This window comes from Microcoleus sp. A006_D1 (assembly GCF_036702805.1).
Classification (GTDB): domain Bacteria; phylum Cyanobacteriota; class Cyanobacteriia; order Cyanobacteriales; family Microcoleaceae; genus Microcoleus.
Genome location: NZ_JAUBVZ010000018.1, coordinates 55,774 through 109,239, shown reverse-complemented (window position 1 = coordinate 109,239; position 53,466 = coordinate 55,774). Strand labels below are relative to the sequence as shown.

General features: G+C 44.2%; 70 protein-coding genes and 1 pseudogene (2 of these 71 cut by a window edge). 45 read left to right on the top strand and 26 right to left on the bottom strand.

The features are described from left to right. The 12 genes from QUB68_RS25030 to QUB68_RS24975 form a co-directional block, all read left to right on the top strand. Nucleotides 1–294, top strand: partial view of an SLOG family protein gene (locus QUB68_RS25030; protein WP_332997528.1) — the 3' portion only. The gene continues 276 nt to the left of window position 1, outside the view; the window shows 294 of its 570 coding nt (coding positions 277–570); the start codon falls outside the window, past its left edge; it ends in the stop codon at nucleotides 292–294. 49 nt (nucleotides 295–343) lie between these two features. Then, a complete protein-coding gene (locus QUB68_RS25025) occupies nucleotides 344–898 on the top strand; it encodes a hypothetical protein (protein ID WP_332997526.1) in 555 nt (184 codons plus the stop codon). A 61-nt stretch (nucleotides 899–959) separates the two neighbouring features. Beyond that, nucleotides 960–1,163, top strand: a complete 204-nt coding sequence (locus QUB68_RS25020; protein ID WP_332997524.1) for a hypothetical protein — start codon at nucleotides 960–962, stop codon at nucleotides 1,161–1,163. A 155-nt stretch (nucleotides 1,164–1,318) separates the two neighbouring features. Continuing rightward, nucleotides 1,319–1,747 (top strand): hypothetical protein, encoded by a 429-nt coding sequence (locus tag QUB68_RS25015; RefSeq protein WP_332997522.1) that lies wholly within the window; start codon nucleotides 1,319–1,321, stop codon nucleotides 1,745–1,747. Between the two features lie 75 nt (nucleotides 1,748–1,822). After that, nucleotides 1,823–2,278: a hypothetical protein gene (locus QUB68_RS25010; protein WP_332997520.1), complete on the top strand. Its 456-nt coding sequence runs from the start codon at nucleotides 1,823–1,825 to the stop codon at nucleotides 2,276–2,278. 7 nt (nucleotides 2,279–2,285) lie between these two features. Further along, nucleotides 2,286–2,741 carry a hypothetical protein gene (locus QUB68_RS25005; RefSeq protein ID WP_332997518.1) on the top strand — a complete coding sequence of 152 codons (456 nt, stop codon included), beginning with the start codon at nucleotides 2,286–2,288 and terminating at the stop codon, nucleotides 2,739–2,741. Between the two features lie 106 nt (nucleotides 2,742–2,847). Then, a complete protein-coding gene (locus QUB68_RS25000) occupies nucleotides 2,848–3,693 on the top strand; it encodes a DUF5895 domain-containing protein (protein ID WP_332997516.1) in 846 nt (281 codons plus the stop codon). A gap of 86 nt (nucleotides 3,694–3,779) precedes the next feature. Further along, the gene (locus tag QUB68_RS24995; protein ID WP_332997514.1) at nucleotides 3,780–4,001 is read left to right on the top strand and encodes a hypothetical protein; all 222 of its coding nucleotides are present in this window, start codon (nucleotides 3,780–3,782) and stop codon (nucleotides 3,999–4,001) included. A 124-nt stretch (nucleotides 4,002–4,125) separates the two neighbouring features. Next, nucleotides 4,126–4,407, top strand: a complete 282-nt coding sequence (locus QUB68_RS24990; RefSeq protein ID WP_332997512.1) for a hypothetical protein — start codon at nucleotides 4,126–4,128, stop codon at nucleotides 4,405–4,407. 96 nt (nucleotides 4,408–4,503) lie between these two features. Beyond that, nucleotides 4,504–5,409, top strand: coding sequence for a DUF5131 family protein (locus QUB68_RS24985; protein WP_332997510.1), 906 nt, complete (start codon nucleotides 4,504–4,506; stop codon nucleotides 5,407–5,409). An 81-nt stretch (nucleotides 5,410–5,490) separates the two neighbouring features. After that, a complete protein-coding gene (locus tag QUB68_RS24980; protein WP_332997509.1) occupies nucleotides 5,491–6,561 on the top strand; it encodes a hypothetical protein in 1,071 nt (356 codons plus the stop codon). Nucleotides 6,562–6,724: 163 nt separating this feature from the next. Further along, entirely contained in the window at nucleotides 6,725–7,513 is a 789-nt protein-coding gene (locus tag QUB68_RS24975; RefSeq protein ID WP_332997507.1) for a hypothetical protein, read from the top strand. On the opposite strand, the gene QUB68_RS24970 is transcribed toward QUB68_RS24975, so the two are convergent. Next, entirely contained in the window at nucleotides 7,510–8,454 is a 945-nt protein-coding gene (locus tag QUB68_RS24970; RefSeq protein WP_332997505.1) for a patatin-like phospholipase family protein, read from the bottom strand. The genes QUB68_RS24975 and QUB68_RS24970 overlap by 4 nt on opposite strands. Nucleotides 8,455–8,505: 51 nt before the next feature. Between QUB68_RS24970 and QUB68_RS24965 the strand changes: the two genes are divergently transcribed. After that, nucleotides 8,506–9,117 carry a hypothetical protein gene (locus QUB68_RS24965; protein ID WP_332997503.1) on the top strand — a complete coding sequence of 204 codons (612 nt, stop codon included), beginning with the start codon at nucleotides 8,506–8,508 and terminating at the stop codon, nucleotides 9,115–9,117. 307 nt (nucleotides 9,118–9,424) lie between these two features. Further along, nucleotides 9,425–9,931, top strand: coding sequence for a thermonuclease family protein (locus QUB68_RS24960; protein ID WP_332997501.1), 507 nt, complete (start codon nucleotides 9,425–9,427; stop codon nucleotides 9,929–9,931). Here the strand turns inward: QUB68_RS24960 and QUB68_RS24955 are convergent. Both QUB68_RS24955 and QUB68_RS24950 read right to left on the bottom strand, forming a co-directional pair. Further along, nucleotides 9,928–10,182: a hypothetical protein gene (locus QUB68_RS24955; protein ID WP_332997499.1), complete on the bottom strand. Its 255-nt coding sequence runs from the start codon at nucleotides 10,180–10,182 to the stop codon at nucleotides 9,928–9,930. The two genes, QUB68_RS24960 and QUB68_RS24955, sit on opposite strands and share 4 nt — an antisense overlap. A gap of 518 nt (nucleotides 10,183–10,700) precedes the next feature. Next, nucleotides 10,701–11,348: a Uma2 family endonuclease gene (locus tag QUB68_RS24950; protein WP_332997497.1), complete on the bottom strand. Its 648-nt coding sequence runs from the start codon at nucleotides 11,346–11,348 to the stop codon at nucleotides 10,701–10,703. A gap of 523 nt (nucleotides 11,349–11,871) precedes the next feature. Here QUB68_RS24950 and QUB68_RS24945 point away from each other — a divergent pair. The 5 genes from QUB68_RS24945 to QUB68_RS24925 all read left to right on the top strand — a co-directional run bounded on the left by QUB68_RS24945 (nucleotide 11,872) and on the right by QUB68_RS24925 (nucleotide 13,940). Beyond that, complete coding sequence (locus tag QUB68_RS24945) at nucleotides 11,872–12,108, top strand: hypothetical protein (protein ID WP_332997495.1); 237 nt, start codon at nucleotides 11,872–11,874, stop codon at nucleotides 12,106–12,108. Nucleotides 12,109–12,267: 159 nt separating this feature from the next. Further along, entirely contained in the window at nucleotides 12,268–12,834 is a 567-nt protein-coding gene (locus QUB68_RS24940; protein WP_332997494.1) for a hypothetical protein, read from the top strand. After that, on the top strand, nucleotides 12,831–13,454 hold the full coding sequence (locus tag QUB68_RS24935; RefSeq protein ID WP_332997492.1) for a hypothetical protein: 624 nt from the start codon (nucleotides 12,831–12,833) through the stop codon (nucleotides 13,452–13,454). The genes QUB68_RS24940 and QUB68_RS24935 overlap by 4 nt, the downstream gene beginning before the upstream one ends. Continuing rightward, nucleotides 13,451–13,693, top strand: coding sequence for a hypothetical protein (locus QUB68_RS24930; protein WP_332997490.1), 243 nt, complete (start codon nucleotides 13,451–13,453; stop codon nucleotides 13,691–13,693). Before QUB68_RS24935 ends, QUB68_RS24930 begins: the two co-directional genes overlap by 4 nt. A 34-nt stretch (nucleotides 13,694–13,727) precedes the next feature. Next, entirely contained in the window at nucleotides 13,728–13,940 is a 213-nt protein-coding gene (locus tag QUB68_RS24925; protein ID WP_332997489.1) for a hypothetical protein, read from the top strand. Nucleotides 13,941–14,256: 316 nt separating this feature from the next. Here the strand turns inward: QUB68_RS24925 and pqqE are convergent, their stop codons facing one another. Genes pqqE through QUB68_RS24895 form a run of 6 tightly spaced genes read right to left on the bottom strand, consistent with a single transcriptional unit; the run spans nucleotide 14,257 to nucleotide 18,670 of the window. Then, nucleotides 14,257–15,354: a pyrroloquinoline quinone biosynthesis protein PqqE gene (pqqE, locus tag QUB68_RS24920; RefSeq protein ID WP_332997487.1), complete on the bottom strand. Its 1,098-nt coding sequence runs from the start codon at nucleotides 15,352–15,354 to the stop codon at nucleotides 14,257–14,259. Further along, entirely contained in the window at nucleotides 15,341–15,613 is a 273-nt protein-coding gene (pqqD, locus tag QUB68_RS24915; protein WP_332997486.1) for a pyrroloquinoline quinone biosynthesis peptide chaperone PqqD, read from the bottom strand. Before pqqD ends, pqqE begins: the two co-directional genes overlap by 14 nt. Continuing rightward, complete coding sequence (pqqC, locus tag QUB68_RS24910; protein WP_332997485.1) at nucleotides 15,610–16,344, bottom strand: pyrroloquinoline-quinone synthase PqqC; 735 nt, start codon at nucleotides 16,342–16,344, stop codon at nucleotides 15,610–15,612. Before pqqC ends, pqqD begins: the two co-directional genes overlap by 4 nt. 8 nt (nucleotides 16,345–16,352) lie before the next feature. Beyond that, entirely contained in the window at nucleotides 16,353–17,258 is a 906-nt protein-coding gene (gene pqqB, locus QUB68_RS24905; protein WP_332997484.1) for a pyrroloquinoline quinone biosynthesis protein PqqB, read from the bottom strand. Between the two features lie 9 nt (nucleotides 17,259–17,267). Beyond that, nucleotides 17,268–18,509 carry a PQQ-dependent sugar dehydrogenase gene (locus tag QUB68_RS24900; RefSeq protein WP_332997483.1) on the bottom strand — a complete coding sequence of 414 codons (1,242 nt, stop codon included), beginning with the start codon at nucleotides 18,507–18,509 and terminating at the stop codon, nucleotides 17,268–17,270. After that, complete coding sequence (locus tag QUB68_RS24895) at nucleotides 18,506–18,670, bottom strand: hypothetical protein (RefSeq protein WP_332997481.1); 165 nt, start codon at nucleotides 18,668–18,670, stop codon at nucleotides 18,506–18,508. Before QUB68_RS24895 ends, QUB68_RS24900 begins: the two co-directional genes overlap by 4 nt. A gap of 1,022 nt (nucleotides 18,671–19,692) precedes the next feature. On the opposite strand from QUB68_RS24895, the gene QUB68_RS24890 reads away from it, so the two are divergent. After that, the gene (locus tag QUB68_RS24890) at nucleotides 19,693–20,550 is read left to right on the top strand and encodes a 3'-5' exonuclease (RefSeq protein WP_332997479.1); all 858 of its coding nucleotides are present in this window, start codon (nucleotides 19,693–19,695) and stop codon (nucleotides 20,548–20,550) included. On the opposite strand, the gene QUB68_RS24885 is transcribed toward QUB68_RS24890, so the two are convergent. Genes QUB68_RS24885 through QUB68_RS24870 form a run of 4 tightly spaced genes read right to left on the bottom strand, consistent with a single transcriptional unit; the run spans nucleotide 20,483 to nucleotide 22,632 of the window. Then, complete coding sequence (locus QUB68_RS24885; RefSeq protein WP_332997477.1) at nucleotides 20,483–20,863, bottom strand: HNH endonuclease; 381 nt, start codon at nucleotides 20,861–20,863, stop codon at nucleotides 20,483–20,485. The two genes, QUB68_RS24890 and QUB68_RS24885, sit on opposite strands and share 68 nt — an antisense overlap. A gap of 56 nt (nucleotides 20,864–20,919) precedes the next feature. Then, a complete protein-coding gene (locus tag QUB68_RS24880; protein ID WP_332997475.1) occupies nucleotides 20,920–21,372 on the bottom strand; it encodes a DUF5049 domain-containing protein in 453 nt (150 codons plus the stop codon). A 6-nt stretch (nucleotides 21,373–21,378) separates the two neighbouring features. Beyond that, on the bottom strand, nucleotides 21,379–21,576 hold the full coding sequence (locus QUB68_RS24875) for a hypothetical protein (RefSeq protein WP_332997473.1): 198 nt from the start codon (nucleotides 21,574–21,576) through the stop codon (nucleotides 21,379–21,381). A 15-nt stretch (nucleotides 21,577–21,591) separates the two neighbouring features. After that, on the bottom strand, nucleotides 21,592–22,632 hold the full coding sequence (locus tag QUB68_RS24870; protein WP_332997471.1) for a hypothetical protein: 1,041 nt from the start codon (nucleotides 22,630–22,632) through the stop codon (nucleotides 21,592–21,594). A 43-nt stretch (nucleotides 22,633–22,675) separates the two neighbouring features. On the opposite strand from QUB68_RS24870, the gene QUB68_RS24865 reads away from it, so the two are divergent. The 10 genes from QUB68_RS24865 to QUB68_RS24820 all read left to right on the top strand — a co-directional run bounded on the left by QUB68_RS24865 (nucleotide 22,676) and on the right by QUB68_RS24820 (nucleotide 26,766). After that, nucleotides 22,676–23,035: a hypothetical protein gene (locus tag QUB68_RS24865; RefSeq protein WP_332997469.1), complete on the top strand. Its 360-nt coding sequence runs from the start codon at nucleotides 22,676–22,678 to the stop codon at nucleotides 23,033–23,035. A 116-nt stretch (nucleotides 23,036–23,151) separates the two neighbouring features. Next, the gene (locus QUB68_RS24860) at nucleotides 23,152–23,448 is read left to right on the top strand and encodes a hypothetical protein (RefSeq protein WP_332997468.1); all 297 of its coding nucleotides are present in this window, start codon (nucleotides 23,152–23,154) and stop codon (nucleotides 23,446–23,448) included. A 58-nt stretch (nucleotides 23,449–23,506) separates the two neighbouring features. Beyond that, on the top strand, nucleotides 23,507–23,737 hold the full coding sequence (locus tag QUB68_RS24855; RefSeq protein WP_332997466.1) for a hypothetical protein: 231 nt from the start codon (nucleotides 23,507–23,509) through the stop codon (nucleotides 23,735–23,737). 2 nt (nucleotides 23,738–23,739) lie between these two features. After that, nucleotides 23,740–24,189 (top strand): hypothetical protein, encoded by a 450-nt coding sequence (locus QUB68_RS24850; protein WP_332997464.1) that lies wholly within the window; start codon nucleotides 23,740–23,742, stop codon nucleotides 24,187–24,189. A gap of 10 nt (nucleotides 24,190–24,199) precedes the next feature. After that, nucleotides 24,200–24,499: a hypothetical protein gene (locus QUB68_RS24845; protein ID WP_332997463.1), complete on the top strand. Its 300-nt coding sequence runs from the start codon at nucleotides 24,200–24,202 to the stop codon at nucleotides 24,497–24,499. 81 nt (nucleotides 24,500–24,580) lie between these two features. Further along, nucleotides 24,581–24,922, top strand: coding sequence for a hypothetical protein (locus QUB68_RS24840; protein ID WP_332997460.1), 342 nt, complete (start codon nucleotides 24,581–24,583; stop codon nucleotides 24,920–24,922). A 35-nt stretch (nucleotides 24,923–24,957) separates the two neighbouring features. Next, nucleotides 24,958–25,365, top strand: a complete 408-nt coding sequence (locus QUB68_RS24835; RefSeq protein ID WP_332997459.1) for a hypothetical protein — start codon at nucleotides 24,958–24,960, stop codon at nucleotides 25,363–25,365. Next, complete coding sequence (locus tag QUB68_RS24830; protein WP_332997457.1) at nucleotides 25,365–25,745, top strand: hypothetical protein; 381 nt, start codon at nucleotides 25,365–25,367, stop codon at nucleotides 25,743–25,745. The genes QUB68_RS24835 and QUB68_RS24830 overlap by 1 nt, the downstream gene beginning before the upstream one ends. Before the next feature lie 17 nt (nucleotides 25,746–25,762). After that, nucleotides 25,763–26,275: a hypothetical protein gene (locus QUB68_RS24825; RefSeq protein ID WP_332997456.1), complete on the top strand. Its 513-nt coding sequence runs from the start codon at nucleotides 25,763–25,765 to the stop codon at nucleotides 26,273–26,275. Next, nucleotides 26,275–26,766: an HD domain-containing protein gene (locus tag QUB68_RS24820; protein WP_332997454.1), complete on the top strand. Its 492-nt coding sequence runs from the start codon at nucleotides 26,275–26,277 to the stop codon at nucleotides 26,764–26,766. Before QUB68_RS24825 ends, QUB68_RS24820 begins: the two co-directional genes overlap by 1 nt. Before the next feature lie 24 nt (nucleotides 26,767–26,790). On the opposite strand, the gene QUB68_RS24815 is transcribed toward QUB68_RS24820, so the two are convergent. Then, on the bottom strand, nucleotides 26,791–27,072 hold the full coding sequence (locus QUB68_RS24815) for a hypothetical protein (RefSeq protein WP_332997452.1): 282 nt from the start codon (nucleotides 27,070–27,072) through the stop codon (nucleotides 26,791–26,793). A 461-nt stretch (nucleotides 27,073–27,533) separates the two neighbouring features. Between QUB68_RS24815 and QUB68_RS24810 the strand changes: the two genes are divergently transcribed. Then, complete coding sequence (locus QUB68_RS24810) at nucleotides 27,534–27,857, top strand: hypothetical protein (RefSeq protein WP_332997450.1); 324 nt, start codon at nucleotides 27,534–27,536, stop codon at nucleotides 27,855–27,857. Nucleotides 27,858–27,974: 117 nt separating this feature from the next. Here the strand turns inward: QUB68_RS24810 and QUB68_RS24805 are convergent, their stop codons facing one another. The 3 genes from QUB68_RS24805 to QUB68_RS24795 form a co-directional block, all read right to left on the bottom strand. Continuing rightward, complete coding sequence (locus QUB68_RS24805; RefSeq protein ID WP_332997448.1) at nucleotides 27,975–28,754, bottom strand: hypothetical protein; 780 nt, start codon at nucleotides 28,752–28,754, stop codon at nucleotides 27,975–27,977. Nucleotides 28,755–29,032: 278 nt separating this feature from the next. After that, nucleotides 29,033–29,383 carry a hypothetical protein gene (locus tag QUB68_RS24800; RefSeq protein WP_332997445.1) on the bottom strand — a complete coding sequence of 117 codons (351 nt, stop codon included), beginning with the start codon at nucleotides 29,381–29,383 and terminating at the stop codon, nucleotides 29,033–29,035. A gap of 274 nt (nucleotides 29,384–29,657) precedes the next feature. Next, the gene (locus QUB68_RS24795; protein WP_332997443.1) at nucleotides 29,658–29,894 is read right to left on the bottom strand and encodes a hypothetical protein; all 237 of its coding nucleotides are present in this window, start codon (nucleotides 29,892–29,894) and stop codon (nucleotides 29,658–29,660) included. A gap of 43 nt (nucleotides 29,895–29,937) precedes the next feature. On the opposite strand from QUB68_RS24795, the gene QUB68_RS24790 reads away from it, so the two are divergent. Next, complete coding sequence (locus tag QUB68_RS24790) at nucleotides 29,938–31,152, top strand: outer membrane protein assembly factor BamB family protein (RefSeq protein WP_332997441.1); 1,215 nt, start codon at nucleotides 29,938–29,940, stop codon at nucleotides 31,150–31,152. Between the two features lie 195 nt (nucleotides 31,153–31,347). Beyond that, complete coding sequence (locus QUB68_RS24785) at nucleotides 31,348–31,977, top strand: discoidin domain-containing protein (protein ID WP_332997439.1); 630 nt, start codon at nucleotides 31,348–31,350, stop codon at nucleotides 31,975–31,977. Between the two features lie 174 nt (nucleotides 31,978–32,151). On the opposite strand, the gene QUB68_RS24780 is transcribed toward QUB68_RS24785, so the two are convergent. Further along, nucleotides 32,152–32,289, bottom strand: a complete 138-nt coding sequence (locus QUB68_RS24780) for a hypothetical protein (RefSeq protein ID WP_332997437.1) — start codon at nucleotides 32,287–32,289, stop codon at nucleotides 32,152–32,154. A 50-nt stretch (nucleotides 32,290–32,339) separates the two neighbouring features. Between QUB68_RS24780 and QUB68_RS24775 the strand changes: the two genes are divergently transcribed. Continuing rightward, a complete protein-coding gene (locus QUB68_RS24775; protein ID WP_332997436.1) occupies nucleotides 32,340–33,383 on the top strand; it encodes a tetratricopeptide repeat protein in 1,044 nt (347 codons plus the stop codon). 80 nt (nucleotides 33,384–33,463) lie between these two features. Here the strand turns inward: QUB68_RS24775 and QUB68_RS24770 are convergent, their stop codons facing one another. Continuing rightward, nucleotides 33,464–34,276, bottom strand: coding sequence for a peroxiredoxin-like family protein (locus QUB68_RS24770; protein ID WP_332997434.1), 813 nt, complete (start codon nucleotides 34,274–34,276; stop codon nucleotides 33,464–33,466). 575 nt (nucleotides 34,277–34,851) lie between these two features. On the opposite strand from QUB68_RS24770, the gene QUB68_RS24765 reads away from it, so the two are divergent. From QUB68_RS24765 to QUB68_RS24730, 8 genes and pseudogenes are all read left to right on the top strand, one after another. Then, complete coding sequence (locus tag QUB68_RS24765; protein WP_332997432.1) at nucleotides 34,852–35,061, top strand: hypothetical protein; 210 nt, start codon at nucleotides 34,852–34,854, stop codon at nucleotides 35,059–35,061. A gap of 64 nt (nucleotides 35,062–35,125) precedes the next feature. Further along, the gene (locus tag QUB68_RS24760; protein ID WP_332997429.1) at nucleotides 35,126–36,286 is read left to right on the top strand and encodes a hypothetical protein; all 1,161 of its coding nucleotides are present in this window, start codon (nucleotides 35,126–35,128) and stop codon (nucleotides 36,284–36,286) included. Beyond that, nucleotides 36,286–37,692: a CHAT domain-containing protein gene (locus QUB68_RS24755; protein ID WP_332997427.1), complete on the top strand. Its 1,407-nt coding sequence runs from the start codon at nucleotides 36,286–36,288 to the stop codon at nucleotides 37,690–37,692. The genes QUB68_RS24760 and QUB68_RS24755 overlap by 1 nt, the downstream gene beginning before the upstream one ends. 31 nt (nucleotides 37,693–37,723) lie before the next feature. Beyond that, the gene (locus QUB68_RS24750; protein WP_332997425.1) at nucleotides 37,724–39,943 is read left to right on the top strand and encodes a hypothetical protein; all 2,220 of its coding nucleotides are present in this window, start codon (nucleotides 37,724–37,726) and stop codon (nucleotides 39,941–39,943) included. Between the two features lie 25 nt (nucleotides 39,944–39,968). Continuing rightward, entirely contained in the window at nucleotides 39,969–41,351 is a 1,383-nt protein-coding gene (locus QUB68_RS24745) for a hypothetical protein (RefSeq protein WP_332997424.1), read from the top strand. After that, entirely contained in the window at nucleotides 41,335–43,518 is a 2,184-nt protein-coding gene (locus tag QUB68_RS24740; RefSeq protein ID WP_332997422.1) for a hypothetical protein, read from the top strand. The genes QUB68_RS24745 and QUB68_RS24740 overlap by 17 nt, the downstream gene beginning before the upstream one ends. After that, nucleotides 43,506–43,697 (top strand): hypothetical protein, encoded by a 192-nt coding sequence (locus tag QUB68_RS24735; RefSeq protein WP_332997420.1) that lies wholly within the window; start codon nucleotides 43,506–43,508, stop codon nucleotides 43,695–43,697. Before QUB68_RS24740 ends, QUB68_RS24735 begins: the two co-directional genes overlap by 13 nt. Nucleotides 43,698–43,811: 114 nt before the next feature. After that, nucleotides 43,812–44,283 (top strand): annotated as a pseudogene (locus QUB68_RS24730) (ISKra4 family transposase); the annotation flags it as partial. A 604-nt stretch (nucleotides 44,284–44,887) separates the two neighbouring features. Here QUB68_RS24730 and QUB68_RS24725 read toward each other — a convergent pair. The 6 genes from QUB68_RS24725 to QUB68_RS24700 all read right to left on the bottom strand — a co-directional run bounded on the left by QUB68_RS24725 (nucleotide 44,888) and on the right by QUB68_RS24700 (nucleotide 49,352). Beyond that, entirely contained in the window at nucleotides 44,888–45,022 is a 135-nt protein-coding gene (locus tag QUB68_RS24725; RefSeq protein WP_332997418.1) for a hypothetical protein, read from the bottom strand. Nucleotides 45,023–46,070: 1,048 nt separating this feature from the next. Next, nucleotides 46,071–46,997 carry a GIY-YIG nuclease family protein gene (locus QUB68_RS24720; RefSeq protein ID WP_332997416.1) on the bottom strand — a complete coding sequence of 309 codons (927 nt, stop codon included), beginning with the start codon at nucleotides 46,995–46,997 and terminating at the stop codon, nucleotides 46,071–46,073. Between the two features lie 129 nt (nucleotides 46,998–47,126). Further along, nucleotides 47,127–47,840: a tyrosine-type recombinase/integrase gene (locus QUB68_RS24715; protein WP_332997414.1), complete on the bottom strand. Its 714-nt coding sequence runs from the start codon at nucleotides 47,838–47,840 to the stop codon at nucleotides 47,127–47,129. Between the two features lie 207 nt (nucleotides 47,841–48,047). After that, entirely contained in the window at nucleotides 48,048–48,188 is a 141-nt protein-coding gene (locus QUB68_RS24710; RefSeq protein ID WP_332997412.1) for a hypothetical protein, read from the bottom strand. Nucleotides 48,189–48,205: 17 nt separating this feature from the next. Beyond that, on the bottom strand, nucleotides 48,206–48,898 hold the full coding sequence (locus tag QUB68_RS24705; RefSeq protein WP_332997410.1) for a hypothetical protein: 693 nt from the start codon (nucleotides 48,896–48,898) through the stop codon (nucleotides 48,206–48,208). 19 nt (nucleotides 48,899–48,917) lie between these two features. Next, complete coding sequence (locus QUB68_RS24700) at nucleotides 48,918–49,352, bottom strand: lysozyme inhibitor LprI family protein (RefSeq protein WP_332997408.1); 435 nt, start codon at nucleotides 49,350–49,352, stop codon at nucleotides 48,918–48,920. Nucleotides 49,353–49,880: 528 nt separating this feature from the next. On the opposite strand from QUB68_RS24700, the gene QUB68_RS24695 reads away from it, so the two are divergent. From QUB68_RS24695 to QUB68_RS24685, 3 genes are all read left to right on the top strand, one after another. Further along, nucleotides 49,881–51,476 carry a protein kinase domain-containing protein gene (locus QUB68_RS24695; protein ID WP_332997406.1) on the top strand — a complete coding sequence of 532 codons (1,596 nt, stop codon included), beginning with the start codon at nucleotides 49,881–49,883 and terminating at the stop codon, nucleotides 51,474–51,476. 274 nt (nucleotides 51,477–51,750) lie between these two features. Further along, on the top strand, nucleotides 51,751–52,641 hold the full coding sequence (locus QUB68_RS24690; RefSeq protein WP_332997404.1) for a hypothetical protein: 891 nt from the start codon (nucleotides 51,751–51,753) through the stop codon (nucleotides 52,639–52,641). A gap of 16 nt (nucleotides 52,642–52,657) precedes the next feature. After that, the gene (locus QUB68_RS24685) at nucleotides 52,658–53,308 is read left to right on the top strand and encodes a hypothetical protein (protein WP_332997402.1); all 651 of its coding nucleotides are present in this window, start codon (nucleotides 52,658–52,660) and stop codon (nucleotides 53,306–53,308) included. Nucleotides 53,309–53,403: 95 nt separating this feature from the next. Here the strand turns inward: QUB68_RS24685 and QUB68_RS24680 are convergent, their stop codons facing one another. Beyond that, nucleotides 53,404–53,466 carry the 3' portion of a hypothetical protein gene (locus QUB68_RS24680; RefSeq protein WP_332997400.1) on the bottom strand. 87 nt of this gene lie beyond the right edge of the window, so the window shows 63 of its 150 coding nt (coding positions 88–150); the start codon falls outside the window, past its right edge — the gene reads right to left on this strand; its stop codon occupies nucleotides 53,404–53,406.

Here is a 53,466-nt window from a genome sequence, read left to right as displayed (position 1 = left end):
CAATCCATAAAATGGTCGCAAACCGACCAAGACAAATACCAGAATTTGATAGAAAACGCCAGCGAAAGAATACTGATTTCAAAGCAATATACACCCACCTGCATGATGGAACGCAATGCTTACATGGTGAAAAATGCAGATTTGTGTTTGGCGATTTGGGACGGTCGGCGAGAAGGTGGCACATTTCACACAATCCAAATGGCTCGTAAAGCCAACAAATTAATTTTTCAGTTTAATCCCAAAACTGACGAATTCTCCATTTTGGAACCGCCTAATCAACTAAGCCTTTTCTAGCTCTCCAATAAACCTTATCAGCCCCTGGATACCCAGGGGCTTTCTTGTCATGCCAAAGCGAGTTAAAGCCTTCTTTTCTGGAAATTATTGGATTGACACCCATTACCGCCGACAAATTGAGGGATTGATTGATTTGGCGATCGAACAAAATGTCCGTCAATTCCTCTGTGGGATGACACTTGGTTTTGACCAGGTAGTTGCCGATATCTTGATTGCCCGACGGCTGCCCTGGACTGCTGTACTGCCACATCCCAACATCGATCGCACTTGGAAAACTCGCCAGCGGTCACGGTTTCGCAAGCAATTAGAGCTGGCAACAGAAACCGTGATTCTATACCCTCAAGGATTTCACAACTCTAGAGCGCTTGTTGTGCGCCACATGGTGCGTAAATCTGATATTTGTCTGAGCGTCTACACCGGAACTAATTGGGATGGCATTCTGAAAACTGCTCACAATGCTCCCGGTGATGTTATTGACTTGGCGATCGCAAACAATCTTCTGGTTTACCAATTTAATCCACTTGAAAAGATTGTCTGGATTACAAAACCACCACAACAGCTTTGTTTGCCTCTGAGTTTTGAACAACCGTTCGCCTCGATTTAAAGCAATGCTTCGCTTGTCCATGTTGATTTTTTTCAATAAATCTCTAAAACTCTCACCAAACATGACTAAACGCAAAGTTACAGGTCACATCAAGGGGCGAATTACTAAGTTGGCAGAAGAAGCAATCGCCGTCGGGTTAATCGTGGCTTACGAGGCTACCAGCCTTGGCTACAAACTCAAGTTTCCTGATGTTCTTGAAGATGTTGAGCTTAGTTGCGTCGCTGCGGGCATCTATCTTCTGCAAATACTAGGCAAAATCAAATAGCAAAATCCAATAGCAAAAATCTCTGCTTTGCTTCTGAAGAGCAAAGCAGAGATTCTGCTACGGAAGAAAGTAATGCTTCGCTTAAAAGTGGTGATGAGATGTGGAGTCTCATCACCGTTTCCTTCCAGTTCTGCTGTTCATTTACTCAATTTATCATGACTTGCACAACTAATCCCAAAAAGTTTCAAGAATACAAGACAAAGCTTGCTGAAACTGTGCTTGATGTTCCAGTAATTGTTGAGCGGTTGCAGGCGATCGGATTTCACGATGTTAACTTCAATGATCCAGCCGACATCCGTGTCGCTTTAGCTGAATGGTTCAGTGAATTGATTGACCAGATTAATGAATCTCCAGAAGATTTCATCCGCATTCACTGCACAAAATACTTTGACAAAATGCTTCCAGAACCGTGTGACTCCGACTGCTATCAAGCATTATCTGATGATAATTCTGATAATGAGGTGATGTTGCCAATCATTCCACGTAATCCTGTAGTTACTCAGGTTCAATCAGCGATTGAGATTCACTCAGTTACTGCCTCAGTAACTTACTCTGTGGCAAAGGTTAGCCACATAATTCAATAACAAAAAGCCAGCGGGAAAGGTTCATTTTCCCCGCTGACTCCTAGAAAAGATTCAGTTCAATTAGTTTATTGTATCATGAATTACCTGAAACAATTGGCAGAATTGAAAGCACAGATTGCTCAACTTGAGGCGGGCATTGAATCGTTTATGCCTGATGCGATTGTCGAAGCGATCGACATTGTGGGCAATAACTTGGCTACCAACGGCAAAAATATGGTTTACCATAATGGCAAAACCAAAATTGTCTTAGTATTTCGGAAAAAGTACGATCACGACTACCCGAAATTACTCAGGTTAGATGAGGATATTTTGGATGAAACTCTGAATCTTAAACAGAAGAATGCAAAGCGAATTAAAGAAATTGCCGATGCGATCGAACAACTTCAATTAGCTCTGGCAGAACTTGAAGAAGAATCAGCGCAGATTATCCAATCTCCGTACTTATCAAAGTTGCGGGGATTGCATAGTAAAGTGATTGAAGAAATCACTTATTTGTCGCCATCATTGTCAGTTTACTTACCCAAAGAATAGGTATAAAATGAAAACAGTAAAATATCGGTTCAACAGAAAACTCGGTGAAATATTCCTTGATGAAAATGGTGAACTAACTTCAGTTGGAAACAATTTACAAATAATTGTTTTGTGGGCTTCAGAACCAATCTGGGGCAAACCTTTCGAGAATATGCCTGCACAGAATTGGATACAGCTAACTTTTCTCGCAGAGTACGGTAATTGGTGTCACGCCGTCTTAAGCGATGGCACAACCAATGCTTTAGAGCGATGGATTGAGTATCGAAAAAAACTTGAAGACGAGGCGATCGAACTTCAAGAAGTCATCACAACCATAAGTTTTGAGGTTATTGACTCTCAACACCAATGGTTTGATTACACATTCTCTGGTATTCGCGGGAAACCAGGATTGGGCGATCGAATGCGTCAGCTAATCAAACAAAGCAAGTTCCCCTTGATTGAACCATTGAACTTAATCAAGTAATACTCATGGGATAGCCTTCTATCCCAGTCAATTTCTTTTCTGTAATGCTTCGCTTTTAAGTGTTGAGCTTTGTCTCAATTATTCACTTACTCACTTTCTCAATATCATGACTAAGAAATCTGTTTCCTCTGATGCTGTTGAATCTACTACTTCCACTGAATCAATTGCATCTGAATTTCAATTTGATCCTAGCTTAATGGGTGAAGAATTCAATGCAGTTCGCATCCCACGGCTTCCCTATGGAATCGTCATCAACGACAATCCCTGTGGCATCTTTATCCCTGAGAAAAATGCTATCAAGGCTGGCTGGACTAATCTCGAAGGATTGACGGAGATTGATTTGGCATCAGGAGCCAAGGAAAAGGGGTTGTTCTTTTCTACTATCCGTATGGCAATTCTCGGTAATGTTGCACCGTACATCCGGTACAAAAATGCCGAACAAAATGGCGATTTAGCAGGAACTGTAGTGGGTTCCTATGAGTTCGATCGCACCTTACTTGATAAAAAGACAATGGAAGTTGTCAGTGAACATCTGGTAATGTTTGTGGATGAATCCAACAATTTGCTGCACACACGCCCGATTCGGATTCGGTTCAAGAATGTTGCTTTGTGGTGTTTGCGTGAATCGTTGGAAGAGTTCTACACTGCGATCGAACTGGTGTTTGCCAAGTTGACCCAGGGGAAAGCTAGTGGCAAAAATGATAAATGGCGCAGTCTTTGCGTCTTCTGTGCGACATTCAAGGCTGTCAAAGAAGGCGAAGGTTCCAACCGTTCTTATTGCATGAAAGTAGAAAGTTGGGTTATGCCTTCGATCGACAACTTTGGCTCAATGTTTCTGGGTATGAAAGCCCAAAAAGACGCCATTTGGGAGTCTTACGACATGAACATCGGTTCATTAGAAGCCAAAGCTTTATCTGGCTCTAGCCAAGCTTTGTTGCGTAGTGCTGATTAATTAGTAAATTGTGAAAGCTAAGATTTATCTTAGCTTTCACTCAATTAAACACAACGCAAAACAGAATTATGTACAGCAAACATCAAATGGCAGCAGCAGAAATCGCTGAAGGTTCGATCGAAACTCCATTATCAAGCGAAGAAATCTTAGCTGTAGCTGCAACAGAATTTTTAGGTATTAACCCACCTGCGAAAGCAAAAGAAAATTGGAAAAATGAACACTCAATTAGCAAAGAAAGTCTTGCGAAACACTACATTCAAGAATGTCTCAAATACAAACCTCAGTGGAGAAATATCTTAAAAGGATAAATCGAATAAGGTTAATTTGATTCAAAACACTCAAAGCACAAAAGTTCCTGAAGTCTGAGAAAAATCTCAGACTTCTAAAGTAATGCTTCGCTTACAGAGTTGTTTGTTATTTTCAGAAAACCAAATGAATCCTTCACTCATCGCTAAATTTGAAGTAATCTCTACCATGATTCATCAAATCAAAGAATCTCCAGAATGGGCAGAATATTCCACTATTTGCAATGCTGGACTTACAGAAGAAGATGACAAATATGGTACTAGCGAACGAGATTTAGCATCAATAGAAAATGCTGTGGTCTATTTGCTATCAGGAATTTCTGTTGATGAAGCAGTTACGCGAACGATCGAACAAACGATCATGTTCTTTCTAGCAAACGGAAGATTCCCAGATTCTGAAATTCTGTAAGTTTCTTCAGTTCAATGACCATTTTGTTATGATTAACAAAATGGTCATTAAATAGCAAAATCTCATTTCAACAAACCAACAATTAAGGGAAAACAAATGAGTACAATTTCTTGGACAGACATCACCTGTAATCCAATTCATTTAGTACGACCTGATGGTTCTCATGGTGGACATTGGTGTCAAAAAGTGTCACCTGGATGTACCAATTGTTATTCGGAGACTCAAAACCAAAGTAATTATTTCAAATTTGCAAGTAAATTACGATTTACAGGTGAAGTACCTGAAAACTTAATTTTCGATGAAGAGGTGATGAAAAAGTTAATAGGAATGCGTAGCAAAGCGGGGCGTAAGCCATCGAAAAAGAAAGTATTTCTGTGTTCAATGACAGATTTATTCGGGGAATGGGTAAAAGAGGAATGGATTGATTTAGCATTTGCTTACATGGCGATCGCAAATCAACACACATTTCAGATATTAACAAAACGGGCTGAACGGATGGCTAAGTATTTCAAATCAGGAGCAAGGCAACGCATCAGAATAGCAGTTGTTGATTTAGGTCGCCAACTTAATCTGAAACCGGAAACTTATGAACCCTACGAAACTTTTGATTTTGAATGGCCATTAGCCAATGTTTGGCTTGGCACTTCTGTCGAGAATCAAAAAGCTGCGGACGATCGAATCCCGTGGTTAATTAAAACTCCGGCTGCTGTGAGGTTTTTAAGTTGTGAGCCGTTGTTACAAAAAGTGATTTTAAAAGCAGAGTATTCACAGAATTTGAACTGGGTGATTATCGGAGGAGAATCAGGTAGTGGCGCTCGTCCATGTCATCTTGATTGGATTCAATCGATCGTCCAACAATGTGCAACAGCGAACCTCGCTGTATTTGTCAAACAACTTGGTTCAAATCCAGTCGATAACAATTACGTCATCAAACCCAAGGATCGTAAAGGGGGTGAAATCAGCGAATTCCCTGAAGATTTGCAAATTCGCCAGTTTCCTTAAATATAGAATCAAAAGCAAAAGCAAGAGCAATGCTTCGCTGTTAGTAGCGTTATTCTGCTTTTGCTTTTACTTGATAAGAATATGCAACAACCGAACAAAATTTCTCGAAAGCGCACACTAGAACTATTCGAGAAACTCAACAAAAGTTTGCTAGTCAAGATTCGAGCCGATCGCAGTTACAAAATGCCCAGAAAATATATTAGCTGGGAGACAATTAGCGCATTAGTGTCAGTGTCTTTATCAAAATATAACGATGGAGGGGACAAAAGTACATACATCCACAATGCCAAACTAGCACTATGGTTTGTTCAAGATGCACCAGTTTATTGCTTAACCCCAGAAATAGTTGAAGCATTCGATCAAACTGATGTACTGCACAAACCACAGGTAATGATGAACTGGAAACCATCGTTACCCAGTTTTCTCTTGGCGCTTCCCGAACACTTTGTCACACCGGAAGGTGGCAAAATTGATTATTTATTAGTTTCAAACACAAGTCCAGAGCATCCAGAATGGCATCAAGGACAATGGAAACATGGAGAAATCGAGGAAATACCCGAAGAATCAAAGTTGCTTTTTCACATTAGCACTGTGGATAGCAACGAAACTGTGTGGACTTCTGTTACAGCGATCGACGACAAAGGCAATTTAATTTACGAAAAAGATGCTAACTTTGGTTCAGCAAAACTTTCTTGTATTGACCGCGAATTTCTTGAGACAATCCGTAATCTAGTTTTGAATGTCATGTTAGCGATCGAACACACACCAGAACTTTTTGCCACAGTTACCGAATCTGAAACAACCAAGTCAAGAGGTTTTGCTACCAATCCAAAAACTCAATTAGTCAGGTTTCCTCGTTGGGTTGGTAAAAATTATCGAACAAAGTCTGAATCTTCTGATGCGATTAGAGGTTCAGTTCGTTCGCTTCGATTTAATCGCACTGGCGACGGGGACATTGGCGTGTTCTTGAGGCTGGAGAACGTTGGAAACAATCAAAACGGATTTGGATTGAACCAGTTTTCGTCAATAGTTAACAAATCAATTACGCACAATTCATCATTGTCGATTGTGCGTAATTGCTTTAAAGCAAACACAAAAATTACACAAAAACAAAATGCTAAACAATCATATCAATCTCCCCAAACGGTGTAATCGCAACAAAACTTTTACTATAATCGCCAATTGCAAAAAAGAATTGATTCAAAAAATAAAAGCTGATCGCTCTTACAAAATGCCCAAAAATTACATCACTTGGGAAACCCTAAGCATCATCAGCGCACTTGCTCTAGGGACATCTAGCATCAATTACGCGACCGTGGATATTTCAACCTTTGTCCACAGCCACCGATTTGCTCTATGGTTCTGTCACAATGCTCCGCTGTATTGTTTGACACCAGAATTACTGGAAGCGTTCGAGTGCACAGATTCTCTCCACAAACCAGGAATCTTTGCTGGCTGGCAACCGTCGCTCCCGTATCTGTTGGTAGCACTGCCACGGCACACCGTTTTTACACCAGATGGTGCCGAATTCGACTATTTATTGATTGCGTGTGGGAGTGCGGACAAACCCGAATGGACTCGCGGACGTTGGCGGGATATCGAAATTCCCAGTTTTAATCAACATAATTTGAATTTTCAATGGGCAACCATTGATAGCAAAGAAACGGTGTGGATGAGTGGAACTGCGATTGATTCGGACAGTAACTTGATTTATCAGGAAAATAGCAGTTTAGGGAAATCGACCTTAACTGTTGAAGATCAAGTTTTCATTCAGGGCATCAGAAACCTGGTGGTCAATTTATTGCTGGCATTGGAATATTCGCCAGCATTGCTATCGGATGTCGTAGTAGGCGAGACAACCTCGAAACAAGGATTTGGCAAGTCGAGCGCCAGTGGGAGTGGGAGCGTCAGAAATACACAATATCCCCGTTGGCTTGGCAAAAACTATCAGGCACCCACATCAATTACGGAAAGTAATGGCAATCACGCATCGCCACAATCCCATTGGAGACGCGGACACTGGCGAGTTTTAGAATCGGGTGAAGGTCGGCGCTGGAAAGAATCAAAGAGGCTGTGGATTGAACCAATTTTAGTAAATGGTTAATGGTTAATGAGACGAACGCACAATTCATCAATTTTCCTGGTATTGTGTGCGATCGATTCCTGTGCCAAAACTTTGAGATTCTGAATATTGGTAACACTGCAATCATCGAGAGCATCATTAGCATGATTCAGCGCTACCTGAAATCGGTAATGCTGCGATTTCTGCAAACTATATTCGATTTGGATTGCTACAGATTCACTCGTGCCATCCAACATGATATTGATTAACGGGTCAAGCCAATTGACTAATCCCCAATTGCGAGATTGTTCGTAGGAATATTTGCGAGTTAAATGTCCAGTTCCCAATGAAACCAGCAAAATGTCTTCTCGATTGCTAAGTGTGGTTGCTTCTGAAGAAGCGATCGCAGATGGATTGTTAGCAAAAACTCCGCCATCAACAAAGACTCGGTTGCCAACGCGATATGGTTCAAAAAGTGTTGGTGCAGCAGTAGTCGCCATCGCTGCTTCTGCCATCGTGAAACCGCTACAAACTTTCTCAAAACTTTTACCGCGTTTGTTGGAGTTGCTGAAGAATACCGGGACTCGTTGAGCAATATCGTAGGCGGGAATCAAAATATTTGTCAGTGCTTTATTAAGTGGTTCCCGACCCAACATATCTCGAATTACTTGTTTACGACCGATCGAAGAATATTTAGGACGTAACAAATCATCAACTTTTAGCTGACTTTCGATCGGTGGTTCATAAAAGATTTCTCTGCCCCGACAGCGGTAAACTTCGATTATTTGTTCGATCGAATACCGTGGGTTTTTATCAAAATCAGGTGCGACTAATCCCAGCGCCAACAGCCCTCCGGTAGATGTGCCCGCAATCAAATCGAACATCTCCCATATCCGTTTGCCTGTCCGTCCCTCAATCTCCGCTAACATCATTGCTGGGATTATTCCTCGGATTCCCCCACCGTCGATCGATAATATCTTCATATTTGCATAAATGTTTGTATAATTATTGTATAACATTGCGAGGTATATGTTGTGCTAAATTTAGCAGAAAAGATTATCGAGTACATGGAAGCCCAGAAATATCAAGTATTTCGGGGTAAAGATGAACTAAATATCATCTACATTGAGGGGATGAACACCGATGGAACGTTAAATGGTGATGAACCAAATCACTTTAACGATTTGCGGATGGTAATTGAATTTGAGGATGGAATGCCGATAATTGCCGGCAGATGGCAAGCTACTACCGAACCAGGATTTCATTTTACCGATAATCCAATGAATCCCAATGGTGCAGCGCGGATTGCTTTTGGGCAATATCGATCGTGGCGAGTCGGGATTCACGGCATGAGTGAACCGCACGAGGCATTAGTTCAAGTTTCCCCAGTTTCTGTATGCCGAGATTACAACAGAGATATGGTACGGACTGGCGATCGCATTGATGAAGGACTCTTTGGCATAAATCAACATCATGGTTTCGATCATCCCAAAAACGATATCCACACAGCCAGCGCTGGTTGTTTGGTTGGTCGAACTCGCGCAGGTCATAGCCAATTTATGAAGATGATTAAGGGCGATCGACGCTATCAATCTAATCCTAATTTCACATTCTCAACGACAATCATCGCAGGAAATAAACTTTAAAATTGGTAAGTAATCATAGACCAGAAAAAACAGTTTCCTTGCAGACACTGAGAATTATGGGTGAAAACAGCTTAAACTATTAGCGATTTCTTTAAAAGAATAAAGTAAATATGCTAAAATGTCAATGTTGATAATTCAACTAACAAACATCCGTACATTATCGGAATGTATCAACAGCGGATGTTTTGTTATGTCGATTTCTCGTCAGCTCTGCTATACTTAACGGATGATGGAGTTGCTTCTCAACTTAGTTGATACAATGTGCAATGCGATTCCTGCCATGAAATATTCCTTCTTACTAAAGTTTATGACTCAACCAATTGCAGTACCCAGAAAGTTTTTATTAGATGCTGACACTTTTCAGTTTAGCAGAAATAAAAAGATAACTAGAACCCGCGCTGCTTGGATTGATACGCCGGAAATACGTTACAAAGCTGATATGAGCCAAAAACCAGAAGACTTGAACCAGTGGGAATGGGGGGCAGAAGCTAAGGGATTTTTGCTGTCGATGATTGCTCGAAAAACAATATGCCTTGTGCCGATCCCCTACGGGGGCTCCGCCAACGCCCTAGATAGTTTTGGCAGAACCATTGCCGACTGGCATCTGTGCGACTCGATCGACCAAATCACCGTCGGAAATAATATCCAAGTTATGCTTGCTGCTGCGGGTTTAGCAGTTCACGTTCCTCCCATCAATTCAGGAATTATTTACCAAACAATTCGTGTTGCTCAATCACAAGCTAAAGCCCTAAAAAAAGGGTTTTGGGCAGACGATAATTTCGTGTTGCCCTACATCTGGAAAGCTAATCGTTAATTCAAAATTTCTATTAAATAACGGCGAATTTCCATATGAAAATTCGTTGTTTTTATCAGAATTTCTGCTGTCAAAGAAGAAAAGAAAATTATAGCCAGCATAACCCCCAAAAAGGCTTTAGCGCCTCCCGGAATCCATCTAAAAAGCTGAGTTATTTCTCGAATTCTTTTGGTTTCTTTTCTGTGGTTTGTGTGAGCGCATTTTATGTTTACAATCTCTTTTTCTAAAGAGTCTAATTTCAGTTCTAACATCTTGACTCTCTCCACAAAAGCATCGGGAAGGTCGGGGAGTCTTTGTCTCATACTATTTAATTTTAACTCGATACATCGATTTTAGCTAATAATTTATCAGTAAAAATACGGAACTTTAGTTTAAATTAGTAAAGATTTGACGATCGCTACGCGCCGGCTTACGCCTACGTCTCGATTTAATCGTTTTAAAACGAGGCGTTTAAATCGAGGCGAACGTTTTAAACGATTTAATGACGTAGCTATCGTTAATTTTGAGTTTTATGTAACGGTCATCGCGTGTGTTTAGGTTTCTGCCAATTTTCGGTATAAGCAGCAAACCGTAACGCCCAAAGCATTCGATGCAAATCTGTTGGCTTTAAATTGAGGCGAACGGGCCTTCCTTTTTTGCCAGTGCCATCGTTTATTTTCTCCATGAAAGTTGGACATATTTTGAAACACTTGGAGCGGTTTTTCAAGGTTCCTCTTCAGATAAAGAGTGCCGATGCGGAAAGCCGCATCGTGTTTGCAACCTGAACTTTTCAAGCCAACTCATTTGCAGGCAAGCCGGCTCGAAAAATCTGCTCGGCACTCAACCTCAGTTCGGGAAACGCCAACGACTCAACAGTGTCATCGCCCCGAAACTGCTTGATCTGATACTCGGACTCTACCAGTTGACAAATCAAGAGGGTGGGTTGTTTGGGATTGCCGATAAACTTGCGACCGCCCAAACCGAGATAGTCCACAATCCAGTATTCGGGGATGCCCATCTCCTCATAATCAGCAAATTTGAAATGATAATCATCTCGCCAATTGGTGCTAACGACCTCTACAGCCAATCGCACCGAAGAACCCATCGTGATGATGGATTCCCTATCCCAGCGCGGTTCGCACTGGCGTAGAGCCGCTTCGTCTAAGACAATAACATCGGGCTGATAACCAGCTTCATCACGAGTGGGTTTAAGCAGGCAGTCACCGGGGATAAAGCAAGGCAATTTCAGTCGCCTGATTTCTGCGCTGATTTCGTCCCGTGTAAAAGCTGTAACACGGGAATGGCGACCAGTTCCTAAAGGCATTTCGACAATTACTCCGTTGTGTAGTTCGTAGCGTTTGACCGAGTTCTCTGGATACCAGGCTGCGAACTCGTCAAACGTGACTGGTTTGGTTCTGGTTTCGGTTTGGGTTTGCATGATTTCTCCTGTGTTTGGTTGCCTTGTCCCGGCTTGAGCAACTTAACGAAGCCCCTGGAAGTCCCCACGGGTCGATGCCGTTCGTAGTTGTCGCGTTCCATCTCTCATCCTCCACCCAAAACGCCTCGCTAATATCGCGTTCAAGCTCAGCCAACCCGTTGGCTGAGCAGTTGGTTTTGCTCAAGTTCGGTACGGGTGATGCCAAAAGCTTCATCAAACCGCCGCTCCAAGGTTTCAGCCATCAAAGCGTCTACAAGAGCCAGAGCTTGCTTGTTTCGTCTGTAAGCTTGCCAGAGCCAATACTTTCTGACGCGCTCCGGTTCTCTCTTTTAGGGTGCAGCGCGGGTTCTTAACATGATATCATCAGGTAAATATTGCTGACATCATCTCCCTAGTTTACCATATATTATATGGTGAGCTAGGGAAACTTATGTTGGTACTAAAAAGACGTTCTATCGATAAATTTGTAAAACCTGTGAAAGCGCGCGAGTTTTGTAGGCTTTGGTTTAATGCCGATCCGGAGATGGAAGTTACGAGGGGCTATAGAGCGGAATGCGTTCGCTTGTTGAGTCGCATCCTAGCCGTGCAAACAGAGACCATTTCTAGCAAGTGGGGAAGTGGCATTGATTTCGAGAAAATGCCCGAACAGTACGAACGCACGCTCGCCTATGCCAATTCTCTCCGTTCCATCCTCGACGCAGCAGGCAACAATCCCGAACTTTCCAGTATCATTGCCGATCGCCTCAAACAATCCCGTTGATAACTCACCTGAAATTAATACCTTACTTTAGACGGTAAACTTCTTGACTGACTCCATCGCAGGTTTTAGGGTGGGAATGAGGCCCTGGCGAGGTGCTGCAAACACTACTGCCAGGACTTCTCCCGCTTGCTGAAAACACCAGCTACAAGGAGCAATTTTATGTTCGCACTGAGCGGGCCGCCACAAGCAGCCCAACAAAACTTTTCAGAAATGCCGAATCCCCGCGTCACCACAACCAAGGGACGCATCGAAGTAACAGATGTTCGCCCAGAAACCGTGACCGGGAAACTCTTGGACGCACAAGAGCAACTAATTCTGGAATACGGGCATCCCGTTTACGTATGCGTTCCCAAGACTCGCATCATGTGTCCGATCGAAACAGCGAACATGATGTCTTGGTGGCATCTCACGCAGCCAGCCATCGGTAGCGGGCGCGGGGCTTTCAAATATTCCATCGAAACGCTAATCAACCGATTGGATGGGATGAATTGGGATGAACTTTACGCTTTGCGGACATTCATTAGTTTAGAAACCGACCCGTTTCAAGCTTATTCCGGCACTGTCAACAACGATTTATCTCACCTAAATTCTTGGTTTGTAACGGTGCGAGCGCTGAGTTCTGCCGATCGCAACCGGCTGGTTGCTGCCATTTGCCATCGCATTATCGCCGCTCTACCCAACGAATCCGAAGCACCCACAACTCTTGATAGGAGGGGCGATCGATGACACAACCACAGATACCCATACCCATTGAAGCGGCTGCAACTTTCTCGACCTCACCCGCACCTGCACCCGCATCCGCATCAGAACCGGGTACACCAACAACTTCCGCTTTGTATCGCCAGTTGTTGACATCACTTAATGCGATGCCACACCAAGAGCTTACGGCTCTGATGGAAGCGGCAGTTTATTCATTCCGTCAAAGGGATACCCTCACCCGCGCTATCAAAGAATGCGGGACGATCGAATTATTCGGGGATAAATGGCCTCTGACTTTCGACTTTTTGCCAAGCTCTGCTGAAGCCTTGAATTTGGTGAGAGCGATCGCTGACCAATTCTCATGCCGCCAACTTCATCCCTGCTGGCAACAACTCCTGACCACCAGCACCGACACCCAGAAGAAAGCGCTCATTGAAGTTATCGCCTACTCGCAGCGCTACTCCTGCACTGTGTTTGAGGCTCTGGGAGAGTGCGAAGTCTTAGATTTGTTCCCAACATCTGAGCATTTAAATGTTTGGATAACTGAGACTGAAGCGCTGCAAATGATTCACTCGCTCTCCGGTTCTCTGTTAGCCCAAAGTAGTGAGACACTACCCAATGCCGGTGATGGGAGGGACGACAGATGACCAACGGCAATGGGCTTAACGGTGATACGCCTAACGGTGACACACCCCAACCCGATCCAATACAAAAGTTAACGCAATATGTTGAATCTGTGGAGATTTCTCTGGAAATCCAGGAAGATAAAACAGATGCCATTGAAGATCAGGTGGCAAATCTTACCGAGCAGATAACCGAGTTGAAACAAGAAATAAAAGAGATGTATGGAGATGAAGAAGACTGGGAGCGGATGTCAAAGACTTGACGGACTTATCGCACGCCGTCAGGAGAAAAACCGATTGCAACGGTCAAAGCTGGAGCGAACCAAGCGCTTGCGAGATGAAGCTGCTTTGAGTAGACCTTTTAGAAAATCCCCTTTGCTAGACTTCGTTGATGATTTGGTACACCGTCCGCCGAACACCGAACAGATGCGCCAGCTTAAGGAATTGCTCTTAGAAGAACAGAAAGCGATCGCTCAACTCATTGCCTTAATTGACCAACACCTAGATTGATGCACTCCCCTGATTAAAGCCGAGGTGATTTTTAAAAGATGTTATGAGGCGGTCAATAGACACGCCTCTTCATCTTTCTTAGGGCGCGAACCTGAAAGTTATGAAAACTTCTAAACCCAAACGCACAGTGTTTTAATACTTTTAACTTATGGACTTTTTTCAACTAACTGAGGATATATAGCAATCCTAAATCATTACCCTTACCGCGAACATAAATGTGATTTTCCTAAAATCCATTAGTAAGGACACGGCAGTGCCGTGTCCCTACTGGTACTCGTGAAAATCAATTAGGATTGCTATAGGTGGTCTAAATTTTCTATTGATCGCAATCGCGGTACACAAACTGTTCTGCTTGTCTAGGTAGCCGAGCCAAAATGGATTGGATTTGAGTATGGTGTGGCGAAAGATGACAAACCGGATCGGTGGCGCTTTCATCTTGGGTCAATAAAAATGCCTGACAGCGGCACCCCCCCCAATCCACCATTTGACGATCGCAACTTTGACACGGTTCCGGCATCCAACTTGTGCCACGGAACCGATTCATCCCCGCCGACTCAAACCAGATCCAATCTAAAGTGCGATCGCGAACATTGCCAAACTCCAGATTCGGAATTGCCATAGCGGCTTGACACGGTAAACCGTCGCCGTTGGGTGTCACAATCAACGTTCGACTGCCCCAACCGCCCATACAAGGCTTGGGATAGTCAGCATAGTAATCTGGTATCACATAGAGAATGCCCATCGGAATTTTGCCTCGTTTTTGCGCCGCCTGCACCACTTGCTCAGCATTAGCCAATTGTTCGCGAGTCGGTAACAAAGCATTCTGATTATGCAGTGCCCAACCATAATATTGAGTGTTCGCCAACTCCACTCGATCGGCTTGCAACGTTTCTGCCAGTGCTATCATCTCCGCAATGCGATCGAGATTATGCCGATGCAACACAAAGTTTAACGTCAATGGCAAGCCTAATTCCTTTACCCGCCCGGCTGCCGCAATTTTTTGCTCAAACGATCGCATTCCGGCAATCCGATCCGACTCCATCGCCCGACTATCTTGAATACTAATTTGAATATGCTCCAATCCCAATGCTCGTAATTTAGTTGCTCGTTGCGTTGTTAGCAGCGTTCCAGCCGTGACTAAGGTTGTGTAAAGTCCCAATTCTGCTGCGGTTTCGACCAATATTTCTAAATCATTGCGTAGCAGCGGTTCTCCACCTGTTAAACCTAATTGCAAAACGCCCAACTGTCGAGCTTCCCGGATCACTCGGAGCCAATCTGCTGTCGCAAGTTCTTGACGATATGCCTCCCCCTGCCAATTGAGGGGATTAGAACAATAGGGACACCGTAACGGGCAACGGTAAGTTAATTCTGCCACTAGGCTAAAGGGTCTAGCAATTTCATCACGCTGTAGCATCGTTCAGAAATCCTCGTTGGGTGATTTGAGCAATCAGTTGGTAAACATCAGATTTAAGGTTGGCGTCAGGAAATTGGATCGCTAATTCGGCAATAATTTGATCGATCGTATGATGTCGATCGCAAAGCTCCAAAATTAACTGAGCCGTCCGATTTAGCTTGATCGCGCCTTCGGGAAACAACAAAAAATGCTGTTGTCGAACCTCATCCCAAAACAACCGCACTCCACAGGCTAATCGGGGACAACTTTGACCATTCATGATTCCGTTCCTGGACGAGTATCACCCCGATCGATCGCTTCCAACTGACTCCACAACAAATCACACTTAAAGATTAATGCTTGAACGGCTTTCTGTTGAGCCTCAACGGTGTGGCAATGTTGTAAAACCAAATTTAAGGCGTAACGAGCATCTTGGGGAGCTTGGTGTAAACGCACACGAAAATACTCAAATCCACTCGGATCAATCCAGGGGTAATACTGCTCCAATGCCATTAAGCGATCGCGAATGGCATCGGGGCCAAACAACTCTGTTAATGAAGAGGCGATCGCTTCAATCCAAGGTTTAGTCTTGCAAAAATTAACGTAAGCATCCACGGCATAGCGCACCCCTGGCAATACCTGTCGATCGTTCAACAATTGCTCAGACGATAGACCAACGGCCTCGCCCAAGCGCAACCACGACTCAATGCCGCCGGTGCCAGCCTGCTGACCATCATGGTCGATAATCCGTTTAATCCATTCCCGGCGTACTTGGTGATCTGGGCAATTCGATAAAATTGCCGCATCCTTCAGCGGGATATTGCGTTGATAATAAAAGCGATTGAGCACCCAACGTTGCACTTCCGATCGAGTCAATTCACCTGCATTCATCCGTTGATGGAAAGGATGAAGATGATGATAACGACGATGTTGCTGACGCAGCATTTGCTCAAATTCTTCCGGTGTCCAAGGTTTTGATGCTAGCGTTTTTTGTTCTGATGTAAATATCATGGTATTCTTTACAACGTAAACATCAATCCATCAAAGCCAATTTCAATTCCTTGACTTTCAACTATCTGACGCTCCAAAGAGTTGGGAATCAGAATTGGATTGGTATTGTTAATGTGAACTAAAGTTTTGTGCGGCGTTTTCAATTGTGCAAGTTGTGCTAGGCTTCCCTCTTTTCCCGACAAGGGTAAATGTCCCATCTGAAGTGCCGATCGCGATCCAATCCCCAATGCTGGCAATTCATCGTTTGTCCAAAAGGTGCCATCAATCAAAATCAAATCACTGGCGTCGAATCGACGTTGCATGGCCTCGTCGATCGTGGCTAATCCCGGCGCATAGGTCAAGCTGCCATGAGTGTAGCGATCGCGGATCGTCAATCCAACCCCCCAAATCTCCTGCGATCCCGGTTCACCCTGCATATACTTAGGGGGTTTGGTCGAGAGTGGAAAGGCTTCCATCTCTAAATCGGGTGCGATCGCGATCGACTGGCCCAAATCTAAAGGTAACCACTCCACGCCACAATAATTTTGCAAGGTAGAAAATAATGGGTATCCCGTGGTCAAGGCACGTTTAACGCTGGTAGACGCATAGATTTTTAACGGTTGTGATGATTCTCGCAGTAGCATCAACCCAGTCGTGTGGTCGATTTCAGCATCGGTTAGCACAATGCTGGCAAAGGGCAGAGATCGCCGACTTGTTTCCACAAAACATTGTTGTGCGCGCATTTGCTCAATTTGCAGCCGCACATCCGGCGACGCATTGATCAAAAACCAATCACCATTTTGTGACTGAATCGCGATCGAAGACTGAGTTAAGCTTGTCGCCTTGCCCGATCGACTCGTTTCGCACCCCCTACACAGACAATTCCATTGGGGAAATCCGCCTCCGGCTGCCGCGCCCAAAATTCTGATTAGCATTCGCGATCGCTATCCTCCAGTCGGTTCTAGTCGCAGTAACTGCCCATTTGATTCATCAGTCAGAATGTACAACAATCCGTCCGGGCCTTGGCGTACATCCCGCACCCGTTGCCCGATCGAAATCGGTTGCTGGCCCAGCACATTCCCCCCTGCATCGAGATCGATCCGGCGCACATCCTGAGTCACCAATCCCCCGGCAAATAGATCGCCTTTCCACGCCGGAAAACGATCGCCCAGATAAATCGCCAAACCCGATGGAGCCGTGGCGGGAGTCCAAACCACTTTCGGATCGATCATGCCGGGGCGCGATCGCTCCCGCGAAATCTCTCCACCCACGTACTCCTGCGAGTGGGTAACGAGGGGCCAGCCAAAATTCTGACCTGCTTGCACCAAATTTAATTCATCTCCCCCACGGGCCCCGTGTTCCGTCACCCAAACCCGTCGAGCCGTCGCATCAAACACCAATCCTTGAATATTGCGGTGCCCGTAACTCCAGACTGCCGGATCGGCATTTGCCTTACCCACAAACGGGTTATCACGCGGCACAGAACCATCGTCATTCAGCCGGACAATCTTGCCCAGATGACTGCGCAGATTTTGCGCCTGCTTCCGAATCAGCTCGCCCTCCAACTGGATGGGCGGATTGCCGCCATCGCCGATCGCCAGCAACATTGTGCCATCGGGTAGCCAGACAATGCGCGATCCAAAATGCTGCCCACCGGATTTTGTTTGAGCCACCTCAAAGATTACCCGCAAATCGCGTAAAGCTTTGCCATCAAACGTGGCTCGGGCAACCCGAGTCCGATTTGCAGCCATCGTACCGTGCGAATAGGTCAAATAAACCAACCGATTCTCCGCAAATCGAGGATGAATCGCCACCTCCATCAAGCCCCCCTGACCCTGTGCCAAAACGTCAGGTACGCCTGCGATCGCGGTTGGCTCCAACACCCCATTGCGGACAATGCGCAACCGTCCCGGCCTCTCGGTAATCAGCATTGCCCCATCGGGGAGCCATGCGATACTCCAAGGACGTTCCAAATTGTTGGCGATCGTAGTTTTCCTAAATCCCTGGGTTTCACCACTCGCAGACGGCGCTTGAGCAGAGGTCGCCTCAACCGAAGGACTCGTTTGAATGGGGGGCACAGTGTTCGCTGGCGCTTGAGCACAACTGGCGATCGCGATTCCGGCAGTGACGATCCCAACCCCCTGAATGAGTCGTTCAAGCCAGGTAATGGTGATAGAGTTCTTCATTGCTCCCAGTGATAAATGTAAGCAGTCACTTCTAAGCACAAATCCAAGAGATCGATCGTCGGTTTTTCCCAGTCAGAAGTAGTCCGAATCGGTAGCTGAGAGTCTGCTAGAGGATCAACCGGCTTTGGTTGGGACACTTGAGATTGATTTTGCGTTGCCATGATTATTCTCCCAATAAGCGTAAGACCAGACTTTTGACATCCTCCCCAGGGCTAAAGCCACGGGGATTCCTCACCACGCCACAACCTATGAATAGGAGAATGGTCGCCGAATGGAGTTGACGATTCATCGGAGATTGCTACGTTTAAAAGTAGTCTGACATCGCCTCCACGTCCGTTTTAAGTCTCGGAATGTCCTGCCGCGACTGAGTAAATGAAAATGAATTGGTTTGTTTTTGCTTCCAGGTTGGACTTTCACCATTGCCCTTGCAGCTTTCTCTACGCCTGCTCTCACGCCCTGCTGTTTCAACGTGTCTTGAGCCTAGAGGGGGTATTTTACGCCAATGTTATTTTAACATAAAGTGCCAATTTGTAGCGCACAATGCGGCTAAAGCCGTGGCATTGCTCCAAGGCGACTGAAGTCGCAGCAGGCTCGACCCCACGCATGAATGCGGGGGCTTGCGCCCCGCTCTTCGGTCATTTATAGATATGGGAAGCTTCAAGTCCTTCCCCTTTCACTTTTACTTTGAGCGGATTAACCCGCCTTGGCTCAAGTACGGAGCTCTCTATAGCAATCCTAATTGATTTTCACGAGTACCAGTAGGGACACGGCACTGCCGTGTCCTTACTAATGGATTTTAGGAAAATCACATTTATGTTCGCGGTAAGGGTAATGATTTAGGATTGCTATAGCAGCTCAAAAGTTAACTAAAAAGAAGTGATTTTGAATGTAATAGGTAAGATCGGCAAACCTTTGTACGGCATTGTATTAGAAGCAGTTCTCAAAAAATAGAGCCTAACGAAGAGTAACGGTGAAGCGGGATTAGTTGTTTCAATTACTAGACATTGATATTATCTTTATGAGATAATTAGAATATCGTTTAGTTTTGCAGCGGACGATTCATCCCCCTATCTGGGGTTTTTCTACTTCGATGGTATTATTTTGTTAGCTGTTGCGTGGGTTCTCCCGTGTCGCAAATTGAGCTATATTTTGAATGTGCTGTTTTGATATTGACTTGTCAAATATGGAACTAACCAAATATAGTTGGTGGGGTGAATCCAATGAGCCTCCAGAACATCTGAAAACTAAAAAGCAGTTGGCAGAGTTGAGTCTTGCACCTTTGAAACCGATCGGGATTATCGAAACTCAAAAATATAATGTCCTGCTTTACGATCCCAAGAATCCTGAATGCTGCCGACCCAAGAGAAAAGCCACTCCAAAACAATTAGAAACCTTAGCCGCCAACCGTCTCAAAGCTAAGATTAAGCGGGATTACCAGGAATGGTATCGCAAAGTTGGATTTATTGAACGAGATAGAATAAATGCCGTTTTGTGGGCGAGAGAACAATTAGTTATGGATGATTGGGTGATTCTGGATACCGAAACAACGGGATTGTACGATGCGGAAGTTGTAGAAATAGCGATCGTCAGTCACAAGGGCGAACCGCTTCTAAATACGCTAATCAAACCTTCAATCCTAATCCCCGCCGAAGTAACAGCAATTCACGGGATAACGGATGAAATGGTAGTGGATGCACCCTTGTTTCCCGAATTCTATTCCCGCATTGCCAAAGTGCTTCAGGATAAACGCATTTTGATTTACAACGCCCAATTTGATATTAAAATATTGAACTACTGCTGCGAACTCTACGGCTTGCCAATTTTAATGTTACAAAAGCGCTCTGATTGTTTAATGGAATGGGCGGCACAGTGGGGTGGTTACTGGAGCTACTATCACAAAGATTATCAGTATTTCCCTTTACCTAGCGGCAACCACAGAGCATTGGGAGATTGCACGGCTGCTTTTGGGCTAATTAAACAGATGGCAGCGGATTCGGATGAGATGAATTGTCCCGTACCAATTCCCCAGGGCGATCGCTGATATCCCAATCCATTGCATCATCGGCAAACAAAGATAACTGCCCCGGTGATACGTTGGACTCACGGCGATTGTGGTAGGAAAGGTGGCAGGCAGTACAAAGCGCAACTAAGTTTTCGAGGCGGTTGTCCTCTGGTATCCGATTGCGGTGGTGTACCGTCAAAGTTACCTTCAAGCGTTCGGACTTGGTTAAGCCACTTTTAGTACCGGATGGCAGACATTGTTGGTTGCATTTCGTACAGCGCCACAGAGCGCTTTCTTTGACTAACAATGCGATGGATTGCCAATTGTCGGGATACCTCTTAGGTTTTGCCATAGCTCATTTCTCAGAATGTGGCGATCGCTTTTGTTGTTCAAGTGACAATGCTACCATCAAGTTGAGAGTGCTGCAAATCCCCTAAAAATACCGCTGCAATAGGTTTCTAGATTTGCTTCAATCCATTCAGCAGTTTCCATGTATCCCAAAGCTACAGCCTGAATTCGCACCATGCCTGCGTTAAACATATTGGTTGTATTTGCCTCTCTGACTGCATCAATGCCTTGGAGAATGTGTTCTGGCACTTTGACCGGTTCCTCTGATTCAGAAGAACTAGGCAGTTGTCCCAAGCCCAGATATTCCTTGACCCGTTGCTCGAAGTTAGCCTCAGCTTCGGCTAAATCCGTAAAGTAACGGCCGTAATAAAACCCACCATCTTGCAGGTTGTAGAAATGCGTAACCCATTCTTGGTTGGGACACCATTCTCTGAGAGTAATGCGACCGGGAGCCGTAGCGCGATCGCCGGGAATCGGATGCGATTTCAATATGCTTTGTTGATTGTCGTTCATAGCGTGTTAGTTATGAGGTTTGCTAAATTGAGAGAGTTCATCCCCATCTTTTCCAATTGGATTGTAGCCTGTTGGTAGCCAGAAATAATCAGAAGCCCAATAATCGCCATCAAAATCTTGCTGCCACCAATCATCCGCTACACCGCCCAAACAGATTTTTTGTACGTTAAAGTAAAGCTTGATTTGTTGAAAGTTATTAGCCATAGGTTTAATGAGCAATCAAAAAGCAGGTGGATATTCAAACACAGGTTGCCAGTTACTGTTAATAAGTCTACCAGTTTTTGCTATATTGTAGTTTCCTATCAAACAAGAACGCCGGTGAGTTTCGGATTTACCTGTTTGCAGCTTTATGGTTTCTCCTAAAGGGTGGTGGCTGTTGATAAAAAACTCGTTGCGCTTGTGGAGTCTCTCTAGAAACCGTTGATGCGGTAGCTGGGCAAACTTACCACAGACACCTCGATTGCAGGTAACGCAAGCTAGCACCAAATTCCACACGCCGTCAATGGGTTGCTTCATTGCGTTGCGGAGAACGTAGGGGAAGAAGTGATCCACATCCGTTAAACCTTCCGCTCCACTAATAATCGAAATCTCCCCGAAACAATAGAAGCACTTGCCCTTTTGATAGCCGTTGAGGGCGCTACGGCACGAAGTGATGTTGACGCGGCGGTTGCTCTGAACAAACAGCAAACTTTCCTCAGCATCATAATCCACAGCAATCAGGTTGCGGGAGATGCCGAGTTCCCACGCCGTTTCGACTAGCCGCCACCTAGCCTCAATCTCAGCCGGTAAGTTCTGAGCTTGGTTGCCTTCTAGCATCCGAAACAACTCATCGGTCAGGACGATCGCTCTTGCCCTAGAACCCAGGCGCTCATTCCTAAAGAAACTCACAGGAGTAGCAGATGAGTTGAGGTTGTGGAATTTCTTGAGCACCACCTCCAACCCTTGCTTAGCCGTAATCCCAATCAACTGGTCGTAACTAATCTCATCTCGGTTGTATTGGCGGCAAGCTTCCAAAAAAGGATAGGGAGCGCTAGTTTGCTGAGATTGGCTGTCACACAGGCGCAAGTGTTCCAGAACGTGCCTAGCATACGGCTCTGCCAATTCATCCAATGCAATCAGGGTTTTCCCCCCTGGTGCTAGCTCCAACAGCGACTTAGCAAGCGCAAACTTGTAGGAAGCAACGTTTACACCGAACAGTACGATACCGCGCCAATAGTCATCCAACGACGGCGCATCTCCCAAGAAATTGAATGCTGACACTCTTGACACTTGTTCGTAAACGAACTATAATACTGAGGATGTTGTGAAAAAGGTGATCGCTCCTAACTTTGAGCGGAAAGAGCGATCGCCAATACCCAAAGCAAGTTCGGATACACAAGTTATGAAAGCACAGATTTACGTAAACAGGCACATTGTTGCTGCAAATAAAAAGGCTACGAAGCAAAAGGGAGCTTTGGTGGACGAACGAGCCATCAGCATCAATACTTACTTGGGTGCGGTGTATGCCAAGCGGGTAGAGTTCACTGCCGGTTGTACGTTAGTCCAGGATGCAGCCAAAGCTCGGTGTTCGGGGGCAACGATTTGGATAGAGGCCGAACTTGAGAGTTTGGTGCTCGATGGTGTAGCGGCTAACCGAGCTATGTTCCAAAAGGGGAAAAAATGACAGTTATTCAGACAATCCCAGAATCAAGGTGTATTTAAAAATAACTGCATCCCGCGAAAGCTGAAATCGACAGTTTCCTCAAAAGCAAGATATTAGGTTTTACAGGAGGGATGAGTATGCTCAAAGGCAAAGAATACATGACTGGGCAACAGCAACCCCTGGTTGCAGAATTCGAGGCTGACATCGAATCGGAGTACGCACTTTGTATAGCCCAGCTTCAAAAAGCCAAGCAAGCCATTGAATGGGCTACGACGGACTTAACAGAACAGCATCAGAATTTAGCCAATTCCGAAATTGATGCAATCCGCAAGTATTGGCACGATCGGCTAGAAGCTTTAATCAATCTTGTTTCCTGGAGACAGCCAAAATTGCTGCAACACTTGAACGAAAAATATTTAAAGGATATTCATTGATGAACTTTAGTGCAACGGCAATATATTCATCACCTAAACCCATAACCCGGAGCATATCATGTATCACGAATTACTCGAAAGACTGGCGCTTATACTAGCCAAAACCGAAGGATGGGAAATTGAAGATATTCATGGCGACAATCCCAGAATGAAAGTGTACTTAAAAATGGCGGCAGCTTGCTTGGGTGAAATTGATAATTATCTCGAAGAACAAGAGGTTGAATTCGGAGATTTAGAAGTTAATGCCAGATATCAGATGCCAGAGGTATTGAATCAGGAGGAACGGTAAACATGGCTCAGCCCAATCAATATGATGCGGTACTCGGTGGTCGCAATTCTCAACCGCTGCAAGGAAGCGCGGTTATCGGAATAACGAACAGATACTCAGAACCGGAACACCGCCAATTTTGCTTGGATATGGCAGCATCTCAGTTGCCAGTGAAGCATTATGACGGTCGCTTCTTTTGGTCGGGCCCGGCTGCAAGAGTTGCTGATATCCAGGACGTGCTGAGCTTTACCAAAGTGAAATGTTTGTGGGATGAATCAGGGGGTGGCTTTGTAGTTTACCCCAGATCGTACAGTCCAGAGTCGATCGGCAAAATGATGCAACAATTGGATGAAGAAAATCTTTTTCCTATTTATGCTGCTGCAAAATGCGGAGCGTCTTCATATAAAAGATTGGTCGATGCCTTTATTGAGGTGATTCAGGTTGAGTTAGGTTGTCAAGTTGTAGAAAAGTAGGAGGTAAAAAGTGAAAAAAGTAAATTATCTAGGGATAGAAGTAGAATCAAGCGTTATCACCCAAGAGGAATTCAACACACTTCCTCTTGCTACTGACGATGAGTTAGATATTGTGGCAAGTCTAGCTATGCAGAAATTGTACACAGTTTTCCAAGATAGAGGAGGTCGCGAGCTTGATAATTGTTCTGGATGGGCAGCAATGGTAGGCTACCGAATCCCAGAACCTCAACGTGCTGAATTTACACTCCTGTGTAAGGAAAAGTGGAAGCTCATAATCCAGTACCTAGAAACCGAATACCGACTCCGCTAGTCGGTTAAGTTGCAACACAATCAAGCTTTAAGTATACGTATCTAAAGCTTGGTTGCCACATAGTATAGAACAACACAGATTATGTTTATAGCCCAATCCATTAGACAACCAGAACAATTCTACTACGCCAACACTTTGTCTAGCGCTAAACGCTGGAAAACCCGTAGAGGTGCTGACAATGCCACAGCCCAATATCCGAACAGTTACTTGGTACTTGACGAATCAGAACTAGGCTCAGAACAGCACCAATCCCTATTCATTCAAGCTCGAACCCAAGTCCAAAAAGCAGCAGAGCAAGCTTACAAAAACCATAGTTCCGAGACTTTTTCACCTGATAGACCCGATTTTTATTTTGAAGAACTCGCACAACAGGCTTGGCAGCGTTACCAACAACTTGCTCAGGTACAGGAGAGCGTAAGTTGAGCTTGTACGCCATCAGATTCAAAAAGGATAACCGAGTGCGCTATTTTAGCCCTACTCAAGGCGATCCACAATACAATGCTGTTGATTCGGCAACTATTGAAACGGCAAAAACTTGGAAAACCGAAAAAGGTGCTACAAAGTATTTAGAAACTCATCTGTTTATAGGACGATCGGGTGAAAGACTTAGGGCAATGTGGACAGATATTGAAGTTGTGGAAATCTCCCCGCAGCAGCAATGGCACGCTAACAACCCTGAGATTATCCGAGAGTCGAAAGCTAAGTACGATGTCAAGCGCCCCGTTCTTTCGTTCCGTCCAAAACCAGAGATTCTGGAATGGCTGGAGAAGCAACGATGCGGAAATGAAACGGATGCACAATTGCTCAACCGCCAATTGGAAAAGCTGATGCAGTTGGAAATAAAAAACTTAGAGGAAATTAAGTAATGACTATTTACATCAATCAAGAGGATCTGTACGAGCGGACACAAGATTTCTTGTCCACTGTCAACTATCCCAACGTACACATGACTTGGGGTCAATGGTGCGAACAAGCTGAAACTTACGGGCTAGACGCTACCGAAATTGCTGAATTAGAGCAACACCTAGAGTCAAGCAATCAACTAACGCGCCCCGTTAGATTTGCTGGTAGACAGTGGTGGTTGACCAAACAGGAGATTGAACACGTTGAGCTTCTCAAAGTATGTTTTCCTGTTGGCTGGGAAACTGAAGTTGAGAAGAGAATGCAACGCAGAGAATTGGGCTATTCAAACAGAGATGTGGCATTGAAAGGAAAGAAAAAAGCTAAGCATTCAGTTCATCAATAACCAAGGAACTAGAAAACATGAGCCACCTAATCAGCAATATCGAAATTGAACTCAAAGACTATCTCGAAAACATGATAACTATCAGACAAGGAAAGACTGGTCCCAACCACAAGTATTCGTGCTTTGAGCAATTAGTATTAGAACAAGGTCAGATTATGCTAGCTAAAAAATTACCCAAAACATTGAAGCGAGGTCTAGCAAAATATTGTTACAGTAATTGCCAACAACTAGCGTTCGAGGATAGCAACCTTACCTACGTTGAGGGTTACGCGATCCACACCGATGTGGGGTTTCCGCTTGCCCACGCTTGGCTCTTAGATGCTGATGGATGCGCCATAGACCCGACTTGGGATATACCGGGCTTCTATTTTGGCATTCCTCTCTCTATGGTGTGGGTGCAATCCTTTTTAGAAGAGCGCGATCGTCCTGATAACCTGAGCATCCTTGATGGCAATTATCTCGAAGGGTTTTCGTTGCTTATAGATGGATTGCCCAGCGGTGCTTTAGCTCAAGTGATGCGTGGAATTTAATGAACATTGTAGAGAAAGCCAAGGATTTCGCGATCGCCAAACACGCTAATCAAAAGTACGGCGATCGTCCTTACTCATACCATCTAGCTCAAGTATCTCAAGTTCTGAGCGAGTTCGGGTATCTAAGTGATGAAGCAATTGCAGCAGCAGCCTGGTTGCACGATACCCTAGAGGACACCGAAACTACTTACACTGAATTAGTATCAGAGTTTGGGCATGAAATCAGCGATATTGTGTTTGCCGTAACCAATGAACCTGGAGAAAACCGAGCTGCAAAGTTCCGCAAAACCGCACTAAAGATCCAATCCCACAAAAAAGCTTTGATTGTGAAACTGGCTGATAGAATTGCTAACACCGAAGCCAGTCTTGAGACAAATCGCAAACTTTACAAGATGTACAACAAAGAGTTTCCCTTGTTCAAAGAACTCTTGTACACCGATGATGCGAACCTATTGCCCGTGTGGAACCGTCTCATCAAAGCATCTACTTGAACTTTGAGGCCGTTAATCTATAAGTTATCGATCGTCCCAAATTAACTGTGAAAGCAATTGAAAATGCTCATCGCTAGGTTTGTAGCCGCAAGCTTCCTCCCAAGCTGCCGTTAGAGATTCCCATTCCTCTTGAGTTTCAGGTTTATGCTGCATCAGCGCAATCAAATTAGTGTTGGTGCGCGCTGATGCCAGGTCAACGCCAAACTTAACCAGTTGCAGTTCAAATGATGCAAGGCTGCTGTTACCAAGGATGTCAGCGTAGTCCGTGTCCAGTAAATCCAGTGCTTCGATGGGCGAGTCGGTCATTGTATTAGGTTTCAATTTCTCAACGTTTCCCTTGCTATCATTTCACGCTCTGGCTGGCGATCGCCATCCAGAACTGGGAAAGCACAGAACATTGGCTCTAGGAAAACCGGCGATAAAAACTAACGCACCCAGTCATCGAATTTCTGGTTTTGGCCTTGCTGATTTACGGTATGAAAGGCTAAATATGCAATTCATAAAAACCAGCGTTTACAAAGCTTCTGGATTTTTCAATTATTTATTTCATACCCTGATTAAGCAACGCCCGATCGCCTGCGTCAGATCACACAAAGTACACAACAGCACAAACTCTCTTTACGATCGCACACAACTACCACCAATCCTGAGCTTCTGAGCTTTTGACTCCTGGACTGACCGTCGCTCGCGGACTCGGCAACTTGAGAATCCACCACACAACCGCTGTTAAGCTTGCTAAATTGGGAGTAGTTTAAAAAATCAACGCTATGAATTTCATCACTTTTTTGCAAAATATCAACAGCAACATCCTCAGCAGCATCGCTATTTTATTGAATTTGGTGCTGTTCGTTCAAATAATGGACGCTTGTTGCCAGGGAATCCGTCTGGGCTGGACGATCGGTGAAGCAACCACTGGCAAAATAACCGAACTTAGTTTTTACACAGCAATGCTGTTTGGTGCGTGGCAGTGGTGGCCTCATAAGTTGGTTTTGCTAACTGTGTTGCCTCAATGTGCGTTCGTGGTGTTTGCTGGAGGATTGGTCGGCTGTACTCTCAAATGGGGTGTCGATCGAGTGTTTTGGCGTAGCTGATAATTTAAGGATACTGCTGAAGCAACAAGCGAGCGCTCCAATCCTGCCACCGACCCGCAAAAATTACACAGACTGTTGGTGTAAAGCGGGTTTGTTAAAGCAACCTGAACGCTGCATCTAATTACCGAAACACACTTGAAGAGAACCCGCATTATCACCCAGTGCATTATCCGCATCATTGATTCTCATATCTATTGCACTAAAAGGCGCGGAAGAGAATGAATTAGGACTCTGAACCCACACAGTTCCCTGTCCGCTACTCATCAACAAGACCCCAAAAGGAAACTGCTGGTCAAATTTGTACTGATTGTATGGTGCAAGCAACTCAGCATCGCGCCCAGTATGCCCAGAGGCTCCAACGGGAGCATAACTTTTAGCGTCAACACTCCACCCTCCACTAATGCTTGCAATTTTTGTAAATGCACGAGGTAGGTTAAATCTTTGCCACGCAGTTCTTGAATTTACAGAGACACAATGTGGTGCAGATGCCTTTTGTGCAGCAGCTTTTTGAGCTTGGCTATGGGGTTCGCCTCCATTTTTTTTAACAGCACTGTAGTAAATATCTGCAAATCCATTGCACCTTGCTTTAAGAGGTTTTCCAATTATAGTATTGTGGTCTCTCGCGCATATACCGAGCATCCTGTTGTGAAATGCCTTATCGCATTCTTGCTGCGATTTACCTAAAGTTTCGTAGCACTGGTCATGTTCAACACAAGCTACATTAAATTGTCTGCTGGAGATAGGACTCAGAACATAACGCAGAGCTGTGTATGACCAACCGCTTCCACATCCAGCAGGTTGTGCATTTGCTGGTGAAAAGATAGCGGTTCCTAGAGTAATACTTCCCGTAAGTACGAAAGTAGCCACAGCACCAAATCTACTTATTTTCTTATACATATTTAATCCTTGATTTAGCTAATAGTGCTAGTTATCCACCGCAAAGCTTTTGCCTGTTCTCGCTAGTCAGATAAACTGGCTACCGTGGTGCCGATATTCCTTGCAACCAAAACAAATTCATTCCTCTGCTCAAAATACCAACACCAACAGTAAAATCAGGATAATCGCAGCAGCTCTTTTCCTTCTTCCATAACAGACACCAGCAAAGCTAATTTCCCCGACTCACTTCTCATCGCTCTGCAACCAATAAAACCAACGATCGCCCAATCCCTACCAGCCTATACCGAATCATCGACCCACCCGCACTCCGCACAATCCCAATGCACCGGGGGCTGTTCGTACTTGGGGAAGGTGTGCGAGCACTGGGGACACCGGCCAGTAAACAAAGGGTGAGTATCCAGCAGTTCCAATTTTTCTGATGCTGTCCACCGCTGCCGCGGTTGCAGAATTAACTCGCCGTTATAGTAACTCGCGCCTTCTGGTTCCCACAGTTCATCGGGTTCGAGATTGGGGTCGGCTCGAAAGTCGAGGCAAGTGTCGGCGGTCGGGCCTGTGGGATGCACGGCACAGACTAAGTGTGGGTTGCGGGCGTAGAGGAGACAGCGATCGCACTCAGGAATTTTGGGCATGGCGGCGGGTTGGGCTGTATGTCAAGTTTGGGAACGTTAAGGTAGAACGCTGATTTTTCGCAGGCTTACGCCTACTTTGAGATTGCAGAGTTGGCAATTTCAATGGCAGCATCGGGCTGGCGCAGTTTGGATGCAACTTCGTACAAAATATTATGCGATGTCCACGCTCACGCTCGACCAACACGCAGTACCATCGCACCAAGAAGTTACGAGAGCTGGAGAGCCATTAATTAGTTTTACATAACTGTATTGAGCCTGATACCTGGGATTGGTTTTAGGAGGCTTTCTCGCAATTTTTCCTCCCGCAAGTTGCTGCAAATCCAAAACGAAAAGCAGCATTGCCCGGATTGCCCGATCGATTGTTGAATGCAATCTCGTATTTACCGTTTTTAGACATACTGGGAACAGTCGCATACAATACATCACCGCTACCAACCAGGGATTTGTTTCGGTCGAGAACATCTTCGCTGGTTTGGGGTTCAACCACTGCATCATTCGATATCGTAGGCAAGGTAGTTTAAACTTGAGTAATAAACTCAGGAAAATTCTCTATTATGTTTGATTTACAAAAAGCAATACATTCTCGACTCTGGATTCCTCCTCTGACAATAATGAGTTTGCTGCTAGCTGTGAAATGTTCGGATTTTCGGATATCTTCTGACTCCATGATAGACAGGTTCTTTACTAAGGAACTGAAGCGTACCTACAAATACAACGCTTCCTCCGCACCTGCGATTGCACAAAACGTGATGTATTTCGGTGGCGAAGAAAGCTTTGATTTATCTCAACTTTCCTCAGTTGTTTTTGCGGTTGAGGTCGAGACAGAAAGAGAACGTTGGCGCTTTAAGTTATCCCCTACGAACCAAGTTAGCAATACTCCTGTTATCGCTGACGGTGTGCTGTATGTTGGCACCATAGGTTCATCGCCTCATGTTTATGCACTGGATGTACAAACTGGGCAATTGAATTGGCAAACCAATGTCAGTAACAACGTTCTTTCGCCAGTCGTAGTGTTTGATGGTGTAGCCTGCTTTAGAAGCCTAGATGGGTATCTTTATGCACTTGATGCCAAGACAGGCAAGTCGAAATGGAGCTTCCCGGCATACGGAACGCTTCAACCGTTCCAAATTAACACTCGGTTTGAAGGTCGTCCAGATGAGGTAATGTCTTTTCCAACGGTTGCGAATGGCGTTGTATACATAGGCACTCGCAGCGGTTTATACGCGCTAGATGTCCAAACTGGTAAACCCCTTTGGAGATTTGCCACTGATAACTCGGTGGACAGCACTCCCCTTTTGGACAAGGGGAGGGTTTACATTGGCTCTGGCGATGCGACTAGACATCGGGGCTACATCTATGGGCTTGATGCTCAGACCGGCAAACTTCAATGGCAATATTCAGTGCATGAGGGCATGGTAGATTCGGATCTGGCAATTTCCGATAATGTCATTTACTTTGGCGGGGTTAGCCCCAATTTGCATGCTGTTAATTTAGTAACGCGACAAGAGAAATGGCGATTTCCTACCAAAGCATCTACCAGTTACACAGGTGCGTTTGCCCACAAGGGTACAGTCTTTTTTTTGTCGGAAGAAGTTCTTTACGCATTTGATACTCAAACCGGGAATCCCTACTGGCAATATAAAGAGTGCCACAACTGTGCGGGATACTCTCCCTCTACTCAGGGACCATCTTTGTATAACGATACGCTTTACTATGTCCTGCGAAACAGAATCTATGCGTTTGATGCAACGCCTCATGCCGTAGAATAGATTCTATAAGAGCCGTTCTTCGCCCCATTGAATTAAGAATGTTTGTGATGGCGATCGCACTCAGGGATTTTGGGCATAGCGGGTCTGTGGGGTTTTGGTCTGGGTTTTTGGTTCGGTTTTAGTTGCCCCCAGAACTGAGGCGAGTGTATCTTTGGATAATACGCCTAAATTGCTGGGGCGATTGTCCCTCCTCAAATGATGAAACAATTGTGTGCCTGGTTTGCTTGGATCTTCCTCGCTACGGGAGCTGTGGCTGGCTGTTCTCGATCGATTCAACAAGTATCAAACACTCCTACACTTCCACCGCCAGCAGTGGAATCAGCATCTCCGAGCAATCTTGCTTCATCGAAGCCGATATCAGGCATCAATGTAGCTGCGGGTAAACGAGTGATTGCCAGAAACGGAGGGATTATCTATCCTGGTTGGGCAAATGCTAACGATCCGGCTGATTACCAAACAACAACGAATTATCCAAAACTAGGGCGGTGGGGAAACGGAACCAATGAAGGCACTGGCACCTTTCAAATTGTCGATTTAGGTGCGGTTTATTCACTCAACGGTGTTGGCTACAATATTGATTGGGATGGTGCGTTTAAGAATTCACTAACCTTTCGCGTTGAGGTTTCAACGGATAATAAGACTTGGCGATTAGCTTCTGAGATAGTCCATCCTTACTCTCCAAAGACCAGTTTCAATAAACTTGATATTGATGTTGCAATTCCCCCGACGACCGCTCGATATGTCAAGTATTGGGAGCCACCAGACGGCCAATGGAATGGTTGGGGGACGTTCCATCAACTCCGGGCTTACTCCCCAAAAAAGTAAGAGGTTCAAGTGTTTTTTAGGATAGCTCAGAACTGAAATCGGTGCGGTAGCGATGCGGACCGACTCAACTTAAATTCACACGCTTATTGGTGGAGTAAAAAGGCGACGGGTGCTCATATCGGTACTTCAGGTGGGAGTTATGAGCATTGAAAAACTGGGCCTTATTCTCATTAACTACCGCCACGCAAAGAGTTCGATTGCTACATCCAGCACTATCAAACTGTCAAAGTTAAGAGTACCGACTACCGCAGAGATTACCAGCAAGATTAAAACGACAACGGCAATGATCGATCGCGATATTCGATATTTCACAGCAACTCTCCTCTGACCCACTTCTGTATATTTTTACACCAACTGACCTAATGACTAAGATTGAAGGAAATACAAAAAGGGTGATTATGCTCGATCGCACTCAATGGATTTTTGCCGGTATGTCGATCGCACTTTCGCTTCAGCTAAGTCAGCCAGTTGCAGCAGCCGTGCCCGTTGGCAAAGTTGTACAAACTGCACAAACTAACAGTAGCGACGCTGCCCAAAAATTATATGGAGAAGCAGAGGAACTCTACGAACAAGGAACAGCGGAAGCTTTAAGAGGTGCGATCGTCAAATATGAAAAAGCATTAAAACTGTATCGAGAAGCGGGCAATCGCAGTCGAGAAGCCCTCACCCTCAACAATATTGGTGGAGCCTACTTAAATTTGGGAGAAAACCAGAAAGCACTAGATTATTACAACCAGTCCCTTCCCCTGAAACGGGCAATCGGCGATCGCGGTGGGGAAGCTACCCTCCTCTCCAACATCGGCGGAATCTACTTAAGTTTTGGAGAAAAACAAAAAGCGCTAGATTATTACAACCAATCCTTGTCGCTATTTCGGGCAGTACGCAGTCCTCACTGGGAAGCCGTCATTCTTAAGAGCATTGGCTCAATTTACTCAGAATTGGGAGAAAAGCAGAAAGCGTTAGAGTATTACAACCGGGCGCTTCTCCTGAAACGGGCAATAGGCGATCGCCGTGGGGAAGCCGTCATCCTCAACAACATCGGCAAAGTTTACTCAGATTTGGGAGAAAAACAGAAAGCGCTAGAGTATTACAACCAGTCGCTAACTTTGAGACGCGCAGTAGAGGATCGCGGTGGAGAAGCTGTCACCCTTTCCAACATGGCTTTTGTCAAACGCAATTTAGGCAATTTTACCGAAGCACTTAATGATATTGAAGCCTCTCTCAAAATAGTTGAGAATCTCTCCACCCCAATAACCGCCACAGAACTTCGCACCTCATACTTTGCCACAGTGCAGGACTACTACGAATTCTACATCGATTTGTTAATGCAACTGCACAAAACTAATCCTAATTCCGGTTATGATATCAAAGCATCAGAAGCCAGGAAACGCGCTAGAAACCCTTAAAAAGCAACGCCTCACAGTAGAAAAATGGCAGTTTAGTTTTCCCTAGAACTGAGGTGAGCGTATCCTTTTGAATGTGGTAGTCACTGCATATCGCCATGCCTTAGCGAGTCTCCATCAGCCGTCATTTCTGATGATAAAAATGTCAGGGGATTGCTCATATCATCCGCAAAACCAAGGATGGCGCGATCTCGATGCTCGTAAACTAAATCTCCCTGAGCATTAAACAAGAAGGTTGCGCCTCGTTGAGTGAGATAAGCAGCATTTGGAACATAGGTTTTCCAATGACTCAGCACTTCTCCCATATTCCGCAGCCGCAAAGTTGCCAATTCAAATGGACGTTGGAAACCTTTGCCACCTGCCCACTGGAATGTGGAGTCTCTGAGGGGTGGAAGAGGAAAAGCCTGGATAATTTCATCATCACCAATTAATTGAGGTGCTCTTGCGTCGCCTCGATACCCTCTCCATACTTCTGCCAGAGTGCCAGGGCTACCAATCCCCGCACACATGAACAATAGATTGAGGTAAGCATTGGTAGCAGCCGATAAACCGGGTAGTTTTAAGGATAAACCTGGATATAGGTCAAGTTGTTGGTGCAGTTCACCTGTGGGATCTACAAACAAACAGTCACTTGGAAATCCTGTATAACCACAGAATCGCTGACCCGATGAGCGATCGCCAATTCCCACAGCACAGATTGTGATCCCTTGTGCTTCAAGCCGTTGAGCATCCCGTCGCAGCCACCAAGCATATTCAAGGCTGTCGAAATCTCCCAATTGTGGCAAGAGCAGCACCAATTGCCTCGTAGAGGATTCGCAACCGTTCAAAATGGGTAAAACGGCTCCATCACTCACCCGTTGGCGTTCGGTTTGGCTCAAGAGGGTACGAATATTCATGGGCTAATTATCTATTGAGAAATTGGGAAAGTAGAAAATCATCAGTTGTTGGACAGATGCTTTATTCACATCAAATCGGACGGCTACTTTCCGAATTGATGTATCACCTGGTTGAAACGAACCATCAATCCAGGACGCAATCTTAAACATTGCTCACTCCGCACAACAGCAAACCAATGTTGACTGCTTCAACTTTACCGCGTTCCCCGCAACCTGACCCATCGCTGCTTTCTCCGAGCTAGAAAGCAGCGATGGCTCCGCCCCGGATGGAGCCTACGCAATCGGGGAGGCAAGGGCATGGTTTGCTGTTGGGGGTTGGCTTGATTTTGGGTTTACTTTCTCCCAGAACTGGAAGGATCATTGCATTTGACAGCAAAACTTGTTAACAAATTATATATATTTGGGTGAAGGAAAAGGATGTTCGGCTCAAGCGATCGCCAGCCTGCCGTCAGCCTGAATGCTACAGTTTAGGGAAACCTGTATTCCCTAGGGTGTATTTTGCAAGATCGTAGCAATATAATAGACAAAACCGAAAACAGTTGCTAACATTGTAAAAAAGCGTTGAGTACCTTCTTATGGCAACCGTTTTTATCGGAGCCAGAATCCCACCTACCCTCTACGATAAACTTTCCGAATACGTTAATCGGGTGGGCGCAACTAAATCCGAGATTTTGATAGCGGCGCTAGCTCAATATTTGGGCGCAACAGAAGATTTGCCATTGAGCCAGCGAATAATGGAGTTGGAACAGCGGATGGCCGCGTTAGAAGCGAAGATGTACGGCTAGCGTTCTCGTTTTATCATGTTAAATCATTGAAGATTCACAACTTATCTATTAATTATCTTTAGTAATGAATACACCAGATGCCTCTCTAGAAATTGCTCATAATTATGCTGACAAAGTGCGTGTACTGTTCGCAGCATCGGGCGAACCGACTGGTGAAAGAGGAGGACGGGGGCCGAATTCAGCTCAAGATTTAGCCCAACAAGCAGAAAGTTTATCTCCAGTATCGGCATCCTTAACTTCAGTTTTGGCGGTTCAGCAAACAAATACTGATCCAACCATGCGTTTTCAATCATCGGTGAAACTGTTGGCTAAAGCTCTAACTGACTTAGAAATTAGCGCTTATCTATACCAAGCAGCATTAGAGGAAGAAGAAGGAACTACTTGGTCTAACAATCAAAGCGGAGAACGAAGTTTTGCTAACTTACGGAGTATTGAAGAAAACCTTCAAGTTATACTCGGTCAAGCCGAAGTAAGTTCTCAAACTACAGAGCGAGGTGAGGGAGAAATAACAGATATTCCTACAGCTCGGATAGAGTTATCAAATACCGTTGAAGATACTCTTCATTTGATTTTAAAACGAGCCAGCCAAACTGGTGAATTGGCGATAACCAGGGTTATGGGTTTGGGTGTAACTGAGCTAGCTCAAGCTGTTGGTTTTGTCGGCATGGATATAGCTGGGGTATTAGGGCAATCTGAAAATGTCTCTCGTCTTTACAATGCGTTTCGCGATTTCTTCAACAGAGCTTATGAATCTGTTATCAAACTTTTGGGACGAAAATTAGCAGAAACAGCCGCTAAGCAGGTACTTGAATGGATACAAGAACTTAAAGAAGGAGCTAAGCTGAACGATATTTTAGAAAGGTTTTACCAAACAGAACAGACAACCGAGAATCTTCAACAGTTAGCAGATAGCAGTACAGCAAATTTAGAACAATTTATTACCGCCATTCAAAGCATTAGCAAGCTCGATGCAGCTTACCGACAACAGATAAATTGGGCTGAAAAGGTACTGCAAGGTTCGAGGTGGTTTGGAACTTTATCGGCAGCAACACTGTCTCAAGGTGATTTGCTGGTAGCATCTTTGTACATTACTTTAGGAGGGTATGTAATATTAGTTGGTGCTGACTACGTAGATTCTCCTAATCTAACACTTCTAGATTGCGTGCCTGGGGTGCGCCGTATTGTCGAAAATCATCTGGTAACTGGCGATGGAGGAAACAGCTAATGATAATTAATAACTATTACGAATTTTTACTCGTCGTTGATACTGTCCAACGTGACAATTCAGACAACAAGCAATTTTCAGTGCGAGTCTTAGAATCCCCCGCAGGTGAAAGTAAAACTCCTGAGTTTGTCGGGCCAATTCCTTTATGCTGGCAGCGTCAAATCAGGCAGCTTGAAAATCGAAAATCGGATGCACAGGATATTACTAGCTTGGGAGAGCAACTTGCTGATTTTTTACTACCAAGTCAGGTTCGGAAGCTATTTTTAAACAGTGTCAATCAATTACAGCCTAATGAAGGATTACGCCTGCGTCTATTTTTAGAGTCGAGTTTGGCTAGCATTCCGTGGGAATATCTCTACGTTCATGAGCTCACCGAAGCAAACAATAGTACCGGGTTCTGTGGTTTAAATCAAAAAATTGCGCTAGTGCGCCACGAGCCACTTCCCATCGGGATTAAATTAGATACGACTCCCAAAAACCGTCGCTTGCTAGTTGCTTTGGCTAGTCCCCAAGATGAAGCACTTCTGCATTTACATAAGGAGCGCAAGAATATCGATCACGCCTTGCAAGATATTCCTGGGATCGAGCCTGTATACTTGTCAGAAGCAACAGCACAAAAGTTACTAGATGAGTTAATTTATGGAGCAGATATTTTTCATTTTGCGGGTCATGGCAAGTTTAAAACATCAGTATTAGATGCAAGCAGTGGATACATTTTGCTGCTGGGAGAAGATGGAAAATCTGCTCCCATGTCAGCGGAAACATTGGCAGTTAATTTGCGCGATCGGGGCGTACAGTTAGTTTTTTTAGGTGCTTGCGAAACGGGACGGCGCGACGAACAAAATGCTTGGAGTGGAGTAGTCACAAATTTAATGGCAGCCGGAATTCCGGCAGCGATCGCTATGCAGTATAAAATTTGGGATGAAAGTGCGATCACATTTAGTCGAACTTTCTACAAAGCAATGGCAGCAGGATTACCTTTAGAGCAAGCAGTATCGTTAGGTCGGATAGCTATTTTCAATCAATGTGATGCTCTCAAAGATGAGGAACAACGTCAAAAATATTGGCGAGATTGGGGAGTTCCGGTACTGTACTGCCGAGTCAGAGGCAATTTTGTCCTGCCAACTATTATGACTGAAAGTCACAAAAAAACTTTACTCGGCGAGCTTCAAGGCGGAAGTGAAATGGTTCAAAATCAAAATAATTCCGTTAATCAGAAAGTTAACCAAAACGGGAAACACAACATCAATATTGGTCGGACAGGTGGTTTCAAGCAGGAAGTACCCAACGCTCCTGTAGGTCAGAATATTGGTATACAGAAAGGAAAATACATTACCAATCTTCAAGGTGATCACGCGAGAATTGGAGATGAAATTAGCAATCCTAAAAAGACTGATTCTGAGTAGGAAGTGTGTGGGATAAATTTAAGTTTAAGCAATGACAATATTAGATGAACTAATTACAATTATAGATCGCATTCTCGCAGCAGGTTCTGCAACCGAGTCGGAGCTGGCTGAGTTGCGTCAGGTATTGAGCAAAGCTGAACAAACCATGCAACAGTCAGGCAAGTATATTGTCAATATTCAGCAGGGAGAAGATATTCACATTGGCGATCGCACTTACCAAGGTGCAGATGCTGAAGCGATCAGAGAAGCGTTGCGTTCGGTTCTACAAGAAAAGCAAAAAGCCCAACGTCCCCGTAATGAGAAATTATTGCTGCAAGCTGTGAAGGAAGAAGTTGTTTCCCGACTAAATCAATCTTTGCACAATGCGGTGTGCATAAATTTGGCGAAGGAAGAACAACCCGATCAGGTAAAGTGTCTTTGGAGTTCAGACATTAGAATTGGGAGTCAACCTAGCAAACCCATTCCTGATTCTCAAACTATTTTGGAAGTATTCGATCGAGAAGAAATTACAGGTAAATTGCTGGTTTTAGGTAAACCAGGTGCTGGCAAGACAACTACAATGGTAGATTTAGCAAAAGCTTTGATTGGGCGAGCTGAACAAGATGTTGATTGCGTAATTCCAGTGCTGTGTAACCTTTCAGGTTGGAAGGAGGATAAGCAGTCTATGCGTGATTGGTTAGTTTTGGAGGTTAAGTCGAAATATGGAATACGGAAAGATATTGTTGCGAAGTGGGTCGATGATGCTAAGTTGCTGCCGATGTTAGATGGATTAGATGAATTGGAGTCAGTGCGTCAGGAGCTCTGCGTTCGGAGGATTAATGAATTTTTACAAAGTGAGTGTCATCCACAATATTTGGTGGTGTGCAGTCGTAAAGAAGAGTATGAGAAAGTTGTCCGGGGACAATGGCAGCAAAATGTTCAACAGGAATCCGAAGAAAATTTATTTCAGCAGGATAAACGCTTAAATCTAAATAATGCTCTTGTACTAAAAGAACTTACAAATGAACAAATTCAGATGTATTTAGAATATCTAAACAAGATAGAAATATGGAATATGCTGCAACTCGATTCTGAACTATTGAGCCTAGTAAGAAAACCTCTGTTTTTGTCACTTATAGGATTTATTGCGACTCATAAAACCTTGTCTATTCAAGAATTTCAAAATAGAACGTCAATCAATGCACAACATCAGTACCTCTTTGATGCTTACTGGAAAGCTGCCATAAAAAGAGATATTGTAACTCCACAAATGTATTTGCAGGGATGGAGTAGTCGTGCTTATGAAAAGAAAAATAATCCCAATGCTCATCAAACTCGAAAATGGCTAGTTTATCTAGCAAATCAGTTGCAGAGGCAGCATGAAACTGAATTTTTAATTGAAAAAATTCAGCCTGATTGGTTGCCCAATAAAGACAATAAGAAGATTTATGCTTTAGGGGTAGGAAGTTTGTTTGGTTTTATTGTTGGTTCGATTGGAGCAACAATAGTTTTTATCATTATTTCCCATTTTACAAATATATTTGTAGGTCAGATTGTTGGTCTGAGTATTGGTCTTTTTATGGCTATATTTTCTGGTCTTTGGGCTTGTTTTACTATTGGCCAATCCAAAACAATAGAACCAGTAGAAACCTTGAATATATCTTTATGGAGTTTGGCAAAATCATTAATGATTGGTTGTTTGATAGGATTTATTAGCTGGATTATAACTTTAGTTACTTTTCCATTATTGAACTGGAAACCACCTGATTTAGTCTTTTTTATGGTTATAGCGCCTATTTTAATAAGTATTTTGGAGATGAGTGGCCCACAACTAAAAATTAGAATCGAGCCTAACCAAGGTATAAAAAAATCCTTTTACAATGCGATATATTTTGCAAGTTTAGGAAGTATATGGCTGGGGTTATCAGCTTATTTGATGAGAGAACAAATATTTGTTCTGATTATCTCGTTGCTTTTTAATAAATCTGCCACACCAACATCTGCGATATTATCTTTACCAGATACTGTAGTTATCGTCATTGCAGGAATGTTGGCCGGAACATTCTTTGGACTTACTGAATCAGGTACAGCCTGCATCCAACATTTTATATTACGTCTTATTCTCTGCTGCAATGGCTATATTCCTTGGAACTATGCCCGCTTTCTTGACTACTGCAAGGAACGTATATTCCTCCAATCTGTCGGTGGACGCTATCGTTTCATTCATATATTATTGCAAAAGCATTTTGCAGAAATGCCATTGGAAAGGTAGACATAATTTATGGAGAGCTTTAAAAATGACCAACCCTGATGAGCTAAGTAACATTATTGACCACATTGCTGCTGGTGAGCAGACTGAAGCAGATATAGCTATCTTGCGTCAGGTGTTGAGTGCGGGCGAGCGCCAAATTGCTACCCAATTTGGCAAGTACAACGTTAACATCGGGCAGGGGCAAGGGGTACAGATAGGCGATCGCACTTACTTGGAACTCAACGATGAGGCCATGCAAGCCCTCATCCGCGCTATCCAGAAACCATCAACTGTTCTCAGCCAGTTCCAGTCACTAATCCAAGACAAAACAGAAGGTTTCGTTGGGCGCGAGTACGTGTTTGATGCCATACAGGCCTTCATACAAGAAAACAAAAAGGGCTACTTCACTATTATTGGCGACCCCGGACAGGGTAAAAGCGCAATCTTGGCAAAGTACGTGCAAGATAACGGGTGCATCGCCCATTTCAACGTGCAACTGCAAGGGCCAAATCGGGCAGACCAATTTTTGAAAAGTGTCTGCAAGCAACTGATTGCCCGTTACCAAATGCCTTATGATTCCTTACCATCCAATACGACGCTAGATGGAGAGTTTCTGGGGCATTTGTTGGACGAAGTAGCCCAAAGAAGAAATGGTCAATCTATAGTAATAGCTGTTGATGCTTTGGATGAAGTTGACTCAGGCAGTTACAGGGACGCAAATATCTTATACCTGCCACCTCACTTACCTGACGGAGTGTATTTCATCATGACTAGGCGACGGGGTGTAGAAGTGCCATTGACAACCTACGCACCCAATCAAATTATCAGTCTGCTGGACTATCAGATTGATAGCCAGCGAGATGTGCGCCTATACATCCAGAACCGGGTTGATGATAGTGAAAATTTACGCCAGCAGATTGATGAACGCCAAGAAACAATCATTCTATTTACTGATAATATAGCAAATAAAAGTGAAAACAATTTTATGTACTTGCGCTATGTCCTGCTAGACATTGAAAAAGGATTATATAAAGATTTAACTCTTGAAAGCTTCCCTCAAGGTCTACAAGGCTACTATAGTTTTCACTGGCGACGCATGGGAATGACTGCTAATCCCTTGCCAGATGCCAAAATTAAAATTGTCTACATTCTAGGAGAGGTGAAGCAACCTGTTTCTCGCCAACAAATTTGTGATTTTTCGGGAGAGGATAGTCGTATAGTGCAACCTGTATTGAATGAGTGGGAACAGTTTTTGCACAATTTCATCAAAGAGCATCAAAAGCGCTATAGCGTTTACCACACCAGTTTTCGGGATTTTTTGCACCGTAAGGACATTTTAGAGGAAACAGGGCTGACAATCCCAGGGATAAATCAATTAATAGTCAATAGTTTAACAAAAGGATTGTTTGATAATGATGAAGATATTTGATTGGTTAGCCAGTTTATCTGATGACGATCGAAATTATGCCTTGAAAAACTTACCAATTCACATGGCACAAGCTGGTCATAACAATAAATTATTTCGCTTTTTGACTGATTTTGATTTCATTGAGGCTAAGGTTTATGATTTAACACCACAGGTATTAATTGAAGATTATGATTTAGCTTTAGCACCTGATATTCTGATATCTGATGAAAAAAAAGCTAGTCTGAAATTAATCAAAAGTGCAATTAACTTAGCGGCAAATGTTTTGGCTGATGATCCAGCACAACTAGCAGGACAACTCTGGGGTCGTTTACTGTCCTTCAAACAGCATGAAATTCAAGCAATGCTTGCTCAAACAAAGGAATTGGGATATCCCTGGTTGCGTCCTTTGACATCTAATCTGACACCACCAGAAGGAACATTAGTCCGCACCCTCACCGGACATCGTGACTGGGTGAAAGCAGTTGCTGTTACCCCCGATGGAAAAATAGCTGTTTCTGGTTCAGACGATCGCACTCTCAAAGTCTGGGATTTATACACTGGAGTTGAGTTGTATACCCTCACTGGGCACGCTGGTGAGATTAATGGGGTTGCGATCGCTCCTAATGGACAATTAGCGATTTCCGCTTCCAACGATCGTACTCTCAAAGTTTGGGATTTACACAATAAAAGTGAATTGCGTACTCTAACAGGGCATAAAAATGGAGTAAATGCAGTTGCTATTACTCCCGATGGTAAACTTATTATCTCTGCTTCACAAGATCATACTCTCAAAATTTGGGATTTGAATAGTGGAAATGAAGTACATACCCTCATCGGACATACGGAGTCGGTGAATGCAGTTGCCGTTACCCCAGATGGTAAACTAGCGGTTTCTAGCGCATGGGATAAAACCCTCAGAGTTTGGAATTTGCAGAGCGGAAATCAATTGTGTGTCCTCACCGGGCACACTGGCACAGTACGAGCAGTCGCTATTACTCCAGATGGGAAATGGGTGGTTTCGGCTGCTGATGATGATACTCTGAGACTGTGGAACCTAAGCAATAAAAATGAAGTATCTATTATCATAGAAGAGGCTTATCGTTTCCACTCAGTAGCTATTACTACAGATGGAAAATTAGTTATTTGCGGTTCAAATGCCAGTCCTATTAAAGTTTACGATTTGCAAACAAGGCAAGAACTGCGAATTCTTTCTGGACACACTTTAATTGTGAATGCAATCGCTATTACCCATGATGGGAAATGGGCGGTTTCTGCTTCCTCAGATAATACCCTCAGAGTCTGGGATTTATCTGCGGAAGATATTGGTAAAACCGGGCATGAAGACTGGATAAATAGAGTCGTCATTAGTTCCGATGGACGATTTGCTGTTTCCAGTTCCGAAGACCGTACTCTCAAAATATGGGATTTAGCAACTGGAACTGAAATACGTACTTTAACTGGACATAAAGACCATGTAAATGGAGTGGTGATTACTCCTGATTGCAAACACGTTATTTCCGCTTCTGACGATCGCACTATTAGAATATGGGATTTACATAGTGGGAATGAACTTCGTACTATAACTGGATACTATTTCGGAGAGGTACTTGCTATTACTCCTGATGGTCAACAGATTATTTCTGAATCTCCCAACAAAAGTCTTAGAGTCTGGGATTTTGATAGTGGAACAGAACTTCGTGTGATAAATGAACAGTCTGCCTCAGCAGTTGCCATTACTCCTGATGGACGACTCGCTATTTCAGCTTTACGAAATAAAACCCTCAAAGTATGGGATATCAATAGTGGAACAAAACTGCATACTCTTACTGGACATACTGATTTAGTAAATGCAGTAGCCATTACTCCAGACGGAAAATTAGCAGTTTCAGCATCTAATGACAATACGCTTAAGGTCTGGGACATCAATAGTGGAACTGAACTGAATACTCTGATTGGTCACTATTCTTGGGTGCGGACAGTTGCGATTACACCAGATGGGCGATTTGTCGTTTCGGGTTCATGGGACAAAACCATTAAAGTTTGGGATTTAAATAATGGCGAGGATATTACGACCTTTGACTGTGAGGGAGAGGTAAACGCTTGTGCTATTTCTCCTGATGGAGTGACCATTGTTGCTGGTGGACGCTCAGATAGAATAAGTTTTTTACGGTTAGAATGTCTGGAATAATTGTAAATGGCGATCTATTTAACCTCATGATTGACCTCAACAACCTTTCATCTGAAGATACTGAATATATTTTGAATCTGCCCTATCACTTAGCTACTGCTGGGATGGCAAATGAATTTCATGAATTACTGACAGAGTTTGAATTTATTGAATATAAAAATTCTGCTGCAACACCATAGTTGCTTATAGAAGATTACGCTTTAAGTGTTACAGCAGATATTGATATCACTCAAGTTAGAAAAGACAGTTTGAAATTGATTCAGGATGCCATTCAGAAGTCAAGTTAACATCAAGCCAAGATTGTTACTTGTCTGGGAGATGGATATGATGGAATTTGGAATATTATTGGTTTAGTCGCCCCCAATAGACAACACCGAGAAATTTTTGACTGGTATCATCTGATCGAAAATCTGAATAAGGTTGGCGGTTCACAACGAAGAATCCAATCAGGCCAAAGCTTATTTATGGATGGGACAGGTAGAGAAAGCGAAACAACTTTTTGTAAATCTGACCAAAAAAGCTGCCAAGAATTTCTGCCTATATCTCAACAAACACCGATCACGAATCGTTAATTACCACTATTATCAGTCAAATAAGATTTGTTCGATTGGCTCGGGTGCTGTGGAATCAGCAATCAAACAAATTGGTCGTCGCATAAAAATTTCTGGTGCACAATGGAATGAGCGAAATGTCCCGCAAGTCTTGGCTCATCGAGTAGCTTACTTAAATGGAATGATTGGCATCAATCTCAAAGCAGCAGCTTAAATTATCATCAGTATTTATACTGATTGCATAACTGTTATGCTCCCATAGGACACGATGTAAAATGTTGTAACAAACAATCGATTCCTGACTCAAAAAACTAAGCAAGCAGAGCAACTATAAATCTTAACTATAAAACAATCTGGGGATTTCCTATCTCAGGCAGTTTGAGAACGAAAGGTAAAGAAACGCAACACTCCCGCCACCTTCTCTGTTTCTCCCAAACCACCGCTCAAAACTCCAATAATATCCCCTCATCCAACTCTTCTCCGCACACTGTCCAAGTCCAAAAGGCTATCAAAAAATCTCCGAAATATACCGCCTTTTCCTAATTGAAATTCGCACATAATCGCCATTATCTTCAATTATTTCTCCGAACCAAAAGCGTGTAGTTTCAAGAGTCATAAGAGATTGAGGATATTTGGCTTCAACTAGATCCATATTTGCTGGGTAGTGCATTACCGAACCTTTGAGAAGACAAGCTTCTGTTATAAAAAATCGGTGAGTAGCTGATTTATAAGCGTGGTATTTGGTATACATTCTTGTTAACCTTAACCCTTGTCGGAGAACCTTGGATCAACCTAATTATGACAAAATTGCGGCTCCCTCACTCCGAAGGGAAAAGAGAGATATTTTTCAGTTTTAAGTCGATGTCGATCGCATTTACCTCAACGTCACTCAGCACACGAGCTTCCATCCCGTACAAATCCCGCAGTACAACCTTGACCAAAAAGCGAGACACAAGCGTCAGTTTTCCTGTGCGGTCATTAAAAGTTTTGTCACCCAAATTTCACAACCGCGTAGCAAAGCAAAACGTAGCGTAGCATAACGTAGCAAAACGTAGCGTAGCAAAACGTAGCGAAGCGTCAAACTGCACCTCTTGTTCTGCCCAGCTACAGATTTGGTACTGGGCAATCCTCTCTTTTTTTTTTTGCTCTCAATCTTCTTCAAAGCGATCGGGATACTCGTTCTGCCCTGATCGCTAAAAACATAACGCAAAATTTACTGTTTGAGTCTAGCAATCAAACAATCTGCCGATCATGGTGATCAGGGCATAACGAGGGGTTTAACCCCACAATCTGCCGATCATGGTGATCAGGGCATAACGAGGGGTTTAACCCCACAATCTGCCCTGATCACTAAATTTTTAACGCAAAATCAAGGGTTTGAGTGTGTCGTTTCAACGATCAGGGTGATCAGGGCATAACGTATGGTCAGACCCCTCGTTATGCCCTGATCACTTCAAACACAACGAAAGAATAACAGTTTCAGGGTGGTGATCAGGGCGATCAGGGCGATCAGGGTACTACTCCCCAAAAAAATGAAGGGGTGGGGGTGGTTCCTCGGCAACAAGCCACCCCCCTTAAAAAAGAGAGGAGTTGTTCGATCACACCCTGATCACCCTGTTAGCGCAGCCCTCGAAGAGGATCGCTTTTCTCAAACCCATATAGCGCAAGGAAAAGAAAAGGTGATCAGGGCATAACGTATGGTCAGACCCCTCGTTTTGCCCTGATCACTTAGATCGCTTCTCTCAAACCCATATAGGACAAGGAAAAGACCAGGTGATCAGGGCATTTTGTGGGGTCTAACCCCTCGTTATGCCCTGATCACCTTATAGATTCGGAAAGATTGCATGGATTTGGTGGGACGCTATGCTCGAATGGCACGGGCTCAATCGGATAGGTTTGCGTAGCGAAGCGGGGCGAAGCCATCGCCCGTGCGTAGCGTTCGCCTCGATTTAAAGCGGGGCGTTCGCCTCGATTTAAAGCGGGGCGAAGCGATCGCCTAGATTAATTTGCAGCGGAATCAGATTGCTGGCAATTGAGTACATCAAGCTCAACATCACTCAGCACTTTTGATTCCATCCCATACAAATCAATCAAAATAGGTTTGACATTGGGAAAGTAAAAATACTCTGTCAGTTTGCCAATCCGGTGATTAAAAGGTTGATATCGGTGTTTGAAGTACAGCTCGACATTGCCTCGGTGTTCCCACAATCCCAGCAGGTTTACCACCACATCCGAGTAATGCGCTTTCATATCCCGCTGCACCTCGGCGATGCGTTGGTCGATCGATCGGGTAGTAACGCCAATCTTGTAGAACGTTTGACCGTCGGCTTTGACCTCAAGGAAATAGAGCGAATTAATCAGAATCCGCCGAAGCTGCGATCGATAAATCTGTAAGTCAGCCAATCTTTCGCCTGCACAGGAAAGTCCAGCAGCGACCGCCACCGCGGAGGAATTCTCCAACCTACTCAACTCCTCCAGCAGCAAGGGTTCTTGGACTTTGTTAAACAACGCCAGGGGAAGCGCACCAACCGGGATTTTTCCGAGATGAGTGAACCGGTATTCGCGATCGCCCTCCGATTCCAGCAACCCTTTGAGCTCCCAGCGAAAGCTGATTAAATCCTTGGGAATCTCTCGGTTTTCTGCGCCGTACTCTTTCCACAGCACTTTTAACTGTTCGAGTTCATCACCCTTGAGTTGCACATGAAAGTTGTCATAGAGCGGCAGTGTCGGGAAAGCCTTGGTTTTAATCCGCTGCGACACAGGTTTGCAAGTTTCCTGTGTGTGAGAAAAGTGGTGCTCTTTCACCGAACCCTTTTTTGCCGTGAGGAAGCCGCCACAGTAGAGACAAGTTAGCTTGGTTTTTCCGCGTTCAACATCATCAATGCCCGCCAACTCTCCGCCGTCCGCAACACCAAATTTTAGCCACATCGCTATTATTTTCCTTTAAGTAAGCAGGTTTTCGTAGGTGCACCCGCTTTACATTGAGGATTGTAACAAAACTTGAGTTGAGAGCGCGTGTGGTGTGAAGTAGAACGATCGCCTCAAGCCAACCGGCTGTTATTCGAGGATTTCTTTAGGGAACGATGCGTCTTCGGGGGTGTGTGACAGTTGCGATGGGGTTAGCGGCACGGACGGCACAGCAGACGATTCATCCTGTACGTGAGGTAATACACTTTTTCTCCCGTAGGAAAGCATGGACAGCGAAGCGATGGCTCCCCGCACTTGATCCGGCTGTACCTCCAAGTATCGCTGCAATTGTTCGAGGTTGCGGTGGCCGCTAATTTCTTGAATCACTCGTAGCGGAATGCCGGCATTGCTCATCTGAGTCAGGGCAGTGCGGCGGAAGCTGTGGGTTGATGCTCCCTCGATGCCTATGCGATCGAACGCTTCTCTCAAAATTCTATCCGCCGAGTTTGAGTGTAGGTGCTTCCAATGGTGACAGCGGTGGCGACCTGGGAACAGATAAGTTGTGCCGGTGTTGGGTTTCCAAGCTATCAGGAGACTTCGCAAGTCCTCAAAAACTGGAATCGTGCGGGTTTGGAGTTTGCCTTTGGTGTTGTGTTTGCGAAAGTTGATTGTAGGTCGGACTGTACCCTTCGCGCTGTATATATCCACGACTTCCAGCGAACAAGCTTCCGCCACCCGGCAAGCGGTGTAGAGGCAAACTCCAAAGAGCGTGCGATCGCGATGAGTCTGCAAACCATCGTTAAATAACAGTTCGATTTCTGCTTGAGTGAGTATTTTGGCTTGTCCATGTCCCTCAATCTTCATGCTTGGTGTATACCCGACCTGACGCTTGAAAGTCTGGCATATTTGTTACATTGCTGCATCAGTCTGAGGGATTTCTTAACGCGGCGGTGGCGGGGGCAAGGGGAATTCGGGGCGATCGTGGATGGGGTGAGGGACGATCGCGGGACTGCAATTTGGTAATGATTGAAGTCGGCGGTAACAGAAAGAAAGTCAACTATTTGGGCTACCCTAATTGTCCCAATGTTCGTTATCGGGTACTCTAAAAATAAATGATATTGGAAAGTTCATCGAAAAACAGCGATCGGATAATTGTTCGCGATCGCCAGGGACGAGAATACCGCCTGCAAGTAAATGGAGACGGAAACTCATAGTTTGTCCTATTAAAATTAGTTAGCACTTTTAATCGGAGACTCTTTAGCCATCGAAATAGCTAGATTAATCAATGCTGATTTCTGACTTTGGATCACAACACTCCGGTCGTAATCAAATCCACCTTTTATAGTTGCTCGATAATTCAAACCATCTTGTTTCCAAAGAATGTGCAGAGAAGGTGGAGTTGAAGCACCTCCGCCATTTTGAGCAATGAAAACGCCCTGAATCCCTGGCTTTAAGGTGATGGATGTTCTTTCTATCACTGCCATCTCGGAGCTATTTAATAGTGTGGACTCTGATTCAGTCCTAGTTTGATAATTGCGTTGTCTAATTGCCTTAACTCTTTGTAGGAATGTCTTAGAAAAGATATGCTTGGAACGCAAATTATCAGCATATTCAGAATCTTGGGCTACCGCAATAACTCCAAATTGACAAGCTCTAGCCGTGCAGTTTGGTTGTGAATTGAGCCAGACTGCAAACTCTCCGGGGATGTCTGTAATTACTTGCGGGTAAAGTTTAGTATTGCTGATATTGACACTTGAAGGCAGGCGCATTACCCATCCTCTCGGAATCTGATTCTTAATATCCCGAAGAATGGGTGTAAATATAGATGCAGGTGCAGCATTTACAGTTTGGGGTTTTGTGAGATAGCAAGCTCCCAACACGGCACAACTGAGCATAATTCCTAAAATCGATTGCTTTTTCATAAATTATCCTTTCTATTCCTTATCTCTTTCTTAAATAATTCTCTAATTCAGCGGTGCGTTGTTTGGTCTTACGTTCCAAACATTCATTCAAAAAACCTCGATAACCAGAACCACCGCGATTGTCATAAACTTCTAATTCGCAGTTTTTGTCCCGCGACTTAATCCATTTAATCTGCTCTTGATAAAGTACCGATCGCTCTTTACGACTTAATTTAGCAACTAATTGTTGATAAACCTGATTGAGGCGCTTGTCCGCTGCTTCATACCTTAATCTTGCACACCTCTGATACTCTACGTTACTTTGAGGATTGCTGCAATTACGCTGTTGCTGGGCTATGTAGTTTGGTATCGCCGTACTATCTTGTTGTAGCCCTGCAAAGACTGGCCCAGAGTTAGCACCAACAACAGCCAAACTTACTATTAATAAACTAAAAATCGCTCGCCCTTTGCTCATTTTGCTTCTCTGTTACAATTTAAATCCCAGACCAAAATTGCCATATTACAAATAACGTTCCATATCCTCAGTTTCAGGAAGTTTCCTTCTTCTAAATCTTTTTACCGGATTCTGGTTCTGTTGTGGTGAAGCTTGTACAAAAGAGAGTGAGCCAAATCATTGCTGTTTCTGAGGCTGGGTTAGCCACAACCAGAAGCTGATATCGGCAAAACTCACCCCATCAGCCAACAGTAGACCAATATTCTCTCTGTTTGCGGTCATCCTTATCCAACGCTCTACTGCATTACTGCATTACTGCATTTATCTGGTATTGTTTAGCACTGGGGGGCGGATGCAGTCAGGAAACACGCTGTTTCAGGGGCACAGGTGGGTGTGAAGATGTTCGAGCGGTAACGTCAAATCTGATTCTCAAATCAAGTAAGCTGACTATCATGCTCGGTTCCCGGAACATAGTTGATTCACAGCGGAATATTTTAATTAGCTTGACTTTAATGCTGTATGTCGTAAAACAATATTTGACACCCAACTATGCTATTAAATAATCGGTATCAAGTTTTCAAATCTATTGGTTCTGGCGGGTTTGGGGAAACCTTCCTCGCAGAAGATACCCAAATGCCATCAGGACGGCGGTGTGTAGTTAAAAAACTACACCCAGTTTCTCACCATCCGCAACTTTATCCATTAATCAAAGAGCGCTTTCAACGAGAAGCAGCTATTTTGGAAGATTTGGGTAGCCACAGCAAGATTCCTACACTTTATGCTTATTTTGAAGAAAACAATGACTTCTATCTCGTTCAAGAACTAATAGAGGGCATGACTCTCACAGATATAATCCAATCACAATCCAATTTCAGCGAGAGTTACGTCAGAGACTTTTTAGTTAATTTTTTACCAATTTTAGATTACGTTCATCAAAAACACATTATTCATCGGGATATTAAACCAGACAATATAATTATTAGACAATCCGACCAAAAGCCTGTGTTGATAGATTTTGGTGCAGTCAAAGAAGCCATAGCTACCACCATGAGTTCTTCAGGAAGTCCACAGACTTCAATTGCGATCGGCACTCGTGGGTTTATGTCTTCCGAACAAGCGGCTGGACGACCAGTTTATAGTAGTGACTTATTCGCTACTGGATTAACCGTTATTTATTTACTGACAGGCAAACGGCCACAGGATATAGAAACTAATAACTATACAGGTGAAATTCTTTGGAAGCAATATGCTCCCCAAGTTAGTCCTACCCTCGCCGTTATTTTAGATAAAGCAATTTCTGCTCATAGTTGCGATCGATATACTACAGCACAAGAAATGCTGCAAACATTGCAATCTAAAACATCTCAGGTTCATCAAATTATCCGTCCTACCATCGCAGATATTCCTGAGAATATTCAACAACCAACAGTTATTTCCGCAGCTCCATCGAAGCTTGGGAATATCCAACAAACTTTGTTGCTTGGTAGTTTCATTGCAACGGCTATTATTGCAGGATTTTGGATAACCAAACAACCAGAACAATCACCGATTTCAAACCCATCACCGACTCCAATTGCCCAAACTCCACCAATAGTTTCATCACCACAGCCTTCTAAGTCTCCTTCGCCAGTAAAAGAATCTCCTACTCCAAAAACTCCAGTTACTCCTAAATCACCAAATGTTATACCACCTGCACAACCATCGCCAATTCCTGTATCTCCAACTGTTACAGATCAATCTCAACCATCGCCAATTCCTCCATCTCCGATAGTTACACCTCAACCACAACCATCGCCAATTCCTGCATCGACACCAACTCCACGACAACCATTACCAATTTATCCAACAACACCAACAGGAACTTTACCTACACCAGAGCCTATCCCATCTTCTCAAATTTCCGTTAAGTTGCTTGATAAGCCAGAACTATATCTTGCTTCAACAACTTTAGTATATTCTGATGGAGATAGATTGAAAGCAGATTTTAGAGTTTATTGTCCAACATCCATGATTCGTCCAACTAACTATATTTTGACCAACAAACAAGGTGATGTCAAAAAAGCAGGGTCATGGTGGCAAACTTCGTTTACGCCCAGATATGATGCGGAGTATCAACTCATCAAAGAAGTTTGCAACAAAAACTAACACAGTCTTGGACTCACCAACTCTATCTGTAGGGTGCGTACTGCTACTTTATCCAACAGTGGCTAAATACGACCGATGAGGGGAGAAGGCGAAGCAGAGGACATTCCAAAAGTTTTGGGGTCGATCGCTATTTCATGATTTTTCCTCTTTTTTCCGCTGTTTCAAACACAAAATGCTGGCTTTATTAGAAGCAACTTCATTTTTTCCAACCCACCTGAAAAACTTTGATTCTATAATACAATTGTGGAATCTATGGAGGAAGTGAGATTGCATCATGCCGCCAATGCCAACAGTCACGGTCAAGTCAGGATACAAGCCACAATCTATTGATACCAGCATTGAAGCTGACGTGCTGATGTTTCAGCTATTGCGACAGTTAAGGCCCCAACAAAAAGTACAACGGACTTGCGCTTTCAATCAAGGAGTGCGAAGGCTGGCAATATCTGGAATAAAGACCCAGTATCCCAATGCTACTGAGGCAAAAGTTCGGCAAGAATTTATTAAAAGGTGCTTAGGTGCTGAGTGGATAGAAGTTTTATCAAACAGTAAAGATTGGGGTGAACTCGTGATTGCAGATCCGATCGAATTAGCGCAAAAAATAGCCAGCATCTTGCTACCGCTGAATATTCCCTATGTGGTGGGAGGTTCGGTGGCAAGTTCGCTGTTGGGAGAAAACAGATCTACGCAAGATTTGGACTTAGTGATTGATTTGGAAGCCCGAACCGCACAGAGATTAATTGATGCCATGTCAGGCGAGTTTTACATAAGCGAATCGGCTGTGACTGAAGCAATTGCCAAGTCAAAAGCCGCACCCCGCGAATCATCGTTCAATGTCATCTATTTGCCTTCTATGGAGAAAGCAGACATTTTTGTGATGAGCAGCGATGACCCTTTTTCCGCTTCGGTGATGAGTCGTCGCCAGCTTCATCCGGTTAGCGGTTTAACAGAGGAGGGAATCTATATCTACTCGCCCGAAGATATCGTCCTGCAAAAACTCAGTTGGTACCAACTAATTCCTGGCGGTTCCCAAAAGCAGTGGAGGGATGTGTTGGGAGTTTTGAAGGTGCAAGGGGAACGACTCGATCTCGCTTACTTAAACCAGTGGGCTCTTACACTCCAACTAACAGATTTGCTCTCTGGAGCGTTGCTTCAATCAGGATATTAAAAGTCGGCAATTGAAGATGAAACCAAACAACCAACAACGTGCTACTGCCAATAAAATCAAGAAGTGGATTCAAACCACTCAAGAAGTTGAAAAAACTCGATTTGCCATACCGATAACCAGGCTGACGAGTATCAAAAGTTTGTGCGTTGATGAAGTCGCAGCCGAAAAGTTTGGGCTCTACATTGCTCGACTGGTGCAGCAACAGATTAATCTAGCGAATTGTCCCGAACATTTCACCAGTGAAGAATGGGAACAGCAAAAACAATTAGTGGGTGAAGCGATCGCACTGATGCAAAGTTACCGAGAAAACCCTAGTTACGAAAGCCGACAATCTTTGAGAAGCTTATTGACAGACATTGATGGCTTACAAGGGGATGACTACCGCAATTTTAGGTGGACAACGGTGCGCTTTGTCCGCAGTGGAGATTTACTAAAGCTAGAGTATGCACTGCGCTGTTTTGTAGAGACAGATTTTCCCTATTGGGCTTATAAACTAGCTAGAGAATATGTAGAAGGTTATGGATTGCAGTCTGGTTCGGGTATCGTTGCTGAATCTGTACCCAGATTGTTAGAAGTCGCAGAATTTTGGTGTCAGTATTATTTCAATCAGAGTTTGAACGAGAAATTTCCCGATGGGGGCGATCGCTGCGTTCGACCCAACCCGTGAGAATTTTCAGGTGCAGATTGAGGGTTTGTTAAGTCTGCAACCCCTAAGAGTGTCAAAACCCGTGCCATTAAACTAAATATCGCCCGATTCACACTTTAGAGTTCTTTGGTATTTTGCAAGCGTAAGAAATGCAGTCGTTCCGATGCTTCACCAGCTAC

What these genes read in the sequence shown, in the direction of transcription:
- QUB68_RS25025 (WP_332997526.1), top strand. Translation starts at nt 344, where the DNA reads ATGCCAAAGCGAGTTAAAGCCTTCTTTTCTGGAAATTATTGGATTGAC.
- QUB68_RS25020 (WP_332997524.1), top strand. Translation starts at nt 960, where the DNA reads ATGACTAAACGCAAAGTTACAGGTCACATCAAGGGGCGAATTACTAAG.
- QUB68_RS25015 (WP_332997522.1), top strand. Translation starts at nt 1,319, where the DNA reads ATGACTTGCACAACTAATCCCAAAAAGTTTCAAGAATACAAGACAAAG.
- QUB68_RS25010 (WP_332997520.1), top strand. Translation starts at nt 1,823, where the DNA reads ATGAATTACCTGAAACAATTGGCAGAATTGAAAGCACAGATTGCTCAA.
- QUB68_RS25005 (WP_332997518.1), top strand. Translation starts at nt 2,286, where the DNA reads ATGAAAACAGTAAAATATCGGTTCAACAGAAAACTCGGTGAAATATTC.
- QUB68_RS25000 (WP_332997516.1), top strand. Translation starts at nt 2,848, where the DNA reads ATGACTAAGAAATCTGTTTCCTCTGATGCTGTTGAATCTACTACTTCC.
- QUB68_RS24995 (WP_332997514.1), top strand. Translation starts at nt 3,780, where the DNA reads ATGGCAGCAGCAGAAATCGCTGAAGGTTCGATCGAAACTCCATTATCA.
- QUB68_RS24990 (WP_332997512.1), top strand. Translation starts at nt 4,126, where the DNA reads ATGAATCCTTCACTCATCGCTAAATTTGAAGTAATCTCTACCATGATT.
- QUB68_RS24985 (WP_332997510.1), top strand. Translation starts at nt 4,504, where the DNA reads ATGAGTACAATTTCTTGGACAGACATCACCTGTAATCCAATTCATTTA.
- QUB68_RS24980 (WP_332997509.1), top strand. Translation starts at nt 5,491, where the DNA reads ATGCAACAACCGAACAAAATTTCTCGAAAGCGCACACTAGAACTATTC.
- QUB68_RS24970 (WP_332997505.1), bottom strand. Translation starts at nt 8,454, where the DNA reads ATGAAGATATTATCGATCGACGGTGGGGGAATCCGAGGAATAATCCCA.
- QUB68_RS24960 (WP_332997501.1), top strand. Translation starts at nt 9,425, where the DNA reads ATGACTCAACCAATTGCAGTACCCAGAAAGTTTTTATTAGATGCTGAC.
- QUB68_RS24955 (WP_332997499.1), bottom strand. Translation starts at nt 10,182, where the DNA reads ATGTTAGAACTGAAATTAGACTCTTTAGAAAAAGAGATTGTAAACATA.
- QUB68_RS24950 (WP_332997497.1), bottom strand. Translation starts at nt 11,348, where the DNA reads ATGCAAACCCAAACCGAAACCAGAACCAAACCAGTCACGTTTGACGAG.
- QUB68_RS24945 (WP_332997495.1), top strand. Translation starts at nt 11,872, where the DNA reads ATGGAAGTTACGAGGGGCTATAGAGCGGAATGCGTTCGCTTGTTGAGT.
- QUB68_RS24940 (WP_332997494.1), top strand. Translation starts at nt 12,268, where the DNA reads ATGTTCGCACTGAGCGGGCCGCCACAAGCAGCCCAACAAAACTTTTCA.
- QUB68_RS24935 (WP_332997492.1), top strand. Translation starts at nt 12,831, where the DNA reads ATGACACAACCACAGATACCCATACCCATTGAAGCGGCTGCAACTTTC.
- QUB68_RS24930 (WP_332997490.1), top strand. Translation starts at nt 13,451, where the DNA reads ATGACCAACGGCAATGGGCTTAACGGTGATACGCCTAACGGTGACACA.
- pqqE (WP_332997487.1), bottom strand. Translation starts at nt 15,354, where the DNA reads ATGCTACAGCGTGATGAAATTGCTAGACCCTTTAGCCTAGTGGCAGAA.
- pqqD (WP_332997486.1), bottom strand. Translation starts at nt 15,613, where the DNA reads ATGAATGGTCAAAGTTGTCCCCGATTAGCCTGTGGAGTGCGGTTGTTT.
- pqqC (WP_332997485.1), bottom strand. Translation starts at nt 16,344, where the DNA reads ATGATATTTACATCAGAACAAAAAACGCTAGCATCAAAACCTTGGACA.
- pqqB (WP_332997484.1), bottom strand. Translation starts at nt 17,258, where the DNA reads ATGCTAATCAGAATTTTGGGCGCGGCAGCCGGAGGCGGATTTCCCCAA.
- QUB68_RS24900 (WP_332997483.1), bottom strand. Translation starts at nt 18,509, where the DNA reads ATGAAGAACTCTATCACCATTACCTGGCTTGAACGACTCATTCAGGGG.
- QUB68_RS24895 (WP_332997481.1), bottom strand. Translation starts at nt 18,670, where the DNA reads ATGGCAACGCAAAATCAATCTCAAGTGTCCCAACCAAAGCCGGTTGAT.
- QUB68_RS24890 (WP_332997479.1), top strand. Translation starts at nt 19,693, where the DNA reads ATGGAACTAACCAAATATAGTTGGTGGGGTGAATCCAATGAGCCTCCA.
- QUB68_RS24885 (WP_332997477.1), bottom strand. Translation starts at nt 20,863, where the DNA reads ATGGCAAAACCTAAGAGGTATCCCGACAATTGGCAATCCATCGCATTG.
- QUB68_RS24880 (WP_332997475.1), bottom strand. Translation starts at nt 21,372, where the DNA reads ATGAACGACAATCAACAAAGCATATTGAAATCGCATCCGATTCCCGGC.
- QUB68_RS24875 (WP_332997473.1), bottom strand. Translation starts at nt 21,576, where the DNA reads ATGGCTAATAACTTTCAACAAATCAAGCTTTACTTTAACGTACAAAAA.
- QUB68_RS24860 (WP_332997468.1), top strand. Translation starts at nt 23,152, where the DNA reads ATGCTCAAAGGCAAAGAATACATGACTGGGCAACAGCAACCCCTGGTT.
- QUB68_RS24855 (WP_332997466.1), top strand. Translation starts at nt 23,507, where the DNA reads ATGTATCACGAATTACTCGAAAGACTGGCGCTTATACTAGCCAAAACC.
- QUB68_RS24850 (WP_332997464.1), top strand. Translation starts at nt 23,740, where the DNA reads ATGGCTCAGCCCAATCAATATGATGCGGTACTCGGTGGTCGCAATTCT.
- QUB68_RS24840 (WP_332997460.1), top strand. Translation starts at nt 24,581, where the DNA reads ATGTTTATAGCCCAATCCATTAGACAACCAGAACAATTCTACTACGCC.
- QUB68_RS24830 (WP_332997457.1), top strand. Translation starts at nt 25,365, where the DNA reads ATGACTATTTACATCAATCAAGAGGATCTGTACGAGCGGACACAAGAT.
- QUB68_RS24825 (WP_332997456.1), top strand. Translation starts at nt 25,763, where the DNA reads ATGAGCCACCTAATCAGCAATATCGAAATTGAACTCAAAGACTATCTC.
- QUB68_RS24820 (WP_332997454.1), top strand. Translation starts at nt 26,275, where the DNA reads ATGAACATTGTAGAGAAAGCCAAGGATTTCGCGATCGCCAAACACGCT.
- QUB68_RS24815 (WP_332997452.1), bottom strand. Translation starts at nt 27,072, where the DNA reads ATGACCGACTCGCCCATCGAAGCACTGGATTTACTGGACACGGACTAC.
- QUB68_RS24810 (WP_332997450.1), top strand. Translation starts at nt 27,534, where the DNA reads ATGAATTTCATCACTTTTTTGCAAAATATCAACAGCAACATCCTCAGC.
- QUB68_RS24805 (WP_332997448.1), bottom strand. Translation starts at nt 28,754, where the DNA reads ATGTATAAGAAAATAAGTAGATTTGGTGCTGTGGCTACTTTCGTACTT.
- QUB68_RS24800 (WP_332997445.1), bottom strand. Translation starts at nt 29,383, where the DNA reads ATGCCCAAAATTCCTGAGTGCGATCGCTGTCTCCTCTACGCCCGCAAC.
- QUB68_RS24790 (WP_332997441.1), top strand. Translation starts at nt 29,938, where the DNA reads ATGTTTGATTTACAAAAAGCAATACATTCTCGACTCTGGATTCCTCCT.
- QUB68_RS24785 (WP_332997439.1), top strand. Translation starts at nt 31,348, where the DNA reads ATGATGAAACAATTGTGTGCCTGGTTTGCTTGGATCTTCCTCGCTACG.
- QUB68_RS24775 (WP_332997436.1), top strand. Translation starts at nt 32,340, where the DNA reads ATGACTAAGATTGAAGGAAATACAAAAAGGGTGATTATGCTCGATCGC.
- QUB68_RS24770 (WP_332997434.1), bottom strand. Translation starts at nt 34,276, where the DNA reads ATGAATATTCGTACCCTCTTGAGCCAAACCGAACGCCAACGGGTGAGT.
- QUB68_RS24765 (WP_332997432.1), top strand. Translation starts at nt 34,852, where the DNA reads ATGGCAACCGTTTTTATCGGAGCCAGAATCCCACCTACCCTCTACGAT.
- QUB68_RS24760 (WP_332997429.1), top strand. Translation starts at nt 35,126, where the DNA reads ATGAATACACCAGATGCCTCTCTAGAAATTGCTCATAATTATGCTGAC.
- QUB68_RS24755 (WP_332997427.1), top strand. Translation starts at nt 36,286, where the DNA reads ATGATAATTAATAACTATTACGAATTTTTACTCGTCGTTGATACTGTC.
- QUB68_RS24750 (WP_332997425.1), top strand. Translation starts at nt 37,724, where the DNA reads ATGACAATATTAGATGAACTAATTACAATTATAGATCGCATTCTCGCA.
- QUB68_RS24745 (WP_332997424.1), top strand. Translation starts at nt 39,969, where the DNA reads ATGACCAACCCTGATGAGCTAAGTAACATTATTGACCACATTGCTGCT.
- QUB68_RS24740 (WP_332997422.1), top strand. Translation starts at nt 41,335, where the DNA reads ATGATGAAGATATTTGATTGGTTAGCCAGTTTATCTGATGACGATCGA.
- QUB68_RS24735 (WP_332997420.1), top strand. Translation starts at nt 43,506, where the DNA reads ATGTCTGGAATAATTGTAAATGGCGATCTATTTAACCTCATGATTGAC.
- QUB68_RS24720 (WP_332997416.1), bottom strand. Translation starts at nt 46,997, where the DNA reads ATGTGGCTAAAATTTGGTGTTGCGGACGGCGGAGAGTTGGCGGGCATT.
- QUB68_RS24715 (WP_332997414.1), bottom strand. Translation starts at nt 47,840, where the DNA reads ATGAAGATTGAGGGACATGGACAAGCCAAAATACTCACTCAAGCAGAA.
- QUB68_RS24710 (WP_332997412.1), bottom strand. Translation starts at nt 48,188, where the DNA reads ATGAGTTTCCGTCTCCATTTACTTGCAGGCGGTATTCTCGTCCCTGGC.
- QUB68_RS24705 (WP_332997410.1), bottom strand. Translation starts at nt 48,898, where the DNA reads ATGAAAAAGCAATCGATTTTAGGAATTATGCTCAGTTGTGCCGTGTTG.
- QUB68_RS24700 (WP_332997408.1), bottom strand. Translation starts at nt 49,352, where the DNA reads ATGAGCAAAGGGCGAGCGATTTTTAGTTTATTAATAGTAAGTTTGGCT.
- QUB68_RS24695 (WP_332997406.1), top strand. Translation starts at nt 49,881, where the DNA reads ATGCTATTAAATAATCGGTATCAAGTTTTCAAATCTATTGGTTCTGGC.
- QUB68_RS24690 (WP_332997404.1), top strand. Translation starts at nt 51,751, where the DNA reads ATGCCGCCAATGCCAACAGTCACGGTCAAGTCAGGATACAAGCCACAA.
- QUB68_RS24685 (WP_332997402.1), top strand. Translation starts at nt 52,658, where the DNA reads ATGAAACCAAACAACCAACAACGTGCTACTGCCAATAAAATCAAGAAG.